We start from the raw sequence: 57,671 nt of genomic DNA, 5'->3' as shown, positions 1-57,671 counted from the left end.
GGAATCGCCGAGCAATCCTTATATTAAGCAATTATGGATTGCCAAAATTGATAATCAGATTGTTGGAACGGTGCAATTGTTTGAGACAGCGCATAAGGCTTACCCGAACTTCGAGTTGCCTATTGATTATCCGTTTATTCGACTGTTGGGTGTTGATCCCAAATGGAGAGGTCACGGAATTGCCAGAGAACTGCTTCAACAATGTGTTGAATCTGCCAAAGACATGGGCAAAAATACGGTGTATTTATATACGGGCGGCCAGATGGTCAACGCGATCCGATTATACGAACGTTTCGGTTTTGTAGAAGACCCGGAATTCAGTTCCGAGAGTGGTGGAGGCAAAGCAATTTGCTACCGTTATGATTCATAATTCTCGCAAATGGTAATAAGCGTGGATAACACAAAAAGGGATGCCCATAAGTCATTAATACGACCGAGGGTATCCCTTTTTAGCGTTATTCTAATCTAAAGAATCGAAATCGAGCAGCAAATGCTATTCGCTCCATTTTCCACACTATTAACAGCCGATTTCCACCAGAATTTTTGCATGGCTCTTGTCGGTCATACCTTTACTTTTCTTACAGCTTCGCTCATCTCAATCGTTTGCTGCCTCAGCAGCATGGACGTTTGTGCCACCTTCTGGAACATGCTCGACTGCTCCCCTGTTAAGCGATAAATGTCATCTGAATGATCTGAAACGCCGGATGAAATTTGCGAGATGGTGTTGACCGATGCTGCCGCTTCCTCGGAACCCGCCGATATCTCTTCCGCTGCTGCGGAAACCTCCTGGATACGACGTGTCACCACACGAAACGCCTCAACCATATGCGTGAAGGCAAGCTCTGCTTCTGCTGTGCTCGTCACCCCCTGGCCGATCTCTTGGGAGGTAACATCCATCTGTGTTCCAATATGCTCTGACTCCTGTTGAATGCTGAGCAACAAATCCGATATCGTCTGCACAGATGTGCTTGAAGCCTCCGCCAATTTTCGTACTTCATCCGCTACAACGGCAAATCCCTTTCCATGTTCTCCTGCATGAGCGGCTTCAATTGAAGCATTCAGCGCCAGCAGCTTAGTCTGACTCGCAAAATCCCGCACCGTATGAAGCGCACCGCCGATTTGCTGCGAGAAGTTGTTAAGCACTTGGACCATGGCTACAACTTCAGCAGATACAGCCGAAATGCTCTCCATCTGTTTCTTCATTTGCGTCATGCTCTGCTTACCTGATTGTGCCGTAGCAAGTGCAGTTGTTGCAGCGTCGGACACGGCTGTAGAGGACTCTGAAATATCGGTAATGCCTTTTGCGATCTCTTCCATCGCATTAGCGCTGTCGCTAGCACCTTGCTTCTGGGTATGTGCTCCCTGTCTGATCTGCTGCACGGACTGGTCAACGCTCTTATTCATCTCAAGCATGTCTTCTGCATCACGATTGAATTGCTCCGTTGATTCCGCGAGAATATCAGTGGTTACCGAAACACCCGCGACCATGTCGCCGATCATTTTATTTAAGTCCCCAGACATATGAATCATCGCCTTGAATGTGCTGCCAATCTCATCCTCACTCTGCAGCCGATAGGCTGTCAGGATTCGGTTAGCTTCCGCCAGCTCACCTTGCGCCATTTGTTCGACGCTTGCCTTCAACGGTTTCAGCGGTCGCAGGCCTCTTACGATGAACCACAATACAACCGCGATGCCTGCAAGCGTAATGAATAATAACAGGGCATACAGCGGAATGCTGGATTTCATAATATCTGACTCAATACTTCCAATGACCGACACAGCTGTATCAATTCCAATCACACCTGTCAAAGCTCCATTACTGTCCAAAATCGGAGCGTATGAGGAAATATATTCACCATACTCCTCATTATTAATGATAGGGGAACTGGCTGTTTTCCCTTGCAGGAGCTTTTGGACTGCATCACCTGGGATATCCGTCACTTCATTGATCGGTGATGCTTTATCTGCATCTTTCATGCCGTCCACCATAATGAGAGGTGTGCCTGTATCATCTATTTTTACAAAATACACATACATCGCACCGATGCTCACACGAAAATCATCCAGCTCATTACGAATCTTCAAGAACGCGTCATTTTCCTTGGGATCTTTGGCAAATTCCACATACGGCTCTGCATCCAGCTGTTTCACATAACTCTCGGCAATTTGAATATTGTAACTCGATATGGCCTCCTGCGCGGCCAGCTTCATATTCGCCAGCTGAAGCAGCATGCTTCCCGCAGATATAATCACAATGACCAATGTAACAATGGCAACAATGCGAACAACCAAACGTTTCTTGAAAAAACCGACCATCCAATCCTCTTCCTCTCACACCTGTATGTAAGCCTTTTCGACTACGACTACCCAAAAACTACATGCTTGAAGCACTATGTAATGTGAAAATAGTATATGAAGTTGTCGAATTAGGCAAGAAAATATTGGATACGGATTAAAACGCTATCATGACTGTGTTAGCTACTTTAAAAGCACAATAAAAAAACACCGTCAGCTCTTAACTGACGATGTTTTGAACTACAATTTACCGATAACTCAAGCTTAAATCGGTCTACCACTACTTCCAAAATACGAATATCAGTTATCTTTATTGGCCAAGTGAGCTTCGACGGCCTCATCTAAACTCATTGCTTTTTCTAATTCATCATCTATAAGTATTAGTAAAGGACCTTCTAAAATATGCCCTTCTGAAGTTCTAACCTCGAAAGTAGCGGCCCAATATTGGGGAGAAATTTCGGAGACTTCTACACCAAGGAGAACTAATTTGAAGTTTTCATTTTTATCTTTATTTACATATTCAAGCGCTAGTTGTTCTGCTCTTTCTCTCGATAACTTCATTAACGAACACCTCCATATTGTGTAATATACCAGTTAGCATGTAGTTGCTCAGCTTCATTTAACGAGTTCCATTTTTTAGGGCTATTTGATAACATGTCATAGACAAATTGCTCAGGAGCATTGAATTTGGATAAATCGTTCATTGGAACTGGTCCGCTAGTCCGAGGCAAATTTGAATAAGCCTCTTTTCCGATTTGTTTATATTGGACATAGTGCGACAATTCATGCCAAACTTCATATTGTGTTGGGTTGCTCTTCAGTATAAGTTCACCAGTATTGTAGTTAAAGCCTCCTCCTTTTCCAGGTGGCAAAAACTCATCTCCAACTTTCAGATTTACCCCTCTTTTATCAAGATAATTACCTAACAGATTCAAATCCTTTTCACCATACAGTTTACCACCGAGACGACCAGTCTCATCCACAAAATCAATTTTCTCCGTCCCCTTACTAATCTCCTTCGTCATATCCCCTGTTCCAGGAGGGGAAGAGGAATTGATTCTCACACCTTCTCCTTTAGAGGTTAATAGATTATGTGGCTTAATCATCGTAGAGGCATATCCGCCACCCAGCATCAATCCACCTACGCCAAATATGTTCGCCCAATGTTCACTAGACCAGGTATTCGTTGGAAACGTCGCTTCACGGATCGTACCATGAATACCGAATGTAAGCCAATTAGCTGTATCATTGGGCGAGTTGAATGCTTTATCTGCACGGTCCACATAGCCCTGAACCAGACCACTCGGAATTCCGAACGTCCAGTAATCCAAAAATCCACCTACACTATCATAACGCTTTTGATACCGAGCATCCGCAGATTGCATAAAGTCACGGCCCAATTCAGCCAAACTGTCAGCCGATTTTTGAAACGCATTGCGTGTATCCGTATTAGGGGCCCTGCATTCATCCGGTGGCGGTGGTGCGCACCTTGGATCATAGGATTGCAGAGCTTGCTGATCTGCAAGTCTGAATTTCTCGGAATACCTCTGTAATTCCTCCGCAATGGACAGAGACAAGGAAACAAAGTTATCCATGACCTTCTGCGCCACTGTAAAATCATAATAAAACTTCTCCTTCGTGCTGCCATCCCACTGTCTTTCGATCTCGAATAAGTGTTGTTTCAGGATACTGTTCATCTGAAAAACCTGGCTTTGGGCTGCTTCAAACTGTCTGGAGACTGATAACAGCTGTTCCGGTGTTACTTTTATCGTCGTCATGTGGTACCTCGTTTGAAATATATTCGTTGTTATATGAATCCAAGGGAGGAGTATGATTTATGTAAGATTCAAACGTACTTCTGGTCCTTTATTATAAAAGCAGCTCATGTCATTTCGTAGCTACTGGCGATTTATTTTATCTAGTTCGTATTACCCCTATTTTTCCACAATATAACATTACAACTTCAAATCAGTCCCCATTAAAACTTTCTTTCTCAAAAAAAACACCCCAGCGTGAACGCTGAGATGTCTTGTTACTGCATAGCTATTATGATTCTTCTACAAACACTAAACTTCATGCCCACGTTTCTTCCTGAATCGAATCAGAGACCAGAGAATCAGTAATACGAGTACAGTTAGACAGATGCTTATGCTGAAACGGTTGCCTTCATCAAACACGAACATGACTGCAATAACGCCGAGACACAGCACAGCAGCTCCAGTTACGTAAGGAAATCCCCAAACTTTAAATGTCGGTTGCACCGGATATTTTTTCCGCAGCTTCATCTGTGATGTGGCGATACAAATCCACACAAGCATCACGACAAACCCCGGAACCGCTAGCAGCACGCGGAAGAGCTGATCTTGTGCGAACAGCCCCAGCATGGAGCCCCCAAGCAGAATCACAGCACATACCAGCAGTGTATTTACCGGGCTGCCGTTACGATTCGTTTGTGATAATGCCTTGGGAGCTTCACCACCTACCGCCATGGAATGCATCATACGGGATGCGCCGTAAATGCCCGAATTCGCAGCAGACAGAACGGCGGTCACCAGAATAAAGTTCATAATATGTGCTGCACCCGGAAGTCCCGTGGAAGCCAGCACCTGTACAAACGGACTGCTTTCGGGCCCCAACTCATTCCACGGAATGAGCCCACAGATGATGAGAATCGGCAGCGTGAAAAATAAAATAATTCTCAGCATGAAGTTCCCTACAATTTTGGGCATCACCTTGTCCGCATTTTCCGTCTCCGTTAAGGTTAAGCCAATCAGCTCAGATCCTCCATACGAGAACATGACAACCAATAATGCTGAGAAGATCGATGACCATCCATTAGGGAAGAAACCGCCTGCTTGCGTGTAATTATGCAGATAAGCCGTATTGTCACTTGGAATGATCCCGAAGATCAGACCCGCCCCAAGGATAATAAAAATAATAATCATGGCGATTTTAATGCCAGCCAACCAAAATTCAAATTCCCCAAATACGCCTACACTCAGCAGATTAATCAGTATAATAAACACCGCACATGCTAGACTCAGCATCCACAGCGGCACTTCCGAGAACCAGTACTGCAAAAAGCTCCCTGCTGCGATGACCTCAATTACACAAACCGACAACCAGAGGAAACAATACATCCATCCCATGATAAAGGAGACTCTGCTGCCGAACGCTTCCTGCACAAAGTCTTTCATATTTTTGTTCTTGTACACCGTAGCCATCTCCGCCATCGCAGCCATGACAACCAGTAACAATAAGCCTGCAAAAATGTACGTTACAATGACTCCTGGACCTGCAAGTCCAATCGTTTCGGCGCTTCCTTTGAAAATTCCGGTTCCAATGACACCGCCCATAGCCATAAAGCTAATATGCCTTGGTTTAAGTTTCTTCTGCAATGTTCCTTCTGTCTGAGCCAATTCAAGTCCTCCTGATGTAAAAAACGTTCTGTAATCTTCTGTTATGTTTTCTGAAACATAACTTCCAGTATACCCTATTGTTCATGGATCAGCCCAGCAGATCCGTACGGCCAATTCATCCCAAACGAATGCTGACATGACCTATGTTTTATACCCCACAATGATACAAAGCAATCTGTATGCCATTCAATCCGTTCATTTGAATACATTCTACTCTTCTTACGATCTCCAATATGTATGATTTGTTGCAGTCTAGTACTTCGCAAAACAATCATTAACCGCAATAAAACCAGCGGTCTGTATGCAACAGAATGCTGGTTTCCAATGTTCCTGCTATGTTTAATGACTATCGTGTAATTTATAATTCCTTCGTCATAAAAGCGCTGTTCGGATCCAAACTATAATCTGCAAATGGCTCACAGTATATAAACCCAAAGTCTTCATACAGCTTGCGCGCCGGAACAAAAGAATCCATCGAACCCGTCTCCAGACTGATCCGTTTGTAACCCCGATCCTTGGCAACCTCGATAATATGAGCAAGAATTTGTCTTGCTACGCCTTTTCTCAGGTGAGCCGATGCTGTACGCATCGATTTCAATTCTGCATGCTCCGAATTCAATTCCTTCATGGCACCGCAGCCCAGCAGCTCTTCCGCTTCCCATGCGCACCAGAATGTAATCTCAGGTTTCTTTAACCCATCCAGATCCAGAGCGTGAATGCTTTCCGGCGGCGAATCTGCTGCCATGCCCTGCAAATGTTCTGCAATTAATCCAATGACTTGATAGCCGCTCAAATCGTCTACTTTGATCTCCATATCTACCACTCCTGACGACAATTTTGTTGTGTGTTGTTTACACTGAATACATGTCCAATGATTATATAGTACTACCATGGCAGGTTTTCTGACAACAGCTTCAAAAACACAAATGAAATGTCTATTGTTATACCCTTAAATTTCCATTATAGTGAGGCTATCTGATTACAAAGGAGCGAGGAATATTGCGTAGAAACCATATAGCTAATTGTCGTACTGAGGTGAAGCAAACTTAATTTGTGAAAAGGAGACCATCATGACACTATCGACTGAAAATCTGTTTTATAGCAAACGATTGAAAATGACTCCGCCCCGCGCAGAAGATGTGCAGACCATGCTGCAATGGAATGAAGATCCCGAATATTTGCGAAATGTGGATACGGATATTGCCATTCCATTTTCGGAAAAGCAGCTTGAGGATGAAGGCGAGACGAAGGACAAGGAAGTTTACTTTCGGCTTCGAACGCTAAAGGGTGAACAACTGATCGGATTCGTTGTCATTCACAGCATTGAATGGAACAACCGATGCGGACAACTTGCCATTGGCATTGGACTCGCAGAGCATCGCAACAAGGGGTACGGAACAGAAGCTTTGAATCTTATTTTGCGGTATGCCTTCCATGAATTGAATCTGGATCGGGTAGGTCTGGATGTCATCGCCTATAATGCAAAGGGCATTCGTGCCTATGAGAAGGTCGGCTTTCAGCTGGAAGGTCGTGCTAGATCAGCCGTGTATCGTGATGGAAAACGCTATGATCGCTTATTGATGGGAATTCTAAGACCTGAATGGGAAGCACACAATCAGATCAATGTGGAGGGTGGACAAGCATGAATATGAATGCGGAAGTCACTGAATTTATCGAACAGATCCCGGTTCCCTGGCAAGCCCAGGTTGCAAGTAAACTGCGGGAGTTGGTACATGAGTCCATTCCTGAAGTAGACGAACGTGTGCAATACAAGAAACCTCATTTCCTGAAAAACGGTAAATATGCAGCAGTTATCTCCCCTTCCAAGCCGGCAGTATCCTTCACGATCTTCAATGCAATTGGACTTGAGCTGCCAGATGGGATATTCGAAGGCCCAGCGGAACGTAAAACAATTAAGATCAAGGAAAAAGATACGCCCGACTATGAGTGGCTGGCTGCACTTCTGACACAGGCATCGGCAGAACTCTAGCTGGAATTGAGGATATAAGGTGTCTCAGTTTCTTTCAACCGGCTCTAGCGACCATTAAAAAGGCCAACCAGCATATCTGGTTGACCTAGTCATACAAAGGGGCTTCCTATAATGTTGAAAACATATGGGATAGCCCCTTTTGGGTATACAGCTATCAATACAATTTAAATCGCATCTATGCAATAACAGATCATTAGAGCTCCCTCATCAGGATTGTTGATAAGATACCGCAGTCATCTGACACGGCTCGCAAATGAACATGTAATACACGCCATCCCCGTATTCCTCAACCTCGCTCCAGTCCAATTGTCCAACGGCCCTCATCCTAGAAGAGCAGCATGGACAGTTCGGATAATCCGCGTCCTGAACCCATCCGGGATGGCCCCCAATCTGGGATGTAGAAGGCTCCATCGTCCACTCACTGGCATGGAACGCATGACGTGGTGCAGTCGCAATCCGAAATTGCCGGCCTGCATCCGGTGCAAGCTGAACATTGTCGTCCGGGTCAAGATCATCCGCTCCCATCGGCATCACATTATGCGCACTCCAGCACGGTTCACCTGCTGAATCCATCTCCATATAAACGACGCCATAACAACTGCAACTAACGCAAGTCTGCACTTGAAGCCGCTCACTATTCCATGCAACATCCTGCAGTGCTGGATGCTGTACATCCAGATCAATTAAGGTCGTTAACGGACCGCCACACCACTCACAGTTATCGGTACTGGTCAACAGCATGGAGATCGAATTGCCAATAGATGTGTCGTCAGCCCCTTCATTCTCTTTTACTTTATAAAGTGAATAACTTGGAGTGATAAATAAATCCCTGCGCTGGCCTTTATTCGATAACTCCCAACCGGCTTCGGTAGTATAGTGCTCAGGTGCGACATGCAGCTGATCTGCCCAGCGAGGCGGAGACTGCCTCCATTGCTGGAACTGACGTACAACCACTTCATCTCCAATATAGGCGAGCATGAGCAACAGATTATTCCGATTCTCATCATCGGTGTTCACCCGCTGCAACAGTTGATCACGTACTTCAGCCGAGGCGCTCTTATACAAAATGACAGGATAATAGATTTCGTGCTCCAACAGCTCAGGAATCTGTGCAGACAACGACGTATCATGGTAACAGACCAGATACACCAAAATATCTTTACCTGTATCGTCATCCCCCGTACGAATCAGTTGCATCGCATAATCGATCATGAGGGCTTGCTGCTCCGTAGACAAGGACAGATACTCCTGTTCTTTGGAATGCTCGTATGCCACATAACGGATTAGTGGATCATGATCCTGACGTGTATGCATGATTTTCAAAATCTCCACAGGGTCCGTGATTCCCTCATACAAGTCAACGTCGCGCCGATTGGCTTCAATGTATCTCTGATGTGCCTCGCGCTCCATCTCCTGCTTGCAAGGCATGCAGTACCCACCTGTTCTGGCAGCCGTTGCTGGCAAAATCGTATTTGGGCACCCCTCTCGTATGCACGGAATGCGTTCTGTCATCTATGGGTACCCCCTATGCTTTTGATCCTTCTTCACGTTCTACAAGCTCAATCATGTCGATCAGTGGAATGGTAGATTAGTGATGTCCCAGTTGGTCCTTCGTAAATTCATAAAATGCGAGCGCATCTTCGCTGCTGGCAAAACCCGCCTGAGCCATTTTTTCGCTGCCGCCACCTTTGCCCTGGTAGGCTCCGAGATTGCCCTTGAAGAAAGGTCCACAAGCCCACTCCGGCGGCTGCCCGTTCTGCGCCAATACAACTTTGGCCTCCGAGATGCTCGCAAAGAGTACAAGTCCCTCATGTTCTGATGTCAGCTTGGTCGCCAGACTCTGCATATCCTTGAGCGATTTGTCTTCAAAGATTTGGGCAATGACAAGCCCTTCCCGTGCAGATAAAAGCTCTTGTGCATAATAAGCGTCATTGGAAGATTTCACAGCGTTCAGCTCTGCTTGCAGCTGCTTTTGCTCTGCTTCCATTTTGTCGATCCGATCCGCAAGCTCTTCCCGGCTGGTCTTCAATTTGGCTGTAATTCCGGTCAGCACGCTTTGCGCGGCGTTGAACTCATTCAGTGCTCGGTATCCGCATTTAAAATAAATCCGGGTGCCGCCCTTCACTTTCTCGGTTTTGAACAGTTTAATAATTCCGATCTCTCCTGTGGCTGACACATGTGTTCCACCACAAGCGTTATATTCCACGCCCTCGATCTCCACGATGCGAATATCTTCGGTTACGGAAGGCTGCTTCACCAGCGGCAGACGTGCCGCCTCTTCCGCAGTGACCCATGAACTGCTGATTTTGGCATTCCGGTATATCTGCTGATTAACTTCCATTTCAATTGCAGCCAGTTGATTCGCTCCCAGTTCGGCTGCAGCCACATCAATCGAGATATAATCTGTCCCCAGATGAAAACTGAGCGTCATCGCATCTGCCAGCTTCAGCGTAATAGCCGACAGCAAATGCTGCCCGCTATGCTGCTGCATATGATCGAATCTGCGCTGCCAGTCGATATGGCAATCCACGTCATTCTGCTCCGTCGCACGCTCCAGTTTGTGCAGCACCTCACCATCTTCACTAATCACATCCAACACATCAATGCCGCCGATCTGCCCCAGATCACAAGGCTGTCCACCCCCATGCGGATAAAAAGCCGTCTCCGCCAGCGTGACATATATACCATCTTCTTTGTCCACTCTGCCTGTAATTTGTGTATGCCACTCCCGTGTGTACGCGGAGTCATAATAGATTTTTTGCGTCATCGAATCATCCCGATCCCTTCTCGTTCAAATGGCTGTCCATACTCTCCAGATTACACTATCTGGAACCTCCAAGCCAAATTTTCCGACTCACATCTTCGCTTTTCCATATCAAAAAGACCGCTCTGTAAGCCAAGCTACAGATCGGTCTCCATACTTATATCCACTATCCACGTTAATGAAACGTTGGATATGGATTGAACCTTATAATTACACAAAAACGAGATGCAGTCATATTAATTTGGTATAGACACAAGAGCGAAACAGACAGAAAGGACCTGAAGAAGCGGAGCGTGCTCCTTTATCACCGAATTTCTCCCTTCAGGGGAAACTCATTGAAATCCGGGGGTAAGAGAGATCGAAAGGTTTTCTGTCTGTGTAGTTCCTGAGTGTCTAAATCAAGTATGGTCTGCAAGCGGAGTGGCCAAGTGTAATCTCGTTGCACTCCATATTTATTTCATTGACTCGGATAGCTCTGTGAAAATAACACCCAGTGCATACGCTCCAGCATCCGGGTAGCCCAGACTGCGATCGCCAACAGCACCCGCGCGGCCCATACGTGCCACGATGTCTTCTGTTTTCTTCGCACCTTCTACTGCCGCTTCTGCACCTTTGGCAAACGCCGTTTTGAAGTCATCTCCAGACTTCGAACTTTGCGTCCATGAGTCTGCACAAGGGACAAGTGCGTCAATTAATGTCTTGTCACCTACAACGGCACCACGTCCGAAGGAACGTTCACCTGTAGACTGAATCCCCTGCACTGCCGCCTGCATCATGTCAGCGAACTCTGCAACGTTCAATTGCTGCTTGTCACCAACGGCTTTGCCTGCTGCCCGGAATGCCGAACCCCAGATTGGGCCGGATGCACCGCCGCAGTATTCCATAATGACAAGAGAGCATGCATCGAGGAATGAACCGATATTCTTTTTCTCTTCGTTCACGATATGGTTCCATTCGCGCTTGAGCTGTCTGAAGCCCTTCGCTACGCTCATACCAAAGTCGCCGTCACCCGCATGGGAATCCAGTTCACAGAACGGCACTTCGTTCTTGATGATGATCTCACTCATCTTATCGATCAGGTAGACGATATTATCCAGGGAGAATTGATTGTTGTTGATCACCGCAGACGTTGCAGGTGTTTCCACTTGATAGGATACTGGCGCATCTTCAGTTACGACGGCTTCCAACGCTTCGGAATATGCCACTTGCGCTACTGGAGGACCAGACACTTTGAAAGCAGGTGTATCACTTTGCTTGAACAACAACGTTTTCAGTTCATCGTCCAGTTTCAGGATGGTTACCGATGCTCCTGCCATATCGATACTCGTCATGTAATTGCCAACAAACGTAGTGGCTACAACCAGTCCTGAACGCTGTACCAGCTCACGCTGAACCGAGTTGTTGAGCAGATAGAGCTCCTGTAAAGGTGTCGCACCAAATCCATTGACAAGCACTGCAATCTCAGCGGATGCATTATTGTCCAGCTTCATGTCTGCAAGTAGCACTTTAACCATGCGTCCTGCAAGCTCATCCGCAGATACCAATTTCTCGCGGCGAATGCCTGGCTCACCATGAATTCCTACACCGAATTCCATCTCATCTTCAGCGATTTCAAATGTCGGTGTTCCTTTGGCTGGCACGGTACAGGAAGTGAATCCAAATCCGATGCTGCGAACGTTCTGGGCTGCTTTCTCAGCAACGGATTTCACCTCTGCCAGACTGCGGCCTTCTTCGGCTGCGGCTCCAGCGATTTTGTGCACCAGTACGGTTCCGGCAACGCCGCGGCGTCCTACCGTATACAGACTGTCTTGAACAGCAATGTCATCCTCAACCCGTACATATTGCACGTCAATGCCATCTTCCTCGGCAAGATGCGCCGCGTTTTTGAAGTTCATCATGTCGCCGCTGTAGTTTTTGATGATTAGCAGCGTACCCTTATTGCTGGCTGTGGCCTTGATCGCCTGGTATACCTGAATCTGGGAAGGGGATGCGAATACATCTCCACAGACCGCAGCATCCAGCATGCCTTTACCTACATAACCCGCATGAGCCGGTTCGTGTCCACTGCCACCGCCGCTGATGAGGCTGACTTTATCCCCATTAATTTCTCTGCGTTTAATGACCTTATATTTTTTCAAAAATTCAAGCTCCGGGTGCGCCAGCGCAATCCCGTTGCACATTTCCATGACGACATTTTCAGCCTGATTGATGATTTTCTTCATGATTTCACCTCCCGGCGAGCTGCTTTGTAGTCCCGTCCCATACGGTCAGCCGCTGCAATGGCAGCGGCCACTTCAGGAACAGTAATCGGGAACGGCATGGCGTGAATGGATTCTTCCGGAATACATGCGATCTCGGCCACCTTCAACAACTCTTCCTGAGTAATGGTATCTACACCGATATCCGCCAAGCTTACAGGCAGTCCCACTGCGAGACAGAAGTCCATGACTTCATGCAGCTCTTCGGTTGGTGCATTTTCAAGGACGAGTTGTGCAATCGTACCGAATGATACTTTTTCACCGTGGAAGAAGTGATGTGTACCCTCCAGAACAGTCAAACCATTGTGGATCGCATGGGCTGCAGCCAGACCGCCACTCTCAAATCCAAGACCAGACAACAGAATGTTTGTCTCAACGATGTTTTCCAGCGCTTGAGTCACGACGTTGCTGTCACTGGCTACTTTTGCTTTCAATCCATCCGTCAGCAGCATTTCATAACAAAGTTTTGCAAGAGCAAGTGCTGCATTCGTACCTACTGCGGATGGCGTGTATCCTTCACGGGAACCCATCGGCAGACTTGCGTTCACACGAGAGTACGACTTCGCTGTAGCTCTTGCTTCGAAGTACGTAGACAACGCGTCACCCATACCCGATACAAGGAAACGTGTTGGTGCGTTTGCAATAACCGTTGTGTCCACGAGAACAACACTTGGGCTTTGTTTGAAATACGCATAGTCATCAAAAGCACCTTCCGGCGTATACAACACAGCAGAGTGACTGGTTGGCGCATCCGTTGCTGCGATGGTAGGACAGATGATTAGCGCTTCGCCTTCTGCCACACATTTGGCTGCATCGATCGCTTTACCGCCACCGAGGCCAATTGTACATGTGCATCCTTTTTCTTTCGCAATTTCCTGGAGACGAGCAACTTCCTCGCGGGAACATTCCCCTCTAAAACCGCTTTCAACAAACGTAATATTGAATTTTTGTGCCGTTGCATCGAGCTTCGCCTTTACACGCTGTACATCATCCGGATGTGCGATCAACAATGCAGATTCACCAAAGGATTTCACAAAGTAACCGAGGTTCAACAATTCGTCTTCGCCTTGCACATATTTCGTTGGACTAATAAATGCTTTTCTCATAATGATATAAACCTCCTATGGATGATATAAGTTCGTTTTCGTTTACTGCATAAATGTCCTGCATACCTTCAACAAGGCTATCTGATGTCATTCTTGGATGAACTTATACATTAAATTTTAAATGCTCACAATTAACTTAAATATATACCATGCATGTGAGGTTTACAGTGGACTTTGATAACAAATTATTATAATTTGCAATCGTAATTTTTTGCTTTTCAATGGAATCATGGTATCTTATTGTCATGCGATAGGTTAATTTTTGACATCATCTATACATTACCCGTCATTAACTCATCTTAATATGTACAACTTGCTAACTTTTAACGAACGAAATCATTCATCAGGTTAGCTATGGAGGGTTCCACCCATGATTAAAGAATATCTGCACATCAATAAAATCCTCGACCTGAATAAATGGAAGCGTCTACAGGATTCTCTTGCCACTGTGACCAAGCTGGCTATTCTAACCGTTGATTATAAAGGCATTCCCGTAACCAGCCATAGCAGCTGTCAGGCCTTTTGCCAAAATGTTCGCAAAGATCCCGAACTGCTCCCCTACTGCCAGAAATGTGATTCTCGTGGTGGTCTGGAAGCCGTTCGATTGAACGAGCCTTATGTATATCTGTGTCATTTTAATATCGTGGATATCGCGATTCCAATCACCATTGATGGAAAATATATCGGTGCGGTAATGGCAGGACAGGTGAAGCTCGCTGACCCGGAGAAAGGGACGGAACTGGAACAGATCGTCACGTCCAAGAACGTGCCTATGCATGCTGCAAAGCTAAAGGAATTACAGGACGATTATGACCAGTTGCCTGTCATGACCTATGAAGAGGTTGTGAAAATTTCCAACATGCTTTCTTTACTCTGTAACTACATTGTGGAGGAAGCACTAAACAAAAATTTACTGGTGGAAATGTTCGAGAAAGCTTCGGGTCATCAGGAGTCTCTGAATCTGTCCACTATTCTGCCCGGATACTCCATTCGTAATATTGAGTCGATCAAAAAAGAAATGACCAATGCGATTGCGGATGCCTATCTTAAAAATAGTGCAAGTGATACAGAGAGCTCCAGCCCGGTGCTCCAACCTGCTTTTGAATATATTCACAGTCACAAGAGTGAGCAGGTCTCGCTTAAACAAATGGCCGATCTGTGCCACCTGAGTCCAAGTTATTTCAGCAGGCTGTTTGCCAAGGAAACGGGTGAGAACTTCACGACTTATATTGCACGACTCAAAATCAAATGGGCCAAGCAATTGCTGGAGGTTACGGACATGCCCGTGTCACAGATTAGTGATGAACTGGGGTTCAATGAATCGGGGTATTTTATCAAAATATTCAAAAAATTCGAGGAGATTACGCCTGCCCTCTATCGCAAATACATGCAGGAACAATGAGCAAGCTTAACTATACGTTTTTGTTACCAGAGGAAGATCCATTGATATCTTTTTCGTATCAAAGATGGGGTTAAAAGATATTTCACCTATTAATCTGCCATTGCTACAATGGAGTCCAGATTACTTAGGGAGGCGTCACGAATGGAATATCGCAAATTGGGAAACAGCGGTTTAACCGTCAGTGAGATTTCACTGGGCAACTGGATTACACATGGAGCACAAGTGGATGATGGAACTGCAAAAGCCTGTGTCCGGGCTGCTTTGGAGGCTGGCATCACGACATTTGATACGGCAGACGTTTATTCCAACACCAAGGCAGAAACGGTGTTAGGACATTCTCTAAAGGAGATCCGAAGAGAAAGTATTGAACTGTGCACCAAAGTCTGTCATCCAACCGGCTCAGGTCGCAACGACAGAGGACTTTCCCGCAAACATATCATGGAGGCCTGCAACGCTTCATTGCGAAGATTGCAAACGGATTATATCGACGTCTATTATGCTCACCGTTATGATCCAAATACGCCGCTGGAGGAAACATTCCTTGCGTTTGCCGATCTGGTTCGTCAGGGCAAGGTTCACTATATTGGAGTTAGCGAATGGACTGCGGCTCAGATTGAAGAAGGTTCCGCATTAGCTAAGGAGCTTCGCGTGCCTTTTATTGCAAGCCAGCCACAGTATTCGATGTTATGGCGTGTTATTGAGCAGGTAGTTGTGCCAGCAAGTACACAAGCAGGTCTTGGCCACATTACATGGTCTCCCCTGGCTCAGGGCATACTATCTGGTAAATATATTCCGCACGAAGCGCTGCCAGCCGGATCACGTGCAGCGGCCGAGGCTGGAGCACCCTTTTTCAACAATCTGGCTGGTCGGTGGTTACGTGACGATGTTCTAACTGCTGTGCAACAGCTTGTTCCATTGGCGAAAGAGATCGGACTGACACTCCCTCAACTTGCCGTCGCCTGGGTTCTCCAGCATCCGTATGTGTCATCCGTCATTATTGGGGCATCCCGTCCAGAGCAAGTCCTTGAGAATGTGAAAGCCTCTGGTGTTCAACTGGATCGGGACATCCTGTCCCGCATTGATGAAATACTAGCTGAGTGGATTGAAAGAGATCCTGCCAAGACGGGTTAGAACAGGTTGTTCGGTCATCGTAGTGCAAGTGTAATAATCTTTAGCTCAACTTATATTCCCATCAACGATTTCATCTACAATATTCATAAAACGGGAAATCACTTCCTGATTCATGTCCGTCCGCCATGCCGTGTACAACGGTACGGAGGGCGGACTTTCTGCTAATGGTAGAAATACCACCCCCCTCCGCTCGAACACATCTACTGAAGAAGGAACGATGGATATACCCATACCCGCTGCAACGAGATTCACAATCGTGTACATCTGAATGGCTTCCTGTGTAATACGAGGATCTACACCATGCTCCCTGCAATAATCCAGAACGAGACGATGGAACGGAGAACCCAGATGCCGTGGGAATAAAATAAAATCTTCGTCCGCTAGTTCTGTTATTGACACCTGAGTCTGTGAAGCTAAAGGGTGATGGTCTGGCAGCACTGCGAGTAATGTTTCCGTCTGACAGACCCGGAACGACAAATCTCCGGTATGATCCTGATACCGCAAAAATCCAATATGGATCTGTCCATCTGCTAGTGCCTGCAATTGTTCGGACGAGGTCATCTCGTGCAACGTAAGTTCAATCTGCGGGTACGCCGCTCGGAATTTTCTCAGCACATCGACCATAATACTCCCCGAAGCCGAATCCACAAAAGCGACCGTTAAATGTCCAATGATGCCCTGGTCAGCCTTCTGCGTAAGCTGGATGGATCGCTCAAGTTGGGCCATGATCAGCCTCGCCTGTTCCAGAAACACGGCACCGGCTGCCGTGAGACGAACCATTTTTTTCGTGCGTTCCAGCAGCTTCACCCCGAGCTCTTCTTCCAGATTCTGAATCTGCTGGCTCAGCGGCGGCTGCGTCATATTTAATTTCTCAGCCGCACGGTGGAAATGAAGCTCCTCCGCCACGGTGATAAAGTATCGTAGTTTTCGAATATCCATACGTCTGGTGTACTTCCCTTCCGACTAGCCTGTTACTTCATCTGTTCCTGAACCCAAACAGCTGATTCAGCCAGCATCGTCATTAATTCATTAAAGTCCACGGCAATCTCACGAAGAGGCAGTTCTCCCGCATCGTGGATTAACATCAGGACCTTGCCAGAATTTTGATCCAGTATAGCAATGCTTCCTTCGCCAAACCCACCAATTGGAAATGGTTGCAGATCAGCGGGCAACTCGTATTCCTTCTCATATTCACGATATACATCCAGGAACTCGGGATATGCCCAATTCAATTCTTTCACCGAATACAAGGCAGGATCGCCGAAGTTGCATGCACCAAATTCAAGCAAGAGCTCACGATACACTGCGGGCAATTTCACGTTATACTTTTGCTCAAAATCCTCAATGCTCTGTTGCGTTTCAGGAGTACACCCTTCTCCCATTGTTGTATTGTAAGCTTCAACCAAAAGATCACGAATGGGTTCCAATTCTTTCGACTCCACTTGAACTCCTCCTCTATAAATGAAAATCAATGAAATTTTGGTCCAAAAATATGTTCACTATTAACGACACGATGATACCAGAAGCTACATTATTACTGTTATTGCTGCATTAAAGTACCTTTCGTCACCTATCTTTCTTTTCCTGCAACAAAAATACCCTATCCAGCAAGTGGATAAGGCAGAATAAAACATAATAACCATGGCATATTTTAGTTCACATGTTTCCGCAGTTCTTCATCCAGCCATTCCAGCGCTGAACGCAGCTTGTCCTTGGGTACATTCTGATAACGATCCCCCGTTGACAATTCAAAGGCACAGCTATGCGCACTGGTCTGCTGCAAGTATGAAGTAATCCCTATCCCGAATTGCTGAGTCATGGATGCCAGAATACGCTCCACCTCGGCTTGGGCCAAGGGAAAATGTACGTGAAACATATTGGAGACGGGTACTTCTGGCAATGTACTTATACCATGGCACGCATTCAACATGGAGGCGAGTTCCTTGGCTTGCTCATAATAAAGCCCCATTTTGCCAATCCGTTCATTGAAATAATATTGAGAACTAAGAATATATGGATATAGGCCGATCAGATCGCCGCCGTGCCGACGCTTCCATATTTTCGATTCTTGCATAACATCCTTATCCCCTGCCAATATAGCACCAGCAATTCCTCCAATACCTTTATAAAAAGACACGTAGACACTATCGAACAGACTGCAAATCTCGGCTGGTGTCTTCTGATAATAAGGCATGATTTCGAACAGACGTGCCCCGTCCAGATGAAGTTTGATTCCGCGTTCACGGCAATAGGCCGAGATTGCCTCCAACTCTTCATAGGCAGGCAATTGTCCACCAATCTCGCGTTGAGGCAGTTCAAGCAGCAGGCAGGAAATCTCTTCATTTATCCCCTCCACATCTTCCAATCGAATCAATCGGTCCTTATCCGCCAGCAAAATGGATTCAATCTGATGTAACTCTTTCAGTCCGTCCTCTTCATGAATTTCCAGATGAGATAAAGGATGATAGGCTACTCGCTTGATGCCTTTGCGGTCACACCAGATACGTAAGGCGATTTGCTGTGCCATCGTACCACTGGGGAAAAATACAGCCGATTCCTTACCCAGAACGTCAGCCATCTGCTGCTGGAATTGATCAATGATTTTGCCGTTGCCATAATGATCACTATACTGTTCCCCATCCACCTGCTCCAGCGCTTCCTGAAGTACTTTGACTTTACGACTTCCGTGACCGCCTATAATAAACTCTGCCTGATTAAAAGCTTCCGCTAATGTTAACTCTGTATTCTTCAAGGTTATTTACTCCTTTATTGTTCTGGTTTTTTGGTTCGTTATCATCTGCACCAATGCATCCAGCGCTCCGGATCGATGCTCACTCCGTGAATGCACAAATCCTACCTCCAACCTGCGATACGGATCAGACAAAGATAACACTGTAACTTCGCCCCTCCCTTCTGCTTTCGTAACCGAGGAGCGTGGGAGCAATGACACACCCAACCCGGCAGATACGCCATTCATAATGGTGTCCAGTGTTCCGTATTCCATGACATTGAGAGTGTGCACGCCTTGATCTTTCAAAAAGGCTTCTGCCTGCGCACGATGTGTACAGCCTATTTCAAAAAACAACATCGGTTTGCACAATAAATCATGCAGTTCATGGGTTCCGGGTTCGGCAATCAGTACCAACTCTTCGTCGTACACTTTCATATAGTTCAGCTCAGGGTGGTCGATTGGGCCATATATCAAAGCTCCATGCAACTCATGTTGAATGACCTTCTGATTGAGTTCATGTGTACCCCCTGTAATTAACGAATGTTGCACCTTGGGGTAACATAAACGGTATTCAGCGAGCAGCGGCGTAAGAAAACTGGAGGCTGCGGTCTCAATCGCGCCAAGACGGAGTATCCCAGCAGGTGGATTCCCGACCTGCGTTGCCTGCTCCGCTTCATATAACAAATGTAATATTTTATCCGCATATCCCAGCAAATTCTCACCCGCTGGTGTGAGCGTCATGCCCCGGTTGGAGCGATGAAACAGCGGTACTTGCAGCTGATCTTCCAACTGTTTAATTCGTGTTGTTACATTGGATTGCACATAATTCAGCGCTAATGCTGCTTTGCTGATACTGCCTTCGCGGGCAACCGCCTGAAATATTTTTAAATCTCCTGCATCCATGCCCTGATCACCTGCTTGTTATCTATTATCTGAATTGATACTGACATTCATTTTTGTTCATTTTACGTGAATCTGCCCCATCTGTACAATGAGGCTCAGTAGTGAAGTTTTTATATACACAAGGAGGAATTTTGAAAATGAAAGCTATTATACATTCCGGCCATAGCGGCCTTGAAGGTCTTCAATATACAGAGTCAACATCTCGGGCACCAAAAGCCGGTGAAGTACAGATCCAACTAAAATCTGCTGGAATTAATCATCGTGATCTGTTCATCATGGCAGGTCGTACATTCCAAGACTCACCACTCATTCTTGGTTCCGATGGAGCAGGTGTAATCATAGCAATTGGAGATGATGTAGAGAACTTATTTGTAGGTGATGAGGTCATTATTCACCCTACTCTCGGTTGGGACCACGCTGTTGAAGTACCTATTGTGCCCGATATTGTAGGAGGCCCTACGGATGGAACTCTCGCACAATATATTACGCTGCCTGCTAGAAATGCCTTGCCCAAACCCTCTCATCTATCATGGGTGGAAGCAGGGGTGTTGTCCCTTTCGGCTTTGACAGCATACCGCGCCTTATTCACTCGTGGCGGACTTAAGCAGGGTGAACATATCCTCATTCCCGGTATTGGCGGCGGTGTAGCGACCTATGCCCTGCTCATGGCCGTAGCTGCGGGTGCCAAGGTAACCGTTACATCCAGAAGTGAAGCCAAGAGACATGAGGCCCTGCGTCTGGGCGCTTTCCAAGCTCTAGACAGTCATGCAGACTGGAGTCTGCAGAATGATCTTGATCCTGTTGACTTCATCTTGGATAGCATCGGACAAGCCATGTTCCCAAAATATTTTGATATAATCAGACCAGGTGGCCGTATCGTGATGTATGGCGCAAGCTCGGGAGATGATCTGGCTGTTCCAATCCGCTCGATCTTTTTCCCGCAAGTTAGCCTGATTGGCACCTCCATGGGCAGCCGTGAAGAGTTTATTCAGATGCTGCAATGGGTGGAGAAACATGATATACATCCTGTGATCGATGGTATATATCCGCTACAGGACACAGTGAAAGCATTCGAACGTATGGAAAAGGGAGAGCAGTTTGGCAATCTTGCTATACTCGTGGAGTGACATCTGGTTTTAGATGGACCTTCATTAATTAGGTAAAATCATTTTACGATAATGGGGTGAATCCATCTGACCCGTCTCGCTAAACGTACAGCAATTGTTCTTGTCGCGATTATACTTTTGGCCCAAATTCCGATGTTGAAAGCAACCTTTGCCCGCGGGGTAACTACGCTATATGTGAACATAAAGTACCCCGAACGATCCTTTCAATACAGGGATTTCATCTATGAATCTCATTTTGGAAGCTATCTCATTTCTTATGCTGATCAAAACGGACAACTCATTAGCCTGATGCTTGAGCCCAAATTTTTACCGGTGATCGTTACGTATGATCCATTGGATCAACCCATGAAAGACTAGTTTGTTCACTCTATGAATCATTCAGGAGGTATCGATATGGCTAACCATTTGCATTTGGTCGAAAGGGTTCGCAAACTGATGAATGCCGAAGGAACAGAAAATGAACTGGATGAGATGCTAACCGAGTTAGAGCAAGAGATGCCTTACGCGGAGATCAGCAATCTGATTTTCTGGGATGATCGAGACCTGACACCCGAACAGATTGTGGAGGAGGCGCTAGCTGCTCGTCCAATCATTCTTCCGCCCAGCCCTTAGTTCTTATCCTATTAAATAAACATCACAAATCCAGGCCAACCCTCCCCAACTTCCATATTTTCGTTATAATGTAAACAAGACATTAGGAAAACGGGAGGAGAATTATGGAAACGGAAGGTTTACGCAACGTTGAGAAGCTGGCGCTGAAGAAACACAAGATTTACAAACAAAGCTTGATCAGGTACCTTGCACGCTCCATGCTCGCCAGCATGTTTATCGGGTTTGGCGTCATCGTGGCGTTCAAGACGGGTAACTTCTTTTATATGGAGGATTCCCCTTTTACATACCCTATGGCGGCTCTCACGTTCGGCGCGGCAATTATTCTGATCGCCTATGGTGGCGGTGATCTTTTTACAGGAAATACGTTTTACTACACCTATGCTGCCTTACGCAAGAAACTGAAATGGTTCGAAGTGGTGAAGCTGTGGATCGCAAGTTACAGTGGAAATCTGATGGGTGCGGCAGTATTTGCCCTGTTAATCTACCTGACGGGTCTTTTCGATTCATCTCAGGTGAATGGTTTTCTACTGAGTGTCGTAGAGCACAAGATGGAGGCACCAGCCATGCAGCTCTTCTTCCGGGGCATTCTGTGTAACTGGCTCGTATGTTTGGCGTTCTTTGTGCCAATGTTCATGAAGGAGAATGGTGCAAAAATGTTCGCCATGATGCTCTTTGTCTTCTGTTTCTTCATCTCGGGATATGAGCACAGCGTCGCCAATATGTGTACGTTTGCGATTGCACTGGTACTGAACCATCCGGGGACGATCTCATTCGGCGGGGTTATTCACAACCTGATTCCGGTCACGCTCGGCAATCTGGTGGGCGGCGTGCTGCTGATGGGTTTCATGTATTATGCGGTGAACAAACCTTTTCTGGACGAAGAGACACACTAATTTTTGAGCAAAAAAATCCCCCTTATTAGCCCGGTCACCTGACCTTGGCTGGACGGTAAGCCAGACCACAAACACCCGCGCAACCTTTCCATCCTGTGATGAAGGTTGCGCGGGTGTTTGTTTATGGGCAGGCTCACTATGTGCCTGCCCTCGGTTATATCTGCCTTGTATCCGAATGGAGGCTACAAGGCTTGACCCGGTGGCTTAGTTATACTCACGCCACGGAATATATTCAATATCGTTGTCGCCACGCGTGACCACGATCATATTCTCGATTTTGCCCGTATCTTTGTTGGTTCGGTAGATCATCGTACGCGTCTCGCCTTCTTCCGGCACGGAGAACAGGAACTTGTCCGCAACAAAGGAGGAACCGAGCCCTGTCGCATGTTCTGTAAAGGCAGATCCGCTCTTGCTGGTCAACAGCAGGCCGATTCCATAAGCTGTAGCCGTTTGTGCTCCTTTGCCAAAGAGATGCTCCCCTTGACTGGTCGTATGGGTTTGTTCCCAATACTCGTATTTTTTCGTATCCTTGTTGTAATCCACGACGTTACCCTGTTTATCCAAGCTGATGCTGGTCGTTTCACCCTTGTCGCTTTTCACCTGATACGTACCTACAATCGAATCCTCGGTAATTTTCACCGTCTTGCCTGTGTTCGGATCGGTTTGATAGATTTCGTCCTCATATTGAAGCCGAATAACGTTCATGCTGGCCTGAAGCTGCTGCGCCAGTTTCTCGTCACCCATTTCCTCGGCTTTCTTCAACATTTCCTCATAGTTTTTGTAATCCTCGGCGTCCTTCTTATCCCAATCCTCCATATTCTCCGGAGGACCTGACGTTTTGCCCGAGCCATCGCCTTTATGTTTACCGAGGGACGTAAGAGTCTGTGCCGCAGCCAAAGCCACCATAAGAGCTTTGTTCACAACATCTTCATCCGTGGTGCGGAAACGCTCGGCAATTTTCTTGAGTTCGGATTGGATGGACAAGACCAGCTCAAGAACAGACTTCATTGTAGCTTGGGCCGTTGCATAATCGTTATAAAAGCGCTCCCGCTCCATTCCGTCCCAATTGCTGCGCATGACACGGATCTGGCTATCCAATGTGGACATAAACTCCGACAATTGCTGATGTGCCTGGGCGAATTGCCCACTGACTGTATCCAGTTGTTCCGGTGTTACCTTAATCTGTGTCATCCTGCACGCTCCTCTTCGTCATATTCCTCCTATTTCGTGGTCCACCGATCTTTATCTTGCAGCCTGATCTGCCCTGATCTCCAGATGCAGCAGCGGAAACGGATTACCGGAACCATCCAACTCGGAACGACCCATTTGTACAAATCCCATTTTCTCGTAGAATCGGGCTGCTCCAGCATTCTGCTCATTGACATCCACCTTGAGGTGACGACCTTTGATGTTAAGGGTATGGTTGATTAGAAGACGCCCCAGGCCCTGCCCGTGCTGACTGACATCTACAAACAACATTTCAATAAAGTTATCATCCAAACCGATAAAACCAACGGGTTCATTGTCAGCATCCAGCGCTTCCCATACCTCGACTTGCCTTTGCTGCAACACGTCGCTCACTACTTTTTTATAGAACTGGATGTGATGCTCTTCTAAAAACGTATGTGTTGCCCGAACGGCTCTCTCCCAAATCTCGACCAACTTGTTATGATCCTGTTCACGATATGAAGTGATTAACATGTCCAACGTATTCTCCTTTTCCTAGAAAACAATTATGTAAACATCCGATCCTGCGATTGGACTTGGTTAATACATCAAATTTTATATAACTCTACGTATATTTTACCATGCCCAATACTCAATCTGTACCCACCATTACCAATCTTGAGCCAAATTTTTACTGCTATTTAAGGATTCCTTACCAAAAAAACAGAAAATAAAAGGCAGCTAAAGTCACCTTGACCCTGGTGCTCTAGCTGCCTGATATTCGATAAGTTCACTCGGCATCGTCAATCTAATGCCGCTTGGCTGCAGCATCATTCTACATTACTAATCAATGCTGCAATTGTGCAAGGATTTGCGGGTCCTTGATCTTCTTGTCTTCAGCCAATAACATCACTTTGGATAAGATTTCAGCCGTTCTCGGATCTTCATCAAGGAATGGCAGGAATATTCTGCCTCGATGCTGACTGTGCACAGGAACGATATGAAGCGCGCCCGTCGCCTGTTTGAACACATTGCCGCTGCCAAGATGAACGGCATACTCGCCCAGTTCACCATCAATTCGAGCGTAATTTCCATCGAGACGTACGTTATCGACCTTCAACAGACGCAGTGACTCATTCACAATCACATGACGCATCTCAATCGTGGTCAAGCTGGCTTCCGGATCTACTCCGCCAACATGCGCAACGCTAACCACCAAATCAATATCACGCATGACTTCAGAGAAGAAGACCGGCGGTACATCCTTCAACGCAACAGGTTTATACGTTTTTCGATCATAGAACTGCACCGTCTCCAGAGTAGGCGCTTCTGTATCTGCGGGCGAGAACCAGTCTGCCATGGCATAGAGATTGGCAATCAGATTATGCTCATAGCTTACCTTTTGTAGCCCTTCCTCATAGCTGACGGTCCATTGACGTCCTTTAAGCAGAGCAACTGCTTTTTTCGGCTGAATCTGATAACCTGCGTATCGACGGGATACCGTTCCATTAGCAAGCTCATCTTCATTCGGAAGATAGAGTTCACGGAACACCTGCTTGAATGGCTGACGTTCCTGACGGTTGAACAGATCCCGTTGGAATTCACTCCAGCTTCCATTCTGGAACAGATGCAATGGATGCGCAATCAGTAGGCGATCATTTGCCGCCAAGGTTTGTATCGTGCTTGTCGAATCATCCGAAGCCGGAGTAACCAACCCACCGGACGTTACATCGAATCTTCCAAGCTTGTCATCTGCTTGGAACACAAGCGTGCGAACCAGTGGACGAAGAACCGGATTCTGCAGCAGACTTGAAACTTCCTCACTCGTAAAGGATGTTCCTGCCGTCATGGAACGCTCCAATTCCTGTCTTGCCCGGCGATACTGATCAACCAGATCCGTTTTTAATTCCTTCAATTCGGCGATGTATCCATCTTTCTTGAACCGAGCAGGTACAGATTTGAGTGTTTTCCCTTTGCTTACGATGAGCAGTTCCGGCTGGCCTTCTTCATCAATGACCAATTGGGCTGTAGTAGCCTCATCCAGTTCATGCGGCTCAAAATAGGATTTCATCTCATCCAGCTTGCGAGCTTCCATATCCCACATCAGCCGGGTAACATCGGCATATCCTGCATTACGGGCAAGGTTGCCCAGCGCTATCTGGGATACCAGACCTTCACTGGCACGGCGCTGTGCACCAAACTGTTTGCTCTGCATCAGAAATTTCTGAATGAAGTCGTACCGCTCACGCAGATCCTGTTCCCGTTCTTCTGCAAATGGAATCAGGCTGTAGGTCAACAAATGATCTTTATTGCGTTTATCTTCCACGGACTCACGCATATCTTCAAGTTTCAGCTTCCCAAGTGCCGCATCCGCGAACAACTGTGATCTGCGGTGATTGGCTCCCCCGGAGATATATTTGGCACAATCGTACAACAGGCTGAACCGCTCCTCACCGACGGCCTCGTATGCCTCCTCGAACCAGGCGATATCAAATGCGCCTTCGTTAAAGTCCTGAGGTGAAATTGGAGAATAATGAGCCACAATGGTTTCCTTTTCAGCAGTGAACCGTTCATTAATATGGGCATGGAAGTACCAGGCTGCACTTCGCAGTCCTTCCCATCCGAGATGCTTCGCAACAATCTCCATCCATTGCGGAGCGTACATTGCAGCTTCCAGGAGTTTCTTCTCCTGAATGGGATGCTTCGCCAGCAATTGTCCCAGCAGTACTTCGTCCTCTCCATCACGCGGATGGCAAACCTGGATCAGATGGCTGAACGTTTCTTTACGTGTCGTATTGTCACCGTAGCTGTAGATATATCCACGGACAAAGGTATCCTGATCCATGGCAGCAACGAGATGCACCCAATGCTCCATACCTTCAATGCGTTCAAGCTTCATGGCCAGCGTACTTACTTCTGTTGAAAGCTCTCCTCGGGTCAACTCAATCTCCAAAACTCGTTCAACAACGGTTCTTCGCAGTTCTGCCAATACCGGTTTCTCCGTAATCCAGTCGGACCGACTGGATGTCAATTCCCGAATAAACAGGGCACGAGACTCTCCCACAAGCAGCTGCTTGTAGACTTCCTGTACATCAATGAAGTCCAATTCATAGGCACGCAGGTAATCGTTCAGAGTGAGGAAGGAACCTCGGTTACTTTCCTTATTTAATCGGTCGAATTGGCTTAGCGTCTGGAAGTATCGCATGAAACTGTTATCGTCATATACACGATCCCGGACAATATAGAACCATGGGCCAGACAAAAGAGCGAGCATGCCCGATTCCTTTTCCATTTGTTCCTCTGGCATCATTTTCATCAGCGCATAGAGTGTCCGCTCAGCTATTTCAAATGTATCTGACTTATCACTGTCCTCATAAACGGCCTCCATCAGCGTTTTCACCTGATCTGCGTAACGAAGCTCACTGACCATCTTTTTCATGTCCTGGATATATTGAACCGGATAGACCTCTTCGGCAAATTCCTTGCGCCATCCTTCCAGCAGCCAGTGTTTCTCCAACTCACTATATTCGTATATGGTGGAGTAGTAACGGTAATAACTATCCAACTTCTTGTTCAAATCCTCCAAACGGATCGCAAACAAAATTTGCAGCAGTTCTTTACTATCCAGACCACTCTTCTGAACATATTCTCCCCATATGTTATGGAGAGGGAACTGCTCCAATAATTTTATATCTTGCCGCTGATCATAAGGAATGAAGACCATAGCACGCAATGTCGCACCTACAAGCAAGGTTTCTTTGTAGCCCGCATAATATTCTGCCTCATATTCATATTCCCTGTGCTCATGTAGCAACGCATCCAACCCTTCAAGAAACTGCTTCGCTTTTTCCAGGGAAAGGGTAAACATGTCCTTCGGCTTGAAGCCCCCGAGATCACGTTCTTCCTGAAGCAGTGGATTTTCCCATGAAGGATCATACAGGCCGAATCCATTAGCCGCCGTATACCTGCTGCTCTGCTCTGTAAGCTTGTCCAGCAGCTTCTGCTCCTTGGCTGTTGGAGTCTTGATTAACGCTATGATTGGCTGCATCTGCTCCTGCTGCTCCGTGCGTTGTGGATCTGCGGAGATCTCGGTCAACAGTTCCAGCGCACCCAATCGTTGCAGTTCAGTTTTGGATTGTACAAGTCGTTTCAGGGATACCATCAGCTGATCGGTTGGCTGAAGCAATAACACCTGAATGGTCTTCTGACGCAACGATCCCGTTTTCAGTTTGAGCAACGCCTCCATTTGCAGCATCTCTTCGAGCGTCAGTGTCAGCAGCTTGGCTTTGAGCAGAGCATTCTCACGGTTGTTCATGCTCTTATCCGACAGACTGTCAAAAATAAACTGTCTTTGTACTTCATTCTCGGGATGATGGACAAACTGGGACAACAATTCTCCTCGCAAATCCGGGCTTAGCTTGTCTTTGAGCGCAATGACCTCGCCAATCCATTCCGGGTCCATGTCATACGCAGCAAGGTATAGCATTTTTTTCACTATATCATCCGGATCGATTCGATATTGAACCAATTCAAGAACACCGGATGGCCCACCTGCACCTCCCTGCGGAATGTAGGCCAGCATTTGTTTAAACAGATCAAAGTCACGCCGACGCACGGCTTTATCTTCAAAAACAGACAGCGGCCAGACATGAACACTACGTTGATTCTCCCCATTTTCAAAGCTCCAGTTAAACATGTACATGGCATCATAATTCTCAATCACCCAATGCAGCAACTCCAGATCCTGTACTTCAAGATACTGACGTGCCATGTTTAAGCGCAGTCCTCTGTTCTGACTGTTAGCAAGTACGTATTGTACAACAATCTGCTGATATACTTGCCCGTGATCCATGATCTGGATGACTTTTCGCTCCAACTCATTCTCTTCGATGACTGCCGTTGCCCAGAGACTGATAAATAATTGGTTTGCATTGGCACTTTCCTGCCATTCCTCTCGCACCGCAGGATCAGTTAATGCTTGATGTGCTTGTGTAATTAGTTGCGCAGCAACACGCTGATTCGCCGCTTCAATTCCGATCCCTGTCCATACGGCGAGCGCTCTCACTACCGAACTGAACCGAATCAGGTTGTTGTCGATGATTATTTTTAATATGTATATATACGCCTCAAGCGTTCCTTCATCCATCCGTTCCACAATGCTCTGGCGCAAACCCTCCTGCAGTCTGGCTGCTACCAGCAATTCTCCAACCATCTGGTAAGCATCCACCTGATCGCTCATGAAGATACCTTTGATCATTTCAGTGGTCAGCAATGCATTCTGATTGTCGCCATAAATAATATCATGCAGCGCCTGCTTCATATCCCCGGTTTCATGATCCAGTTCATAGGCAATGCAATCCGGTATAACGGCTCTAACCTCATGAAGATAATCAAACTTGTACTCCCGAATGGATACATATTCGTTCAGAGAGAAGCCATGCATCTCCATACGGAACAAGGCAATCATTTTACGAAGAACCTGTCCAATATGCTGTTCGGGATCGGTCGTACGAAATGGTCTGCGCTCATAATTTTTACTATATGGAAAATTGGCGGCACGTTCTACAATGTAACGGAACCGAGCCAAGAAGGATTCACTGACCAGTTGCTCCAAAACATCCAATAATGGACGGAACAATGGAGTTTTCGTCTCAGCATACATACGTTGCAATTGCTGCTCTGCATCCAAATAGGCCTTTTCGTCTTCGCGCAAATAGGTAAATCCAGCCATCTCTGCAACATAGCCCGCGAGTTCCTGCTCCACACCCTTCAGCGATTTTACTTTTTCCTGCAACTCTTGTTGATACTGTTGAACTTTATCTTCCTGATTCATTCCATTCTCCTCCTCGTCACTCTCTACCACAGACGCCCGGCAAGCATTGTAAAGCGAATAAATACCACGTTATCGTCTTCCTTTAAAATCAACGGCTCATCCAGTGCCTGCAACTCTTCCTCATTGAGAAACACTTTAAATAACCCATCTTCATATGCGGTTACAGCTGTATCCATGGCGCCTTCTACATCGGGAACCCCTTCGTTATATATCGTGCCAAAGCCTACTTTTCCTGCTGCTCCCTGCTCTTGAATGTCCTCGGGCATCAGGTAGGCAAGCCATTCTGCTTCATTCTTCTTGTCCTGAAGAGCCTTGAGCTGTTGAGCCACCATGTTCTTAATAAGCTGTCTCAACGTATCAGTTGTTTCCGGAAGTTCGGCAGCTTGTTTGGCAAGTGCCGGCTTGCGTTTACCCAGACTTTTCACCGTAATCCATACATTCACTGCTTACCCTCCTATGTATAGCTTTATGTTAGAAGAAGCCTCTATCAGCCCTTATATCTATACCACCATGGAAAACGGACCAAACTTAAACTTCGGCCTATTTCGTTACCCATTCAATTATACGTACATATGTGCCCCTATTGAACATTTTAACGAATATCCCGACCATATTCATGGGCCATTTCTCATGTTTACATGCAACCAGCGAACTAATGGCCTATATTGCACTTTCGCAGTCGGAACAGTCTTCCCACAGCAAATAAAAAGAGAACAGTGCGCCTTTGGGCAGTCACTGCTCTCTGTAAGCTTACGATGAATATTTCTGCAAAATAATGACCGCATTATGGCCACCGAAGCCAAATGAGTTGGACATGCCAATCTTCAGGTCAGCTTCTCTTGCAACGTTGGGTACATAATCGAGATCACATTCCGGATCGCTCTGCTCTTGATTGATTGTCGGGGGAATGATACCGCTACGCAAGCTTTGAATGAGCGATATGGCTTCCGCCCCACCAGCCGCACCCAGCATATGTCCGGTCATCGATTTGTTTGCTGTTACCGGAATATGATAGGCTTCCGCACCAAACAGCTGCTTAATTGCTCGTGTCTCGGAAAGATCACCCGCTTCCGTACTGGTAGCATGAGCATTAATGACATCAATTTCATGTGGCTGAAGCTGTGCATCCGCCAGAGCGGCTTTCATGGCCAAGTATGCACCACGTCCTTCCGGATGGGTTGCTACCATATGATACGCGTCTGAACTGGCACCATAACCTACGATCTCTGCAAGGATGTTTGCACCTCTCGCAAGGGCGTGGGACAAAGACTCCACAACCAAGACCCCGGCACCCTCAGCCATAACAAAACCATCTCTGCCTGCATCAAATGGTCGACTCGCTCCTTCGTACGCTTCGTTTCGTGTAGATAGTGCCGTCGCATTGCCGAAGCTTGCCAGTGATACTTCGGTGACAGCTGCCTCCGTCCCTCCAGCAAAAATTACATCTGCTCCACCGTGACGGATCAGCCGGAAAGCCTCACCTATCGCGGTGTTGCCGATCGAACAAGCTGTCACTGGCGAGAGAGTGGGTCCCCAACAGCCAAATCTCATGCTCACCATAGCCGCCGCCATATTGGATATCATCATGGGTACCAGTGTTGGACTGACTCTTGCAGGCCCGCGTTCAGACAGGAGTTTACCTTGTTCCATCAGGGTCTGGATTCCGCCAATGCCAGTACCGATATACACGCCTACTCGCTCCCTGTCCACATGATCCATCTCGAGACCGGAGTCAGATAAAGCCTGATCTGCTGCCGCAACAGCAAATTGCACGAACCGGTCCATACGCCGTGCTTCCTTCCGTCCAAACCGTTCTTCTCCGTCAAAATCACGGACCGCCCCTGCTATCTTCGTTTTATAGGACGTTGTATCAAACGCTTCAATTGGCGAAACTCCTGATTTGCCTTCCACCAATCCATTCCAAAATGTATGCACATCATTCCCCAAAGGAGAGATAATCCCCATTCCTGTAATAACAACACGCTCCATAATACATCCTCCTTTAGTGCTCTTTCCATACTTGTTTAGTTAAGTTATGCACTTATATTGCCATTCGTATTATCCTATTACAAGTTGTCAATTATAATAGTATAATGACTACCATGATAAACTCAGGAACGAAGGTGATGGAATGAACCATGATGTCAGGCTGCAGGCACTGTCCGCTTTTCTGAAAAGCCAGCGTTCCAAAATCTCTCCGGAATCCGTCGGATTACCCGCGGGCTCCCGGCGAAGAACGCCTGGATTAAGAAGAGAAGAAGTATCCCAATTGGCAGGTGTGAGCACAACATGGTACACCTGGCTTGAACAGGGCCGAGATATTCAGGTATCTCATTCCGTATTGGATAACATCGCCTCAGCTCTCAGGCTGACAGCGGATGAACGGAAGTATTTGTTTTCCCTTGGTTTGGATTACCATTCGGAACTTCATATCCTGGATGAGAAGCCACTCCAAATTCATCCCTCTTTGCAGAAAATATTGCAGGAACTTCGCAATTGTCCCACAATCATCTCAGACCGACGCTGTCACATTGTGGGCTGGAATGACGCAGCACGGCATGTGTTTATGGACTTTGAACAGATTCCGGCTGAACAGCGGAACATGATCAGCTTGTTGTTTGAACGAAAGGAATTTCGGAGGCTGGCCGTCAATTGGGAGGATTTTGTCAGCGGATTCCTGGCTATTTTCCGTGCTTATTACGGTCAATATGTCGATGATGAATGGTACAACTTGTTTTTGGATGACATGATGGACAGATATCCTGATTTTCAACCCCTTTGGAAACAAAGCAGTGTTAGCAGCGCCCCGGATGTGTTGATTGAATTCAGACATTCCAGAGCTGGCAAAATGCTTTTTGATCTTACCTCACTCCAGGTTCAGGGAAATGCCGATTTGCGGTGCAGCATCTACACACCTGCAACAGACACGGCTACAGAGCGGAAACTGATTCGCCTCATGGAGCCAAAGGTAGAACACGACTCTGACAAAAGCTGATGTTGCTTTTTCTTCTTTACTCCGTAATACAAGTTAACAAAAAAAGACCCAGGCGATGAGGCCTGGGTCTTCATGTTTGTCTTGAACCTATCTGTACAATCATTTCAGTTGCAGATTAACGGATGTTATTTAAACGCCGGGATCGCAATATCTGCATACTTCTCTTCAAAGAAGGCTTTCACTTCAGGACCCGCCATACGCTTCGCCAGCTTCTGAATGGCTTCCGAATCTTTGTTATCTTCCCGGGCAACCAAGGTAATGGCAAAATGGGAATCATCCTTCTCAGTGAACAGCGCATCCTTCTTGGGTGTAAGCCCCAGCGGACTCGCATAGGCTGGCGTCATGGCAACCAGATCCGCATCATCCAGCATGCGGGCCAGCATCAACAGATCCACTTCTTTGAACTTGAAGTTTTTCGTGTTTTCCCTGATGTCTGCTTGCGTTGCATTGAAACCGACGCCTTCTTTCAGCTTGATCAGGCCGTTCTGTTCCATCATCACCAGCGAGCGTCCAATGTTGGACGGATCGTTGGCAATCGCTACCGTTGCACCTTCAGGCAATTCTTCAATGGATTTAACCTTTTTGGAATATGCTCCGTAGATGGCATTGTAGATCGGTTGAACTGCCACCAAGTTAGCGTTATTTGCTTCATTGTACTGATTCATGTAAGGAACGTGCTGGAAGAAGTTTGCGTCTACTTCTTTGTTCGCCAGTGCAGTATTCGGTTGAACGTTATCGGAAAGTACTACAACTTCCAGATTAACGCCATCTTCTTTCAGCAATGGCTTCACAATATCCAGCACATCCGTCATTGGCGGAATCAAAGTAGCTACTTTCAACGTTACTTCTTGTCCGGTTTGAGTGCCTTCCTTATTTCCTTCCGCCGCAGGTGTTTCTTCTTTTTTGCCGCATCCGGCTGCTACGAGCGTCACTGCCAGCAGCATGAGCATTAGTTTTGCTTTCATCTGATATAAACCCCTTCATCATGTAATCTGTATTGTTCATGCTGTAATTCAATCTTTCTGCACTGCTTGTCCTTCTTCAGGATCTGCGATCGAGCCAGCGGGACAGTCTGCTGCCAGTAAATTGGATCATCTGTACCAGGATAATCATAATGATAATCGTAAATACCATGATCTCCGTCTCGAATCGCTGATAACCGTAACGAATCGCAAAATCACCAACACCGCCACCACCGACAATACCCATGACCGTAGAGTAAGAGATAAAGCTGATGGTTGCCGTTGTTAAGCCGAGTACAAGACTTGAGCGAGCCTCCACATACAGGAATTTCACCACAAGCTGTATGGTCGATGCACCCATGGAAGAAGCAGCTTCAACCACCCCTTTCGGGACATCAAGCAAAGCCTGTTCTACCAGTCTGGCGTAATACGCAATGGCGATGACCGAGAGCGGCACGGTTGCTGCGAGCGTCCCGATGGATGTTCCAACGATCAGACGTGTGAACGGAATCATAAATACGACTAGCAGCAGAAACGGGAAGGAACGAATGATGTTGACGAGACTTCCCAGAATCGTGAACAGAGGTCGATTCTGATAACGTTGCCCTTTTCTGAACAGATACAGCAGTGTACCCAGAGGCAACCCGATTAACACGGCTGCCGTGATGGAGATCCCCACCATGACAAACGTCTCTCCGATGGCCTGCCAAATTTCATGCTGATACTTCACAACGGACTCAGGTATCATCATTATGGTCCTCCTGATCGCCATGATTAGAGGTATTTCGTCCGCTCATGGATACATCTTCGCCCATCAACAAGGATGTTAAAAGATCAGGCTTCGGTGCCGGTATGCTTCTTACTTCCGCTTCCGACAGCGTTTTGATGATCCGTCCCTCTTTCATCACCGATATCCGGTCGCAGAGCTTTCGGGCAACCTCCATCTCATGTGTAACGAGTACAATAGTTACCCCCAGCGTTTCATTGACATGACGCAGCACATCCAGAATTCCACTCGTGGTCTGCGGATCAAGCGAAGATGTTGGTTCATCACAGAGCAGCACATCCGGGCGGCTGGCAAGTGCTCTGGCGATGGCAACACGTTGCTTTTGCCCTCCGCTTAACTGTGCAGGATACTGGTTGGCCTTATCTTCAAGTCCGACAAATCTCAATACCTCAAGTCCTCGTGCAACCCGCTCTGTCCGAGAGACGCCAGCGAGTTCCAGAGGCATGCAGACATTGCCACTTACCGTTCGATTGCTGACGAGATTGAAGTGCTGAAAAATCATGCCAATGGACCTCCGTACCTGACGCAGACTCGGCTCACTCATCCGGGTCAAATGCTGCCCATTCACAATGACTTCGCCGTCATCAGGCTTCTCCAATCCATTGAGCATGCGCAGAAGTGTGGATTTCCCTGCACCACTAGAGCCGATAATGCCGTGGATCTCTCCCTGGCCTACTTCCAGGGAAACCGAGCTTAATGCTTCGAATCCCTGATCTTCACGGGACCCACGCTCGTTATAACGCTTGCTTACCCCGTATAATGAAATCATGGGAGATTCCTCCTGCGATTGATCGTACATGGTCCTTCAAGAACACATGAAGAAAGCCCGCACAGCCGATAACCGGAGCGCGAGCAATCCTGTTTATTCATAATAAATCATCATTCGACATGAAACAAGCTTTAACGTGAGATATCTGTGTGCAAATCATTAGCATCATATATACTAAACCGTCCGTTGGATGACCCAATATAGACTTCATTTCCAAGCCGGTTCATGGTTCCATTCTTCGCATCCCGATCACGATGTTCTGGGTTTCCCATCACGACGTCATGCACACGGCCGATCAAGGTACCGTCATTTTTATCCATGATCAGGAGATCCTCACCCATCGGTAGCAAAAGCTGATCTTCACTCACCACGTAACTCCCCTGATTGGTAGGGTATTGAAAGGCAGCAATCGTGTTTTGTGCAGTCCAGCGGGTCTCCCCTGTATCATAAGCAAGGGCTGCCGGATAACCGTTTTTGATTACATATAATTGATCGCCCTCCACAAGTGCGCGTTCGATCTTGTTATTCTGCGTCCACCATTTTTTTTCGGTCTTGGGATCATACAAGGTGGTTATGTAATCCTCGTATTCACCATACATTTCCCCGTTGTTGTTCTCTCGAATGAGCACCATGCCGTCATTCAGCACCTCAATTTGCTGTCCAACCCGGGCCGGAAAATGTGCAAGCTTCTGTCCGTTGTTCAGATCAACCAGCACCCACTGGTCATCCAGCAGCATCCAGCGTTCTGGCTGTGCGGGCACAAACGGATCGATACGAGCAATTCCGTCAAAATAAGGATTCCGTTCGGGATGCTCTATCGTTGACTTCCCTGCTGCAATGCTCCACACGGTGCGGCCTGATCGCGGATCAGCTGCAATCAGTTTATCCTTTTCCCAATACATGACATAAGGATCTTCCGCGCTCTTATTCAATAATTCATAACCGGTCGTCAGTTTTCGCTTCCATAATGTTTTTCCGTTTGCACTGTCCAGCACCGTTAACCAGCTATTGCTTGAGCCTTCAACAACCGCGCTGTCCACAATGACGACATTCTTCGCTGCCGTGATCCCATTCAATCTGAAATTTTGCTTGGGGGTATACTCCCACTCGACCTTTCCGTTCTTCAAGCCCAGATGGCGTATACGATCCACGTATTTTTTCTTGTCAGGGTCATAATCGGTGTAGATTGTAACGTATTGGCGTCCCGCATCCACCTCTGCCTGCTGTCTTCCAAACCCACCATTGATCGCCCATAATTTCTGGCCGGAATGTCGGTCAAGAGCATATATGGAACCTTCGTAATATCCACCGCTAAATCCACCGTCATCCCCTTTCATCAGGAGCACATCCTCCGTTGCTGCTTGTAGAAAGGTGTAATTAATATCCCCCTGATTGGTCCATACCGATTTCCAGTGTAAGGTGGCAGGCAGCATTGTGCCATAGATTTTAGTCGTGAACTGATATTCATCTGAACCACCAAATTCCCAATTAGACACTACACCGTTTTGATCGTCCTGGGGTATATTCCAGCGCGTACGAACCAGCCTGCCGTTCTTGTTAAATGTCACGAGAAAATGAGCATCTGCTCGTTCGTACCGCCAGGTCTTTCCTATGCTCATGGCATAACCCGTATCGTTTAAATTGCCGGAATGCTCTTGCCAATCCGGTTCGCCAAGCCACTGCGCCACCTGTTTTGAGGTCGTTTTTGAATTCAGCACAATATCTATCAAATGACGTATAGTGGACGTGGGCATCGCCAATTGTCTACTGAACCAGCCATCCGCTACCTTGGTACGCTGTGCTACATCCTGTGCCTTAACCCAAAGCAATGCTGGACGATAAGTGGACGATTCCTTGTTCCAGACGCGCGGGGCAATGGACACGCCATACCAGTCCTTCGTCGCTGCAACAATGAACGCCTGCTCTTTCAGGAATGCCCCTGAAGACCATGTTGCCTGACTTCCGGGAAACAGGTACAGCTTGCTGCCCGATTGAAGCTTGAACGTTTGTGGAATGGATTTCGTCAGGCTTCGGCTTTCTTTGGAGGTATACCAGCCAGGTATCCAGAATTCAGTGTAATCGCTACCTTTTAGTTTGACCCATTCCCCGCGAACAGCGTCGATTTGCAAGCTCCCTTGAGCGGAGCTATACCCGTCTATGTCCATCCGATCAGGGGAAACACTGCTCTCGACCACTTGCCTGTAAATAGGTACTCCCTTTGCAACTGTGACCTTATCCCCCTTTTTATAATTAAGCTTCACCGATAGCACTTGCGTTACTGAACCCGAACCTTGCCCCTCCAGCGCCCTGGCATGGTTGTACAACAGCAGTCCCCCCGTGACCAGCACAACTAAGACACCAGCAACGATATTCCACGGGTAGCCCGTCCATTGCCTTTTACGCCCCGTCTTCACGTCAGTCCACTCCAATCATTTGAAGTTATTTCCATTTAAGACGTTTTGAACTAGGAAAAGTTACTGTTACTCCCAAATATATTTACAAGGTACGAAATAATTACAGGTCTCACCTTACATCCAATAGGGTTGAATTATAAGGGAATGTGGTTCCCAATATATAAGCAGCCGTTAACATGATGATAAAATACCCCATAAACCATACATCCGCTCGGGAATACCCGATCTGAATGTAATAGGTCCGGCTCCCGCCTTCCTTGAATCCTTTTGCTTCCATCGCCACCGCCATACGTTGCGCACGGCGAATACTCTGGGCAAGTAGTGGAATTGCATATCGTTTCAGTATGCCGTATACATTCCAGCGGGAACCATGCTGCCTCGTTCCCCGAATGCGGATGGCATAACGCAGCGTCTGGAATTCATCCAGCAAAATCGGAATCATACGCATAGCCGCCAGAAAACTATAGGCATACTTGGGTGGGAGCCTCCACTGCTGCATGAGGGAATAAAAGAGACGGACAGGCTTGGTCGTCAGACCGAACAACAATCCAGCTGCCGCCATACTTAGGGAACGAAATCCTAGGTGCAACCCGCGGTAGAAGCTCTCTTCGGTAATATGAATCAATCCCCACTGAAACCAGGTGGTCTCCCCTTTACCAAACATGATCATACCTGTGGAAGTTGATATAAATACCAGAATGAACGGAGATGCATACAGCAATAATCTGGGCCATGCGTGACCTGTCCAGCCCAGCAGTAACAGCATGACAACTGCCACATTCGCCATTACATTCAGGTTGTGAATAAGGATGACGAAGACAAACAGCAATGTCAGGAAAATCATTTTCAACCCCGGATTCACCGCGTGAAGCCAAGTCTCACGATGAGGAAACGAGAGCTGCATCCGTTAACCTCCCCTCATGCACCGTCCAGATCCGGGTGCAATAACGCTTCACGATTTCACGGTCATGTGTAACCATCACAATGGCGGTCCCTTCACGCCGCAGCCGTTCCAGCTGTGATAACATGGCAAAAGTATTCCGCGCATCCTGTCCAAAGGTAGGTTCATCCAGTAACAAAATACGCTGTTCCCGTACCAGAGCTGATGCTACACTCAGTCGTCGTTTCTGTCCCATCGACAATTGGTATGGATGCCTACCGGACAGCTCACTCAGTCCGAATTGCTCCAGCATATTATCGGTTTTGATAACTCTTTCTTCGGCAGTTAACTTGCCGCTCAGCAAGGAGAATTCCACTTCATCCCGGACTGTATTGGTCACGAATTGAAATTCAGGATTCTGGAATACAAAGGCAATGTGATCTGCAAGCTGCTCGGTTTTTCCGGCCGATTGTCCTTCCACAACATAATGACCTGTCGTTTTTAGAATATTCATCATGGATAGCAATAACGAACTTTTACCTGCCCCGTTAGCCCCGACAATCCCCACCCAATCTCCGTGCCATACCTTGGCCTGTTCCACCTGAATGAAAGGTGTTTTTCCGCGCCATCCGGTGAATTGCTGCATTTCCAGGGCTGGTTGGGGCTGCGCAGAAGCTCGCTCCTCCTTGTTATCCATACTTTCAGTTTCTGTTGCCCCATAACGAATAAACTCTCCTGTGACCAACGTCTGTGCTTTCGTCTGCCCTCGCTCTTCCCAAACTCCTGGATACCAGATTCCGTATTCCCTGAGCATATTCCGCTCATCTGTAAACACCTGATTCGCCGGGCCATCTGCCACAATCTTTCCTTCAGGCGACAATACGATGATTCGGTCCACCCACTCGACGATTTCATTAATTTTATGTTCTACGATAATGAGTGTTTTGTCCTGTGCAATCTGTTTCACCGTTTCCCATACTTGAGAGGTTCCTTCATCATCCAGCAGTGCCGTTGGTTCATCCAAAAAGAGTACGTCTGGCTCCATGGCCAGAATCGAAGCCATCGCAAGACGCTGCTTCATGCCCTGTGACATGGATTGAATGAGTGTTCGATTATGTTCAAAGCATAACCCCACCTGTTCCAGATATCGAAGGATAAGAGCAGGCATCTGCTCGCGTGGAATATTCCGGTTTTCCAATACAAAAGCAATCTCTTCATCCGTATATGACATACAGAACTGGGTATCCGGATCTTGAAAAACAATACCGGGCTGCTCAGGCACCTGAATGTCATCACATTTCATCGGAATCTCCACAGATCGCGGAATCAGACCGCTCAGAATTTGCAGCAAGGTTGATTTGCCAGAGCCGCTTGGTCCAAGCAACAACACTTTCTCCCCTTGACGCACAGAGAGAGACAAGCCTTGAAACACCAAGGCCTTCTCTCCCGGGAACTTACATCTTAGATTCGTAACACCTACCGCTTGCACATTCTTCACTTCATTCATCTAGTCCAACGCCTCATAATCCTGCTTCGACACCGGTCTAAGGGATCGTGTTACACCTGTAAGCTCCAGCGCTTTGGCGAGATAATAGGTGAATACACCCGCAATCAGAATACTTCCAATGAAGCGGAATCCGATAAACAGCGTGTAGTTCCAAGCTGTGAGGGAATCAATGTACCCATACTGATAATCGAGTACAAGCGAAGCCGCTGCTGCACCAATAGCCGCGAGGCAGGTGACGAACAGATTGCTTCTCCGGTACAGAAATGCGGCGAAGAAGATCTCTGCACCCAGCCCTTGCAGCAGCCCATATACCAGTGTCGACATGCCCCACTCACTTCCGAGAAAAGCACTCACCGTGGATGCCGCAACTTCAGCCAGAATGGCTACACCCGGCTTACGAATGATTACAAAGGCAAAGGTGCCCGCCATAAACCACATGCCGTAAATCATCTGCTCCGCATGAACGCCGAATGGCTTCATCAGATCATATGTAGGTCCCCATATTTTGTAGATCACCCCGAAGACTACCGCAATCACAATTGTTACCAAAATATCGGTTAACTTCAATCTGTTGCTGCCTACTGCTGTTGACATGTTCTCTACTTCCTTCCTCTGTTTCCCTTGATTTATAAAATAAACAATAAAACAAACAAAAAAAGCCTCCCCGGTTCACAGGCAGGCCATACGCACAGTTTACAATTCTCACGATGCAACGCATTAGGCAGATATAGAGAAAGAAGAAAACAAACGACACCATCCCCGTCACATCAGAAAAATCCCGTTGCAACCAAGAAACGCTGACATTTATGTTCTATCCCTTATCGCTTACCATTGCTCATCGCAAATTCATGTTCTCTACGCTGGCATTACCCAGATCAGATATACGGTCAGCAGCACAAGGCCGCTCTCTCAGCCCAACTTCATTGAGCACCCGGTTCACTTATTTCATTGCTTCTACTGTACAACACATGGGTATTTGTGACAATCCCGATAAGAAAAAATCAGTTTAAACTAGAAGAAAGAGTGATTAACTATATGTTTCATTTATGCGCCATATACCTCTGCTTCAAGAAATAACGTCTCTGTAATTCGTTACATCTCAGAAAGGTGCAAATGAGAGCGAATAATGTGTGCCAGGTTCATTAGACCAAGATAACGCGAACAAGGGATGTCCCCGTCATATTCATGAGGACATCCCCTTTAATTGTTATGCTTCATATCCTTTAGAGGAAAATTATTGAGAACCGGTAAGCTCTGTTTTAATATTGAGTATTCCCGGATTGACTTGTTTTGCCCGATGCAAAGCCTTTAAACAAGGTCGGTACTTTGGAGTAACGGGTATTTGTAATTTTCCCTTGCGATGTACTGCTGTCCGTACGCATAATAGAATCTTTGACATTGGAAATGTCTGAGTTGTCGAGCGTCATGTTCACGGCGAAGGTTGTTCCGCCATTCTGACGTACCAGCTTGCCAATATCGTCTGCACGGAAATTTTTAATGTTAATCGTTCCGGCTGCATTCATTTGAAATACTTTATCATAGGCCTTGTAAGCTGCACCACCAGTGATGTTAACCGTTCCGGCTGATTTCAGAGTCAGAGCGTCCTCACCGACATCCTCCCAAATCACATTTGAAATTGTGCAGTTACCGTAACAATGAACACCGTCAGCTGCAGGTGAACCGATAATCACATTTTTGAGCGTGGCGCCTGCCTCCAACCGAAATACCGGCTTCTGATCTTCCGCTTGAGATCCATCTCCCAGGGTGGAAGGGTTGGCTACATACGTTTGGCCTTTGCCATCAAAAGTTTCTCCCTTGGCTACAATAATCGTTGAGTTCACAACAGTAGGTGCAGCAAAAGCTGGAATTGCACCGAACAATGAAGCGACCAGACCCGCAGACAGCAGCAACGTCAACATTTTTTTCATAATTTAAATCCTCCCTTATTCTGATGAATTGGCGTACAAGCATAAGCTTGTCCTCAAGGAACCTATCAGAGGTGCACCTCTGGCTCGGAACCTACCCTGATCCTACCAAAAAAGGGATGTTACGATAATAATCATTAGCTTAGATATAGAAACGACAGCAGTATGCCTGTGTTCTCGGCATTTTTTGCATCGTACTCCATTGTGTAATGTGCCGATCTCAACTTCGGGTATGCTTCATTTACAACTCGTAATCTATGTTTATATGGTCCTTTATCTTCTAAAAAAACGAAAGACCACCTCATCTGTTTCCAGACAACGTGATCTCTATTATTTTGAATCTCATTTTATTTATTAAATTACGCTTTAAGCGCCAAAACGCTGACGATATCCGCACTTCCGACATAATTCCTCCACGGCTTCGCGTTTAGAGAAACCATAGAACAGATTGTTGGCTCGTTCACCATCCACAATCTCCGAGAACGATTTTTCATGAACGTTGCCCAAGTTAATGACACCTTCACCATCGAGACAGCAAGGTACCACAGTTCCATCGACAAGCACGGCTGCCTGACTACGAAGCGCATGACAGAAGCCTTTACCATCATCTTCGGGTGCATCCAGACTCGGCCACTGGAATTCATGATCCTGATTCAGATACACATTCGGGGCAATTTTGACACCGCTCCCAGGCACCACCTTCTCCTCAATACGGAAATCCAGATTGAACTCCCGTTCAAGAACCTCCAGTGTCTCCCGGTTTCGGTTCATCTGCGCATTCGTGAAATTATCCTGTGTCAGATTCCAGAGTCGGAATGAAATAATGACATTGTGCTTCACTGCTTCCCGGACAAATGACAACACATTGCCCAGATAGCCCTCACGGTCTGTGGAACCCTCGTGACCATCAAAGCTGTGCAGGGAGAAATTCATCTGACGCAGTGCCGGTTTGCCGAGCAGTTTGTGCTGGGTCTTGGGCAGCAGCGTACCGTTCGTCGTAATGTTGACCTTGAATCCCTTCTCATGCGCTGAATCCAGTAACAGATCAATTTTGGGATGAAGCAGCGGCTCACCTTTGACATGTAAATAAATATGTTTGGTATGGGGTTTGATCTGATCCAATATATTGTTGAAGACTTCAGGGTCAATGAAATTTTTGGCACGTTTGGTCTGTGGACAGAAGCTGCATGCCAGATTACATATACTTGTGATCTCAATATATACTTTCTTGAACGTTTTCAACTCGGGGTCCCCATTCTGCTTAGAGGGAGAACAGTCCCACCCTCATTTGTGATCCGGCCCATGTGTGCCACCACTATTATATCGGGTTCAAGGGACAAGGTAAATCGACTAGGATGTTAATTCCCTTTTTCTCATCGAATTCGTTAACTACGTTCACCTATAGATTCTTTCAATCGAAGTATAGGATGTATTGATTGTCCAGGTCATTGTAGTTGCCGAGACGCGATGCTAGAATCTAAGCAATTTAAAACCAAGTTAAAACGTAAGAATAATAAGTTATAAGGAGAGTGTATTCATGATTATTGTTAAGGCACCCGCAGTATATGTACACGAGGCTAACATTCTTGAGCAAAGTGGTTCGCGGATTGCACAGCTTGGGCAGCATGTTCTCATCATCGCCGGTGAGTCTGCATTAAAAGCCGTACAGCCTTACCTTCTTCCTTCATTGGAGGAGCATAAGATCAAGTTCCATGTGCAATTGTTTCACGGTGAGGTTACAACAGGCCAGATTGATACTTTCACACAGCAAGCCTTCGATTTGGATGTTGATCTGATTATCGGCGTCGGTGGTGGTAAAGTGCTCGATCTGTCCAAAGCGGTGGCCGAGCAAGCCCAATTGCCCATTGTAACGGTCCCAACGATTGCCGCAACCTGCGCTGCCTGGTCCGCCTTAACCGTGCTCTATGATGAACAGGGGAAATCTGCAGGATATCGTCCCCTGCGTCGTTCGCCTGATCTCGTTCTGGCTGATCCTCATATTCTGGCGAGTGCACCAAGGCGATATTTGGCCGCAGGGATCGGTGACACACTCGTAAAATGGCATGAGTTCGCCGTTAATCTAAGTGGCAACGCCACCAGCCTCACTCTCCGAAACAGTGTCAGCACCGCCAAGCTTGCACTCGATATTCTTGAAGCGCACGCCATCGATGTCTATGAATCCACCGATACAACCGGTAGTACACCTCAATTCCGTGATGTTGCCGATGCCATTATTGTGCTCGCAGGCCTTGTAGGCAGCATTAGCGATGGATCACTTCATGCCGCGATTGCTCATGGGCTACATGATAGCCTCACCAAATTACCCGAAACACACGCTTCACTACATGGAGAAAAGGTAGCCTTTGGACTCTTCACCCAGTGGATTCTTGAAGGCAAAGCAGGGGATGAGCTTCATGAGCTGATCACTCTGTTACATAAGCTGAATCTGCCTATCACTCTTGCCGAGCTTGGCATACAACAACAGCCTAAGGAAGCTGCTGCGCGCATTGCAGCAGGACTACAGCTGCGGGAAGGCAGTGCGGCGCATCTCTCCTTCGGAGTTAGTACGGCGCAGGTAACCGAAGCCATTCTTCAGGCAGACCGTATCGGCCAAACATTCATAGAATCCAGTCAGTCCAGTGAAAGCAGTACATACACCAAGGAGGTTTCCTCCCTATGATCCGTCCAAACCGCCATTACACTCTTCCCTTAACTGCCTTTCTGAGCGCGCTTCTGTTGATGCTGATCTCCGGCTGCTCTGCCGGAACTGACAATCAGGCCGCGGGTACAGGCACAACACCGACAGCGGCATCAGCTGCTTCGAATAAAGACGTTACCATTCGTGTTGGTCAGACCGGATGGAGCAATCTCGAATTGGGGCTAAAAGCCGCCGGACTCGATGAAACCCCCTATAAAGTCACTTATAACGTATTTCAGGGAGGTAACCTGATCCTTGAAGCGATGGCTGCAAACCAATTGGACTTTGGTGTGACCAGTGAAATTCCGCCCATTTTTGCATCTCAAGCTGCCAATGGTGGAAGCTTCAAGATTATTGCGGTACAACAAGGCAGCACCTTAAATCAGGAGGTCGTTGTTCCCAAAGGTTCATCGATCAAATCGGTTGCTGACCTGAAAGGCAAGAAAGTTGCTTTCGTAAAAAATACAACGGCCCACTATTTCCTGCTCAAAATGCTGGAAGAAGCCGGATTAACCTGGAGTGACATCAGTCCGGTCGAACTTTCAACAGCCGATGGACTCAGCGCCCTGATAAGCGGGAAAGTGGATGCACTTGCCAGTTACGGCAATGCCATCATCTCAGCACATCAGAATGAAGCAACAACGCTCGCCAGCGCCAAAGATATCCTGTCAGGCAGCTTCCTTGTAGCCGCCTCCGATCAGGCTATTGCAAATGCGGAACAGAAAGAGGCCCTTGCCGATTATCTGGAGCGAATCAACAATTTCAATGATTGGGCTCGTGCCAATAAGGATGCGTGGGCTCAAATTACAGCAGACAACACCCACCAGCCCGTGGATCAAGCCCTTAAAACCTACACGGATGGAGAAGCACAACGCCCATCACGTATTGTTGCCATTTCTGAAAAGGCCATCAAGTCTGAACAGGACGTAGCGGATACGTTTCAGCAAGCGGGAATTTTTGAGCAGGCAGTCGATGTGAGCACATTCTGGAGTGATGCACTTCAAGATCAACTTCCAGCTCCAGGTAGCCAATAACGAATGAAGCAAGGAGGTAGGCATAACGTGCGGTCCAAAACCTTTAACCGGGCATGGTTTAACCAGTTCATTCCTTTTGTTGTACCACTACTCATTCTGGCTCTGTGGCAATGGCTGACTGCATCTGGAGTTGTTGCAGCCAATATTTTGCCCCGGCCCGCTCAGGTACTGGAGGCCTTCATTCGTCTGCTTCGTAACGGTGAACTACTGAACAATATCAGTATTAGCGCCAGACGAGCTTTGGGAGGATTCCTCATTGGTGGGGGTCTCGGTTTCCTGCTGGGTGTGCTGAACGGCATCTCCTCCCTTGCGGAAAAGATCGCCGACTCCTCGGTGCAAATGATCCGCAACATTCCGCATCTGTCCTTGATCCCCCTCGTTATTGTGTGGTTCGGGATCGGTGAAGAAGCAAAATTATTCCTCGTTTCCCTGGGTGTATTCTTTCCGGTATATCTGAATACGTTTCACGGCATACGATCAGTCGATCCCGGTCTGATTGAAATGGGCAAAGTATATGGCCTCAGCCGTTGGTCCCTTTATAAGGACATTATCCTGCCTGGTGCACTGCCTTCCATTCTGGTGGGCATTCGTTATGCACTTGGCATTATGTGGCTGACACTTATCGTAGCCGAGACGGTTGCGGCGGATGCGGGGATTGGATACATGGCGATGAACGCACGGGAATTCATGCAGATGGACGTAATCGTCTTAAGCATTCTGCTATATGCCCTGCTGGGCAAGCTGTCCGATACCATCGCTAAATGGCTGGAACGGCGCTGGCTGCGCTGGAACCCGGCCCTATCCCGCAAGTAAAGCAAAGGAGTGTGTATTGATCCATGAGCACAAGTCAGATCAGTCCTATTCTTCAAGTAGATGGGGTTCAGAAATCGTATGATCAGCGGACGATACTATCCGACATCAACGTCAATGTAAGACAAGGGGAATTTGTAGCCATCGTTGGACGAAGCGGCTGTGGCAAAAGTACTTTGCTGCGTCTGATCGCCGGGCTGGAACCCCCCTCTTCCGGGAGCATTATGCTGGGCAACAGAAAGCTTGGCAGTACAGCACCCGAGACACGGTTTCTGTTTCAGGAAGCAAGGCTGCTGCCTTGGAAATCCGTGCTCGACAATGTACGACTAGGTATCCCCGACAAGAACAAGGAAGATGCACGCCAGTCGCTTCGCAATGTAGGACTTGGAGAGCGTGAAGGTGATTGGCCGGGGGTATTATCTGGCGGACAAAAACAACGTGTCGCCTTGGCACGGGCACTCGCAAGTCATCCGCGTTTACTGCTGCTGGATGAACCGCTGGGTGCATTGGATGCATTGACCCGAATTGAGATGCAGCAATTAATCGAACGCTTGTGGGTAGAAGAATATCTGACTGTCATTCTGGTCACTCATGATGTCAGTGAGGCGGTTGCGCTGGCTGACAGGGTGCTGTTAATCGAGGATGGTCATATAACGATGGATACCCGAATTACGCTGGAGCGGCCACGTGTTCGGGACAGCGGGTTTGCTCATTTTGAAAACCTTATTCTGAATCGCTTGTTGACTCCGCCACAAGAGACACCACAGCAGATTGCCCAGAAACAGATATCATTCTCGATCTAATTCCACTGGAAAGAAGGCATGATTATGCAATCCCTTTCACCCGTTCCCTCTCCACCTGTCAAAGACCTGTTAACTCAAATTCCGGCTTATACGCCTGCCAAATCCATGGAACAGATCCGGCGGGAGTTGGGACTGGAAAGTGTGGATCGACTTGCAGCGAACGAAAATCCGTTTGGTTCCTCTCCCTTAGCAGCGGAAGCGGTCAGATCGCTGGGTTCTGATCTTTTGGCTCAATACCCCGACGGTTCCAGCCAACTGCTGCGTGACAAACTTGCGGAACGTCTGGGTGTGCGTGCCTCCCAACTGGTATTTGGCAGTGGTTCATTCGAGCTCCTTACCCTTACCGCCCAAGCCTATCTTAATCCCGGCGAGGAATCACTCATTCCAGTGCCCTCCTTTAACTGGTATAAGGGCGCTACGCTGCTGGCAGGCGGGGTCATTCATGAAGTGCCTTTGGTCAACCATTCACTGGACCTGGAGCAATTCCGGCAACGGATCAATGCTTCTACCCGAATTATCTGGCTGTGCAATCCGAATAATCCAACCGGAACCATTTTCACGGCAGATGCCCTACATGGTTTACTCGAACATGTTCCCTCCCATGTCGTGGTTGTCCTGGATGAAGCATATTATGAATTCGCGGAAAGTGAAGATTATCCTGATACGGTTAAGCTGCTGGAGCAGTATAATAATCTGATTATTTTGCGGACCTTCTCCAAAATATATGGACTGGCCGGCCTGCGAATTGGATATGGCATCGGGAATGAAAGCATCATTGAAGGCATTAACCGGGTCAAGCTGCCCATCAGTCTGACAGCCACATCCCAAGCCGCTGCTTTGGCCAGCCTGGATGATCATGAATTTGTTTCTCACTGCCTGCACTACAATCGTCAAGGAAGGGAAACGTTAATGCAGTCCTTTGATCAGTGGAACTTACCCTACATCCCTTCCGAAACAAATTTCATCATGGTTGATCTGTTGCAGGATAGTGGCCCGATTACCCAAGAATTGTTGAACAGAGGCATCTCTGTCCGCGGCGGTGCCGAATTCAGTATGCCTACCTGGCTTCGGATTACGATTGGTACACCGGAGCAGATTGCCCGTCTGATCGGGGAGCTTGATTCACTGTTACATTCAAACGATTAGAATCCTAGTTACTTTCCTAACTCACATTACGCACACTTCTTTTAAGCCGCCCTCTTTACATTCCACTTGCATGTGATATATGCTGAACACACAACTGCATATCTTGAACATTGCACTAGGGGAGCCTTGCGGCTGAGACGAATCGAACGATTCGGACCCTTTGAACCTGATCTGGATCATACCAGCGGAGGGAAGTGGAGCGGCCTCTCAGTAAGCGGATTTTTTCATGTTGATGATGGAATTTAATGTGAATTGAACTTACAGACCCACTCATTTCTCCGGAAATGGGTGGGTCTTTTTCGCGTTCTGCGGGCAGATCAGAAGGTGTAATTAAAGATCCCGCGGTTTGAAGTTGAATTATGAATAACAAGGGGGGACGGAACGAGATGGATAACGATATAACCATTCACAACATGAGCTACGCTTTCCCGGGAAAAAGGGATTCCCCCGTGCTCTCCAATGTGTCGATGACTGTAGCCAAAGGCGAATTTGTCTCGCTCATCGGTTCCAGCGGCTCCGGTAAAAGTACCCTTTTCAAGCTGCTGGCAGGCCTGCTTGAGCCAACACACGGAACCATTGAAATTCCTTGGGTTCAAGAAGGAAAGCGACTGGGGCAGGTGGCCTACATGCCGCAAAAGGACCTCCTATTATCCTGGAGAACCGTCATGGGGAATTGCATGCTTCCCTCTGAACTGGCTGCAGGTCGGCAGGATAAGATAAGGATTCGAGCAGATATCCTGGCTGGCCTCGACAGATTTGGCTTATCTGGCCACGCGCATGCTTACCCGGACGAGCTTTCAGGTGGCATGCGCCAGCGTGTCGCGCTGCTTCGTACTTTGCTGACAGGTGGCCAACTTATGCTGCTGGATGAACCATTCGGCGCACTCGATGCCCTGACCAAACGGGATATGCATCGCTGGCTGCTGGAGCTATGGGAAGGCCTGGGCAAAACCGTGTTGTTCATCACACATGACATTGAAGAAGCCCTGCTGCTCAGTGATCGGATTATCCTGTTAACTCCGGTGGGCCAAGGTCAACAGCTGCAGGATCTGTCGGTACCTTTGCCACGTCCAAGACATTCGGACATGATCTACGAACCGGCTCTCGTTCAGATGAGGCGACAACTGGAGGAACAATTGCATGCAAGACGGTAACTTGAGAGATAGCATGAAGCATAGCGTAAGAGGTTGGCTTGCCCGTTATGGTCTGTTTCTTTTGCTCATGATCTTGCTGCTTGTCATCTGGGAGTGGATTGTGCGTATGGGGTGGGTGCCTTCCTTCATCATTCCAGCCCCGACGGCGATTGCCATTTCGCTGTATGAACATCGCCGCCTCTTGTTGGCTACACATCTGCCCGCTACCTTGATGGAAGTTGTCGTTGGTTTTGGCTTGTCCATTGGTGCCGGAATTGCACTTGCAACGGGTATGTATATGAATCGGTCGATTGAAAAAGCGTTATATCCCTTCATCGTGATCAGTCAGACGATCCCGCTGATTGCCTTGTCCCCCGTCTTCATCCTATGGTTTGGCTACACCTTGTGGAGTAAAGTCGCGGTGGTGTTCCTGATCGCATTTTTCCCGATTGTAGTAAGCACCTACGATGGCCTGCGCCAGGGTGATCCGGAGCAGCGTGAACTGCTGCTGACGATGGGGGCCAGCAAGTGGGATATTTTTCGCAAACTCCAGATTCCACTTGCCCTTCCCTCCTTCTTTTCGGGACTGAAAATGTCTGTGGTGTATTGTGTGGTCGGTGCAACGATCGGTGAATGGCTCGGTGGAAGCAAGGGTCTCGGTTACTTCAGCCGCAGAATGTCGAGCAATATGAACACGGATGCAATGTTCGCCGCCATTGTGCTGTTATCCCTGCTCGGTATCGCCCTGTTTGTACTCATTGCATGGATGGAGAGAAGATTCAGTACACCACGTCATGCAGGTAGAAGAAAAACTGGATAACTTTCGGATTTCAAAAACAGATAAACGGAAATGAGGAATTTGAAGCTATGAAGAAAAAACATATCTACTCCCTACTCCCCATTCTGCTCATATCTATGTTACTGATTATCAGCGGATGTGGAAATACGGGTACCAATACACCTGCTACAGATTCAGCTTCCAAAGCAAAAGATACAGAATCATCTTTGGCCGAACGGCCATCGACATCCAAAGACAAGCTGTCCATCATGCTCGATTGGTATCCTAATGCAGTGCATTCCTTCATCTATGTTGCTCAGGAGAATGGTTACTTCGCGGATCAAGGTCTGGATGTCGATATCCAGATGCCTGCCGATACGAATGATGCACTCAAACTTGTTGCCGCCGGGAAAATCGATCTTGCACTAAGCTACCAGCCGCAAATTTTGCTCGCGCGTGGGGAGAACATTCCTGTACGTTCGATTGCAGCCGTCGTTCGCCATCCGCTCGTGCATCTGTTGACTGAAGCCAACGGTAAAGTGAAATCGCCAAAAGATCTTGAAGGGAGGACGGTCGGCTATTCCTCAATCCCTTTGTATGAAGCAATGGTGCGTACCATGATCAGCCAGGATGGCGGTAATCCCGACAAGATGAATCTGGTGGATGTGGGATTTGACCTGATCCCTTCCCTGGCTTCCGGGCAGGCAGATGCCATTATGGGTGGTTTTATTAACCATGAACAATTGATTCTGGAAAAGGAAGGCCATGCCATGAAAGCGATCAATCCCGTCGATTACGGCGTACCTGATTATTATGAACTGGTCCTCACTGCAAGTGATGCGGGCATTGAAGCGAAGAAAGATCAGCTTACCCGCTTCATCAAAGCGATGCAGGAAGGACAGAAATATGTAACAGAGCACCCCGAGGACGCGCTGAACATTCTGCTCGCACATGAGAACGAAACGTCTCCACTTGACCCGGAGATCGAAACCAAAAGTCTAAATATTTTACTGCCACTGATGAATGAAGAAGGTCAGCCGTTTGGCAGGCAGGACGCCTCTTCTTGGGAAAATGTACGTGCATGGTTGGTTCAAAGTGAACTGATTCCGGATTCCGTAAAGGCTGAGGATGCTTTTATCAACTTGCAGGGTGAGTAAGTAAAATCGATTACTGGACGAGATCAAGGGAAATTTGAAAGTTGTAAATTCATTATCAGATGTCGATAACATGAGTAGTTACGGAATTCAATAACTGTACGATTAGAATCTTTATCGAGGATAAGGACTCTTTAATTAAGCTTTCTATATGGACTTTCCAGCTATCCGAGAATAGCGTTTAGTTCCCATGATTTAATGGCCCACCTTCCCTGACACTTTTATTGATCAAATTGCTTATTTATAAGGAGGAACTTATATGTCTTATCTGGAACGTGTTCGTACGCAAAATCCGCTTGTTCATAACATTACGAATATTGTCGTCGCTCCGTTTACGGCCAACGGTTTGCTCGCACTAGGTGCATCTCCCTTTATGGCTTATGCGCATGAAGAAGTTGCTGATGTTGCCAAGATGTCGGGAGCAGTTGTACTGAACATTGGCACACTGGACGAAAAGGTGGTTGAGGCGATCCGTTTGGCTGGTCGATCAGCTAATTCAAATAACGTACCTGTTGTGCTCGATCCGGTTGGAGCTGGCGCAACCGCCTATCGTACGGAAACCATTCAGATGCTCGTTCGTGAGCTTCGCCTCACGGTGTTGCGGGGCAATGTGGCAGAAGTCGCCAATGTCATCGGTGAGCGTTGGAGCATCAAAGGTGTGGATGCAGGTCAAGGCGATGGAGATCGAATCGGAATAGCGGAACGGGCAGCACAAAAACTCGGCTGTGTGGTCGTCATTACCGGACGCGAGGATGTCATTACGGATGGACAAACGACGTTCCTGACGAGTAATGGACATGCCTTGCTTACCCAAGTAACGGGTGCAGGCTGCTTACTCAGCTCCGTGATTGGTGCTTTTGCAGCCATAGCGAAACCGGGAGACGACTTGCTGAGCAGTGTTGTGGAGGCACTCGTTTTCTATGGCGTTGCAGCAGAGATTGCGGCGGAACGTACCGCTGACCTGGGACCGGGCAGCTTCCAGATCGAATTGCTGAATCAACTGGCTCAAGTGACACCTGACGTTCTCGCGCATCGGTCACAGGTTCGCCAGATTGATGGAGGTACGCAATGAGTATTGCGCAGGCTTTGACGATTGCTGGTTCCGATAATGGTGGCGGAGCCGGAATTCAAGCTGATTTAAAGACCTTTCAGGAGCTCGGCGTATACGGCATGACTGTGATTACAGCTATTGCTGCCCAAAATACAACAGGTGTGCAGGGCGTCTTCCCTATTTCATATGAAGGTATTGCTCAACAGTTGGATTCGACCGGTGATGATTTTCAGCCTACAGCCGTGAAGACGGGCATGCTCTACAGTGCTGAGATTATTCGACTGGTTGCCGAGAAATGGCAGCAATACGGATGGTGCAATCTGGTCATCGATCCGGTTATGGTTGCCAAAGGCGGCGCTCCCCTGCTGCAACAGGAGGCCGTTCTAGCGCTAATTACGGAGCTGCTGCCTCATGCACTGATCACGACGCCGAACATTCCGGAAGCCGAGCTTCTTACAGGAATGTCTATTATGAATTTGAGTCAGCGTGAAGAAGCCGCAAGGCAGATCGTGCAGATGGGCTCCACGTATGCTTTGGTGAAAGGTGGTCATGATGAGGGAAATGGCATCATTGTTGATGTGCTCTATGATGGTCAGTCTTTTCATTATCTGGAGAACGTTCGGGTAGTGACAAGGCATACCCATGGAACGGGATGTACGTATTCTGCGGCCATTACTGCCGAATTGTCGAAAGGCTCAGCTGTGCCGGCTGCCGTCACCACCGCGCGAGCATTCATTCAGGCAGCCATCGAAGATGAGCTGGGGATTGGGGCCGGACATGGGCCGACGAATCATTTTGCGTATCAGCGCAGACTGCGGGGTGAACAGTAATGCGCCCACTGGATGCAGAAGCGGTACGGCATGCGATGCAGGTGTATTTGGTAATGGGCAGCGTGAATACGACGCGTGACCCCGTGGAAGTGCTGCGCCAAGCCATCGCTGGCGGCATTACGCTGTTCCAGTTCCGTGAAAAAGGAACTGGCGCTCTGGTTGGCGAAGCACGCATCACGCTTGCGATGCGGCTTCGCGAGGTGTGCAGCCAGCACGGGATACCGTTCATCGTGAACGATGATGTGGAGCTGGCTGTGGTGGTAGAGGCCGACGGCATCCATGTCGGCCAGGACGATGCGGACGCGGCGCTGGTACGCGCCCGCATCGGAGAAGGGCGGATGCTTGGCGTATCCGCCCACTCCGCGCTGGAAGCCCGCCGTGCGGTGCAGGCGGGCGCCGACTATCTTGGCGTCGGGCCAATGTACCCGACGCGGTCCAAAGCGGATGCCCACGCTGTGCTGGGCCCCGCAGGGGTTGCCGAACTGCGCGCCGCAGGCATCGCAGTTCCGGTGGTGGGTATCGGCGGCATTACGCCCGATACCACGGCCGCCGTGATGGCGGCAGGAGCCGACGGCGTAGCCGTCATCTCCGCCATCGCGGGCGCGGCCGATGTGCGCGCAGCGGCTGCGCAGTTCGCTGCGGCGGTGCGCGGGATGCAGGCGTAGCCATGCGCTCCCTGCACCGCCAGCCCGTGTGCTGCACCAGATAGATGGTGCAGCACATTCAGTTATTCTCAAGATGCAGCCTCTGTGCCTGCATCTTATTTTTTCATTTTTACTAGTTGACTCTCACGTAACGTGACGCTGTACAATCGGTGGTGTAAGGAGGTATTCCATCATGGCCATGAAAGTAAAAGAAGTGGCGGAACTTGTCGGGATCAGTGTGCGCACACTGCATCATTATGATGAGATCGGACTGTTAACACCGGACGAAGTGACTTCTGCCGGATATCGACTGTATTCAGATGCCAATCTGGAAATGCTGCAGCAGATTTTATTTTTTAAAGAACTCGATTTCTCTCTGAAAGATATCAAGGAGATTACAAACAATCCATCGTTCGATCGAGAAGAAGCCCTGAATATGCATCGCCGTATTTTGCTGGAGAAACGCCAGCGGTTGGACCAAATGATCGCCACCATTGATAAATCGGTTCAACACGTGAGAGGAGAAATTAAGATGACAGCCAAAGAACAATTTGAAGGGTTTAATTTCAGTCATAATCCGTATGAGCAGGAAGCACGGGAACGTTGGGGAGACCAAGCAGTGGATCATGCTAATCAAAAGTTACACATCCAGTCTACTGGGGAGCAAGAAGCTCTATCCGATCAAATGAATTCAATCTACTCTCGTCTTGCAGCAATTCGTCACACGGATCCAAACTCTGCCGAAGCTCAAGCCGGAATCTCGGAATGGTACAGCTATCTGAACAACATGGGCAATTATTCTCCTGAAGTCTTCAGAGGGTTAGGCCAAATGTACGTAGACGACGAACGTTTTACACGTAATATTGATCAATTCGGCGAAGGCTTGGCTGTATTTATGAGGGATGCCATGGCTGTGTTTGCTGATCGAAACAGCTAATCTAGGCCTACATTGATTCCACCTATAGCATTATCCGTATTATCCGATGCCCCTCGCAATCAGGTATACGTTGTAGACAAGTAGTTCCATTTCGAACTTTCTATTGCTAATGAAAACTTGCTCTCTCGTTATAGGCAATATGCTCGTATTAAATAGAACTCCGTTCTGTCACATCTTTTCCGTATTCATGCAATGTGCTGGACAGCCCAGGATTCAACAATTACTCAGTTTACACACAAAGGGACGCACGCCCTAAGGCGTCACGTCCCTCTTTTAGTATCTCAGCCGCAATGTGAATAAGCCATTTACAGTTATTCACTCTGAGTACTTTTTTTAATGGAGCAATCCCTGTATTACACAGGTCTTGCTTCCTTCTATCCATCGGTTAAGCTCTAGGAGCGTGATCTGACGAGGAAGCATCCGATGCCAGACTGGTCTTCGCCATCCGTCCTGGAATCTGCCATGCCGATACGATCGCCAGTACGATGAATAACAGGTCAACCGGCTCGCTGAAATAATCCGTAAAGGTGTCCACAAATGCACTAACCATCTCACCATCGAACACCAGATCCAACATGCTTGCATCGCTGAACAACTCGGAAGTAAAATACACCACCGTCAGATACTTCCCAAGCAAAATGCCGATAAGTGCAAAGATGACTGCAATGGCTTTGTGTACTGTCGCGATCCGTTTGTTCGAAAACAATACAACCGCGTAGCCTGTGAGCGCCCCAATAACGATAGCAATGAGCCCAAGCTCCCTTTCCGTCATGGCAGCGATCACTGCCCACACAATGCCCCCTACAACTGCTGCCAATAATCCACCAACGATTGGCATGCCGATCTTGATCCCTTGTTTCTCTTCCACGTTGTCTTTCCCTCCTGAGTCATGCTTATGCTTCTTTTCCAGAATTCACCTTTCCTATGAAACCACAAATAGTCCTTTTATTCAACAAATTTCTACTATCTTATAATCATTAAAATAGGTTCTGCACCAATGCTTTTATCTCAATATAACGCAAAAAATCCCCTCTATCAGCCTTGAATTGGCAGCGAGGGGATCTCATTTAATCTTATTAATTTAATAACTCTTTCATTAACCTATGAATAACATACTTAGATAAGTTAATGTTTATAATTGCGTCGCGTTGGAAGGATTAATGACAGCAGCAATCTGCGCCAAAATGGCATCCACCGATGCTGGGTCATTCACATCATACTCATCGATGTTCAAACGCAGTACCGGACAGGCCGTAAATTGATTAATCCATACCGAATAGCGCTCATGCATATGCTCCCAGTAGGAACGGTCCGTCTGAATCTCCATCTCCCGTCCGCGTTCCGTAATCCGATTCAGAATGGATGGTAGGCTACCTTCCAGGTAAATCAGTACGTCCGGATGAGGGAAATACGGTGTCATCACCATAGCTTCAAACAAACTGCTGTACGTCTCGAAATCCGTAGCCGACATTGTGCCCTGATCCGCATGCATTTGTGCAAAGATACCTGTATCCTCATAGATGGAACGATCCTGTACAAATCCACCGCCCAGTTCAAAGATTTTCTTCTGTTCCTTGAAACGCTCTGCCAGGAAATAAATCTGTAAATGGAAGCTCCAGCGTTCAAAGTCATGATAGAACTTCTCCAGATATGGATTGTGGTCGACTTGCTCGAGCGAAGTCTTGAAGCTCAAACGGTCTGCCAGTGCCGCTGTCAGAGTGGATTTGCCCACCCCAACGGTACCTGCTACCGTAATTAATGCATTGGCCGGAATGCCATAATTGTTCATGTGATGTACTCCTTTACCTGATTAACAATCTGTTTGAAATGTTCGGGATGTTCTACAAAATCGAGCTGCTCCGCATTCACCTTAATGATAATTGGCGGATTCGGGCTGCTAGCCAGGTAGTCCATACCTGTTTTATAATCTGCAATTAACTGCTCCATATAAGCGGGGTCCATATCCTGCTCAAAAGACCGTCCACGTTTGTTGATCCGGTTCATCAATGTATCGAGCTCAGCCTCAATATAGAGCACCAGATTGGGTTTCGGCAGATCATCCGTTAAGAGGTGATAGATTTGACGGTATTTGTCCCGTTTCGTGCCCTTTAAGGTACGATCGGCAAAAATCATATTTTTATAGATATGATAGTCCGAAATGACGGGTGTATTCTTCTTAATGTAGTGCACGCCTGTGTCTTCCAGTTGCTTAAACCGGTTACACAGAAAAAACATTTCAAGCTGGAAGCTCCACTCATCTATATCCTGATAGAAGGAAGCCAAAAAGGGATTCTCTTCTACAATTTCCTTGACCAGCGGAAGGTTCAATTCCTGAGAAAGCATCGTTGCTAACGTTGTTTTCCCCGCACCAATCGGACCCTCCACGGCAATAAACGGGGCTGATTTCATCGTGATTCAGTTCCTCCTCGTACTCATGCGTGTTTCCGTTTCTATATAGACCCCACCTATTGTATCACAGCTTGGATGATGGGAAGGCCAGTATTTTATGTATAAAATGAGTTTTATCTCTAAGACCAAGATATATAAAACAGCCTACAGGAGTTATATTCATTCCCATGATCATAATAACAGAAAAAGACACGATCGCTTATCTACGATCGTGTCTTTTGATTGCTTGGCGGCGTCCTACTCTCCCAGGACCCTGCGGTCCAAGTACCATCGGCGCTAGAGGGCTTAACGGTCGTGTTCGGGATGGGTACGTGTGGAACCCCTCCGCCATCGCCACCAAACGCGATTTGTCGAAGCATAGCTTCTTGAAATCA

Annotated in this window: 51 protein-coding genes, 1 rRNA gene and 2 riboswitches (1 of these 54 running past the window's edge); of the genes, 21 read left to right on the top strand and 31 right to left on the bottom strand. The window is 47.5% G+C overall.

Annotated features, from left to right (window positions below; all coding sequences use genetic code 11):
* Positions 1-370: the 3' portion of a GNAT family N-acetyltransferase gene (locus BUA17_RS22460; protein WP_072735062.1), read on the top strand. It extends 140 nt beyond the left edge of the window; the window shows 370 of its 510 coding nt (coding positions 141-510); its start codon lies off the left edge, out of view; it ends in the stop codon at positions 368-370.
* Positions 371-561: 191 nt separating this feature from the next.
* Here the strand turns inward: BUA17_RS22460 and BUA17_RS22455 are convergent, their stop codons facing one another.
* The 5 genes from BUA17_RS22455 to BUA17_RS22435 form a co-directional block, all read right to left on the bottom strand.
* Positions 562-2,316, bottom strand: a complete 1,755-nt coding sequence (locus tag BUA17_RS22455; RefSeq protein ID WP_072735061.1) for a methyl-accepting chemotaxis protein — start codon at positions 2,314-2,316, stop codon at positions 562-564.
* Between the two features lie 279 nt (positions 2,317-2,595).
* Positions 2,596-2,856: a hypothetical protein gene (locus BUA17_RS22450; RefSeq protein ID WP_063566026.1), complete on the bottom strand. Its 261-nt coding sequence runs from the start codon at positions 2,854-2,856 to the stop codon at positions 2,596-2,598.
* Entirely contained in the window at positions 2,856-4,073 is a 1,218-nt protein-coding gene (locus tag BUA17_RS31755; protein ID WP_072735060.1) for a WXG100 family type VII secretion target, read from the bottom strand. Before BUA17_RS31755 ends, BUA17_RS22450 begins: the two co-directional genes overlap by 1 nt.
* Positions 4,074-4,361: 288 nt before the next feature.
* On the bottom strand, positions 4,362-5,714 hold the full coding sequence (locus BUA17_RS22440) for an amino acid permease (RefSeq protein WP_072735059.1): 1,353 nt from the start codon (positions 5,712-5,714) through the stop codon (positions 4,362-4,364).
* 358 nt (positions 5,715-6,072) lie between these two features.
* The gene (locus tag BUA17_RS22435) at positions 6,073-6,528 is read right to left on the bottom strand and encodes a GNAT family N-acetyltransferase (RefSeq protein ID WP_063566028.1); all 456 of its coding nucleotides are present in this window, start codon (positions 6,526-6,528) and stop codon (positions 6,073-6,075) included.
* A gap of 256 nt (positions 6,529-6,784) precedes the next feature.
* Between BUA17_RS22435 and BUA17_RS22430 the strand changes: the two genes are divergently transcribed.
* Complete coding sequence (locus BUA17_RS22430) at positions 6,785-7,360, top strand: GNAT family N-acetyltransferase (protein WP_082935215.1); 576 nt, start codon at positions 6,785-6,787, stop codon at positions 7,358-7,360.
* A 2-nt stretch (positions 7,361-7,362) separates the two neighbouring features.
* Positions 7,363-7,704: a DUF1801 domain-containing protein gene (locus tag BUA17_RS22425; protein WP_063566069.1), complete on the top strand. Its 342-nt coding sequence runs from the start codon at positions 7,363-7,365 to the stop codon at positions 7,702-7,704.
* Between the two features lie 207 nt (positions 7,705-7,911).
* Here BUA17_RS22425 and BUA17_RS22420 read toward each other — a convergent pair whose 3' ends face one another.
* From BUA17_RS22420 to BUA17_RS22405, 4 genes are all read right to left on the bottom strand, one after another.
* Positions 7,912-9,216, bottom strand: a complete 1,305-nt coding sequence (locus BUA17_RS22420; RefSeq protein ID WP_072735058.1) for a DUF1963 domain-containing protein — start codon at positions 9,214-9,216, stop codon at positions 7,912-7,914.
* 76 nt (positions 9,217-9,292) lie between these two features.
* A complete protein-coding gene (locus BUA17_RS22415) occupies positions 9,293-10,471 on the bottom strand; it encodes an alanyl-tRNA editing protein (protein ID WP_072735057.1) in 1,179 nt (392 codons plus the stop codon).
* Between the two features lie 449 nt (positions 10,472-10,920).
* Positions 10,921-12,690 (bottom strand): dihydroxyacetone kinase subunit DhaK, encoded by a 1,770-nt coding sequence (dhaK, locus tag BUA17_RS22410; RefSeq protein WP_072735056.1) that lies wholly within the window; start codon positions 12,688-12,690, stop codon positions 10,921-10,923.
* On the bottom strand, positions 12,687-13,832 hold the full coding sequence (locus tag BUA17_RS22405) for a glycerol dehydrogenase (RefSeq protein ID WP_072735055.1): 1,146 nt from the start codon (positions 13,830-13,832) through the stop codon (positions 12,687-12,689). The genes dhaK and BUA17_RS22405 overlap by 4 nt, the downstream gene beginning before the upstream one ends.
* A 370-nt stretch (positions 13,833-14,202) precedes the next feature.
* Between BUA17_RS22405 and BUA17_RS22400 the strand changes: the two genes are divergently transcribed.
* Positions 14,203-15,234 carry a PocR ligand-binding domain-containing protein gene (locus BUA17_RS22400; protein WP_072735054.1) on the top strand — a complete coding sequence of 344 codons (1,032 nt, stop codon included), beginning with the start codon at positions 14,203-14,205 and terminating at the stop codon, positions 15,232-15,234.
* A gap of 141 nt (positions 15,235-15,375) precedes the next feature.
* The gene (locus tag BUA17_RS22395; protein WP_072735053.1) at positions 15,376-16,365 is read left to right on the top strand and encodes an aldo/keto reductase family protein; all 990 of its coding nucleotides are present in this window, start codon (positions 15,376-15,378) and stop codon (positions 16,363-16,365) included.
* Positions 16,366-16,410: 45 nt separating this feature from the next.
* Here the strand turns inward: BUA17_RS22395 and BUA17_RS22390 are convergent, their stop codons facing one another.
* The 4 genes from BUA17_RS22390 to BUA17_RS22375 all read right to left on the bottom strand — a co-directional run bounded on the left by BUA17_RS22390 (position 16,411) and on the right by BUA17_RS22375 (position 19,999).
* On the bottom strand, positions 16,411-17,304 hold the full coding sequence (locus BUA17_RS22390) for a LysR substrate-binding domain-containing protein (protein WP_072735052.1): 894 nt from the start codon (positions 17,302-17,304) through the stop codon (positions 16,411-16,413).
* A 32-nt stretch (positions 17,305-17,336) separates the two neighbouring features.
* Complete coding sequence (locus BUA17_RS22385) at positions 17,337-17,807, bottom strand: SMI1/KNR4 family protein (RefSeq protein WP_072735051.1); 471 nt, start codon at positions 17,805-17,807, stop codon at positions 17,337-17,339.
* Positions 17,808-18,016: 209 nt separating this feature from the next.
* The gene (locus BUA17_RS22380; RefSeq protein ID WP_072735050.1) at positions 18,017-19,117 is read right to left on the bottom strand and encodes a threonine aldolase family protein; all 1,101 of its coding nucleotides are present in this window, start codon (positions 19,115-19,117) and stop codon (positions 18,017-18,019) included.
* 6 nt (positions 19,118-19,123) lie between these two features.
* On the bottom strand, positions 19,124-19,999 hold the full coding sequence (locus BUA17_RS22375) for a LysR family transcriptional regulator (protein WP_072735049.1): 876 nt from the start codon (positions 19,997-19,999) through the stop codon (positions 19,124-19,126).
* Between the two features lie 137 nt (positions 20,000-20,136).
* Here BUA17_RS22375 and BUA17_RS22370 point away from each other — a divergent pair, with 137 nt between their 5' ends.
* From BUA17_RS22370 to BUA17_RS22360, 3 genes are all read left to right on the top strand, one after another.
* Positions 20,137-21,126, top strand: a complete 990-nt coding sequence (locus BUA17_RS22370; RefSeq protein WP_072735048.1) for a quinone oxidoreductase family protein — start codon at positions 20,137-20,139, stop codon at positions 21,124-21,126.
* Between the two features lie 393 nt (positions 21,127-21,519).
* Entirely contained in the window at positions 21,520-21,738 is a 219-nt protein-coding gene (locus BUA17_RS22365; protein ID WP_162842447.1) for a hypothetical protein, read from the top strand.
* A 104-nt stretch (positions 21,739-21,842) separates the two neighbouring features.
* The gene (locus tag BUA17_RS22360) at positions 21,843-22,631 is read left to right on the top strand and encodes a formate/nitrite transporter family protein (protein ID WP_053784134.1); all 789 of its coding nucleotides are present in this window, start codon (positions 21,843-21,845) and stop codon (positions 22,629-22,631) included.
* A 204-nt stretch (positions 22,632-22,835) separates the two neighbouring features.
* Here the strand turns inward: BUA17_RS22360 and BUA17_RS22355 are convergent, their stop codons facing one another.
* The 5 genes from BUA17_RS22355 to fabF all read right to left on the bottom strand — a co-directional run bounded on the left by BUA17_RS22355 (position 22,836) and on the right by fabF (position 31,620).
* Positions 22,836-23,822, bottom strand: coding sequence for a WXG100 family type VII secretion target (locus BUA17_RS22355; protein WP_072735047.1), 987 nt, complete (start codon positions 23,820-23,822; stop codon positions 22,836-22,838).
* A gap of 51 nt (positions 23,823-23,873) precedes the next feature.
* Positions 23,874-24,338 carry an acetyltransferase gene (locus BUA17_RS22350; protein WP_139295718.1) on the bottom strand — a complete coding sequence of 155 codons (465 nt, stop codon included), beginning with the start codon at positions 24,336-24,338 and terminating at the stop codon, positions 23,874-23,876.
* 307 nt (positions 24,339-24,645) lie between these two features.
* Positions 24,646-29,631 (bottom strand): DUF4132 domain-containing protein, encoded by a 4,986-nt coding sequence (locus tag BUA17_RS22345; RefSeq protein WP_072735046.1) that lies wholly within the window; start codon positions 29,629-29,631, stop codon positions 24,646-24,648.
* A gap of 23 nt (positions 29,632-29,654) precedes the next feature.
* Positions 29,655-30,074, bottom strand: coding sequence for a hypothetical protein (locus BUA17_RS22340; protein ID WP_063566044.1), 420 nt, complete (start codon positions 30,072-30,074; stop codon positions 29,655-29,657).
* Between the two features lie 307 nt (positions 30,075-30,381).
* On the bottom strand, positions 30,382-31,620 hold the full coding sequence (fabF, locus tag BUA17_RS22335; protein WP_072735045.1) for a beta-ketoacyl-ACP synthase II: 1,239 nt from the start codon (positions 31,618-31,620) through the stop codon (positions 30,382-30,384).
* A gap of 142 nt (positions 31,621-31,762) precedes the next feature.
* Between fabF and BUA17_RS22330 the strand changes: the two genes are divergently transcribed.
* Positions 31,763-32,626 carry a helix-turn-helix transcriptional regulator gene (locus BUA17_RS22330; protein ID WP_072735044.1) on the top strand — a complete coding sequence of 288 codons (864 nt, stop codon included), beginning with the start codon at positions 31,763-31,765 and terminating at the stop codon, positions 32,624-32,626.
* A gap of 125 nt (positions 32,627-32,751) precedes the next feature.
* Here the strand turns inward: BUA17_RS22330 and BUA17_RS22325 are convergent, their stop codons facing one another.
* From BUA17_RS22325 to BUA17_RS22285, 9 genes are all read right to left on the bottom strand, one after another.
* Positions 32,752-33,591: a MetQ/NlpA family ABC transporter substrate-binding protein gene (locus BUA17_RS22325; RefSeq protein ID WP_072735043.1), complete on the bottom strand. Its 840-nt coding sequence runs from the start codon at positions 33,589-33,591 to the stop codon at positions 32,752-32,754.
* Positions 33,592-33,667: 76 nt separating this feature from the next.
* A complete protein-coding gene (locus BUA17_RS22320; protein ID WP_079694970.1) occupies positions 33,668-34,339 on the bottom strand; it encodes a methionine ABC transporter permease in 672 nt (223 codons plus the stop codon).
* Positions 34,326-35,144 carry a methionine ABC transporter ATP-binding protein gene (locus BUA17_RS22315; protein ID WP_072735042.1) on the bottom strand — a complete coding sequence of 273 codons (819 nt, stop codon included), beginning with the start codon at positions 35,142-35,144 and terminating at the stop codon, positions 34,326-34,328. Before BUA17_RS22315 ends, BUA17_RS22320 begins: the two co-directional genes overlap by 14 nt.
* A gap of 131 nt (positions 35,145-35,275) precedes the next feature.
* Positions 35,276-37,558 carry an outer membrane protein assembly factor BamB family protein gene (locus BUA17_RS22310; protein ID WP_072735041.1) on the bottom strand — a complete coding sequence of 761 codons (2,283 nt, stop codon included), beginning with the start codon at positions 37,556-37,558 and terminating at the stop codon, positions 35,276-35,278.
* Positions 37,559-37,667: 109 nt separating this feature from the next.
* Complete coding sequence (locus BUA17_RS22305) at positions 37,668-38,462, bottom strand: energy-coupling factor transporter transmembrane component T family protein (RefSeq protein WP_072735040.1); 795 nt, start codon at positions 38,460-38,462, stop codon at positions 37,668-37,670.
* The gene (locus BUA17_RS22300) at positions 38,437-39,945 is read right to left on the bottom strand and encodes an ABC transporter ATP-binding protein (RefSeq protein WP_072735039.1); all 1,509 of its coding nucleotides are present in this window, start codon (positions 39,943-39,945) and stop codon (positions 38,437-38,439) included. The genes BUA17_RS22305 and BUA17_RS22300 overlap by 26 nt, the downstream gene beginning before the upstream one ends.
* A complete protein-coding gene (locus BUA17_RS22295; protein WP_072735038.1) occupies positions 39,946-40,539 on the bottom strand; it encodes an ECF transporter S component in 594 nt (197 codons plus the stop codon). It lies immediately after the preceding gene.
* 241 nt (positions 40,540-40,780) lie between these two features.
* Positions 40,781-40,891: riboswitch (TPP riboswitch) on the bottom strand.
* 313 nt (positions 40,892-41,204) lie between these two features.
* Positions 41,205-41,873, bottom strand: coding sequence for a pectate lyase (locus tag BUA17_RS22290; RefSeq protein ID WP_063566053.1), 669 nt, complete (start codon positions 41,871-41,873; stop codon positions 41,205-41,207).
* Positions 41,874-42,236: 363 nt separating this feature from the next.
* On the bottom strand, positions 42,237-43,112 hold the full coding sequence (locus tag BUA17_RS22285) for a radical SAM/SPASM domain-containing protein (protein ID WP_064640556.1): 876 nt from the start codon (positions 43,110-43,112) through the stop codon (positions 42,237-42,239).
* 295 nt (positions 43,113-43,407) lie between these two features.
* On the opposite strand from BUA17_RS22285, the gene BUA17_RS22280 reads away from it, so the two are divergent.
* From BUA17_RS22280 to BUA17_RS22225, 12 genes are all read left to right on the top strand, one after another.
* A complete protein-coding gene (locus BUA17_RS22280) occupies positions 43,408-44,550 on the top strand; it encodes an iron-containing alcohol dehydrogenase family protein (protein ID WP_072735037.1) in 1,143 nt (380 codons plus the stop codon).
* Entirely contained in the window at positions 44,547-45,602 is a 1,056-nt protein-coding gene (locus BUA17_RS22275; protein WP_072735036.1) for an ABC transporter substrate-binding protein, read from the top strand. Before BUA17_RS22280 ends, BUA17_RS22275 begins: the two co-directional genes overlap by 4 nt.
* A gap of 27 nt (positions 45,603-45,629) precedes the next feature.
* Positions 45,630-46,415, top strand: coding sequence for an ABC transporter permease subunit (locus BUA17_RS22270; RefSeq protein WP_063568384.1), 786 nt, complete (start codon positions 45,630-45,632; stop codon positions 46,413-46,415).
* Positions 46,416-46,438: 23 nt separating this feature from the next.
* Entirely contained in the window at positions 46,439-47,215 is a 777-nt protein-coding gene (locus tag BUA17_RS22265) for an ATP-binding cassette domain-containing protein (RefSeq protein ID WP_072735034.1), read from the top strand.
* A 24-nt stretch (positions 47,216-47,239) separates the two neighbouring features.
* Positions 47,240-48,361: a histidinol-phosphate transaminase gene (gene hisC / locus BUA17_RS22260; protein WP_072735033.1), complete on the top strand. Its 1,122-nt coding sequence runs from the start codon at positions 47,240-47,242 to the stop codon at positions 48,359-48,361.
* A gap of 107 nt (positions 48,362-48,468) precedes the next feature.
* A riboswitch (TPP riboswitch) is annotated at positions 48,469-48,571 on the top strand.
* 176 nt (positions 48,572-48,747) lie between these two features.
* Positions 48,748-49,515, top strand: a complete 768-nt coding sequence (locus BUA17_RS22255; RefSeq protein WP_072735032.1) for an ABC transporter ATP-binding protein — start codon at positions 48,748-48,750, stop codon at positions 49,513-49,515.
* A gap of 13 nt (positions 49,516-49,528) precedes the next feature.
* On the top strand, positions 49,529-50,314 hold the full coding sequence (locus BUA17_RS22250; protein ID WP_072735213.1) for an ABC transporter permease: 786 nt from the start codon (positions 49,529-49,531) through the stop codon (positions 50,312-50,314).
* Between the two features lie 47 nt (positions 50,315-50,361).
* Positions 50,362-51,429, top strand: coding sequence for an ABC transporter substrate-binding protein (locus BUA17_RS22245; RefSeq protein ID WP_072735031.1), 1,068 nt, complete (start codon positions 50,362-50,364; stop codon positions 51,427-51,429).
* Positions 51,430-51,685: 256 nt separating this feature from the next.
* Complete coding sequence (gene thiM, locus BUA17_RS22240; protein WP_072735030.1) at positions 51,686-52,498, top strand: hydroxyethylthiazole kinase; 813 nt, start codon at positions 51,686-51,688, stop codon at positions 52,496-52,498.
* On the top strand, positions 52,495-53,307 hold the full coding sequence (gene thiD / locus BUA17_RS22235) for a bifunctional hydroxymethylpyrimidine kinase/phosphomethylpyrimidine kinase (RefSeq protein WP_072735029.1): 813 nt from the start codon (positions 52,495-52,497) through the stop codon (positions 53,305-53,307). The genes thiM and thiD overlap by 4 nt, the downstream gene beginning before the upstream one ends.
* Complete coding sequence (gene thiE / locus BUA17_RS22230; RefSeq protein ID WP_072735028.1) at positions 53,307-53,972, top strand: thiamine phosphate synthase; 666 nt, start codon at positions 53,307-53,309, stop codon at positions 53,970-53,972. Before thiD ends, thiE begins: the two co-directional genes overlap by 1 nt.
* A gap of 172 nt (positions 53,973-54,144) precedes the next feature.
* Positions 54,145-54,888 carry a MerR family transcriptional regulator gene (locus tag BUA17_RS22225; protein WP_072735027.1) on the top strand — a complete coding sequence of 248 codons (744 nt, stop codon included), beginning with the start codon at positions 54,145-54,147 and terminating at the stop codon, positions 54,886-54,888.
* Positions 54,889-55,273: 385 nt separating this feature from the next.
* Here the strand turns inward: BUA17_RS22225 and BUA17_RS22220 are convergent, their stop codons facing one another.
* From BUA17_RS22220 to rrf, 4 genes are all read right to left on the bottom strand, one after another.
* Positions 55,274-55,756, bottom strand: a complete 483-nt coding sequence (locus BUA17_RS22220; RefSeq protein ID WP_083584822.1) for a hypothetical protein — start codon at positions 55,754-55,756, stop codon at positions 55,274-55,276.
* Positions 55,757-56,020: 264 nt separating this feature from the next.
* A complete protein-coding gene (locus tag BUA17_RS22215; protein WP_072735026.1) occupies positions 56,021-56,677 on the bottom strand; it encodes a deoxynucleoside kinase in 657 nt (218 codons plus the stop codon).
* Entirely contained in the window at positions 56,674-57,297 is a 624-nt protein-coding gene (locus BUA17_RS22210) for a deoxynucleoside kinase (RefSeq protein ID WP_063568458.1), read from the bottom strand. The genes BUA17_RS22215 and BUA17_RS22210 overlap by 4 nt, the downstream gene beginning before the upstream one ends.
* Before the next feature lie 224 nt (positions 57,298-57,521).
* Positions 57,522-57,638, bottom strand: a 5S ribosomal RNA gene (rrf, locus tag BUA17_RS22205).
* Between the last annotated feature and the right edge of the window lie 33 nt (positions 57,639-57,671).

The organism is Paenibacillus sp. ov031 (assembly GCF_900143165.1).
Classification (GTDB): Bacteria; Bacillota; Bacilli; order Paenibacillales; family Paenibacillaceae; genus Paenibacillus; species Paenibacillus marchantiae.
The sequence above is the reverse complement of the archived record's forward strand: the minus strand, read 5'-3'. Positions and strand labels throughout refer to the sequence as shown.

Coding starts and splice junctions, on each gene's coding strand:
- BUA17_RS22455 (WP_072735061.1), bottom strand. CDS start 2,316: ATGGTCGGTTTTTTCAAGAAACGTTTGGTTGTTCGCATTGTTGCCATT.
- BUA17_RS22450 (WP_063566026.1), bottom strand. CDS start 2,856: ATGAAGTTATCGAGAGAAAGAGCAGAACAACTAGCGCTTGAATATGTA.
- BUA17_RS31755 (WP_072735060.1), bottom strand. CDS start 4,073: ATGACGACGATAAAAGTAACACCGGAACAGCTGTTATCAGTCTCCAGA.
- BUA17_RS22435 (WP_063566028.1), bottom strand. CDS start 6,528: ATGGAGATCAAAGTAGACGATTTGAGCGGCTATCAAGTCATTGGATTA.
- BUA17_RS22430 (WP_082935215.1), top strand. CDS start 6,785: ATGACACTATCGACTGAAAATCTGTTTTATAGCAAACGATTGAAAATG.
- BUA17_RS22425 (WP_063566069.1), top strand. CDS start 7,363: ATGAATGCGGAAGTCACTGAATTTATCGAACAGATCCCGGTTCCCTGG.
- BUA17_RS22420 (WP_072735058.1), bottom strand. CDS start 9,216: ATGACAGAACGCATTCCGTGCATACGAGAGGGGTGCCCAAATACGATT.
- BUA17_RS22415 (WP_072735057.1), bottom strand. CDS start 10,471: ATGACGCAAAAAATCTATTATGACTCCGCGTACACACGGGAGTGGCAT.
- dhaK (WP_072735056.1), bottom strand. CDS start 12,690: ATGAAGAAAATCATCAATCAGGCTGAAAATGTCGTCATGGAAATGTGC.
- BUA17_RS22405 (WP_072735055.1), bottom strand. CDS start 13,832: ATGAGAAAAGCATTTATTAGTCCAACGAAATATGTGCAAGGCGAAGAC.
- BUA17_RS22400 (WP_072735054.1), top strand. CDS start 14,203: ATGATTAAAGAATATCTGCACATCAATAAAATCCTCGACCTGAATAAA.
- BUA17_RS22395 (WP_072735053.1), top strand. CDS start 15,376: ATGGAATATCGCAAATTGGGAAACAGCGGTTTAACCGTCAGTGAGATT.
- BUA17_RS22390 (WP_072735052.1), bottom strand. CDS start 17,304: ATGGATATTCGAAAACTACGATACTTTATCACCGTGGCGGAGGAGCTT.
- BUA17_RS22375 (WP_072735049.1), bottom strand. CDS start 19,999: ATGGATGCAGGAGATTTAAAAATATTTCAGGCGGTTGCCCGCGAAGGC.
- BUA17_RS22370 (WP_072735048.1), top strand. CDS start 20,137: ATGAAAGCTATTATACATTCCGGCCATAGCGGCCTTGAAGGTCTTCAA.
- BUA17_RS22365 (WP_162842447.1), top strand. CDS start 21,520: ATGGCTAACCATTTGCATTTGGTCGAAAGGGTTCGCAAACTGATGAAT.
- BUA17_RS22360 (WP_053784134.1), top strand. CDS start 21,843: ATGGAAACGGAAGGTTTACGCAACGTTGAGAAGCTGGCGCTGAAGAAA.
- BUA17_RS22355 (WP_072735047.1), bottom strand. CDS start 23,822: ATGACACAGATTAAGGTAACACCGGAACAACTGGATACAGTCAGTGGG.
- BUA17_RS22345 (WP_072735046.1), bottom strand. CDS start 29,631: ATGAATCAGGAAGATAAAGTTCAACAGTATCAACAAGAGTTGCAGGAA.
- fabF (WP_072735045.1), bottom strand. CDS start 31,620: ATGGAGCGTGTTGTTATTACAGGAATGGGGATTATCTCTCCTTTGGGG.
- BUA17_RS22330 (WP_072735044.1), top strand. CDS start 31,763: ATGAACCATGATGTCAGGCTGCAGGCACTGTCCGCTTTTCTGAAAAGC.
- BUA17_RS22325 (WP_072735043.1), bottom strand. CDS start 33,591: ATGAAAGCAAAACTAATGCTCATGCTGCTGGCAGTGACGCTCGTAGCA.
- BUA17_RS22320 (WP_079694970.1), bottom strand. CDS start 34,339: ATGATGATACCTGAGTCCGTTGTGAAGTATCAGCATGAAATTTGGCAG.
- BUA17_RS22315 (WP_072735042.1), bottom strand. CDS start 35,144: ATGATTTCATTATACGGGGTAAGCAAGCGTTATAACGAGCGTGGGTCC.
- BUA17_RS22305 (WP_072735040.1), bottom strand. CDS start 38,462: ATGCAGCTCTCGTTTCCTCATCGTGAGACTTGGCTTCACGCGGTGAAT.
- BUA17_RS22300 (WP_072735039.1), bottom strand. CDS start 39,945: ATGAATGAAGTGAAGAATGTGCAAGCGGTAGGTGTTACGAATCTAAGA.
- BUA17_RS22295 (WP_072735038.1), bottom strand. CDS start 40,539: ATGTCAACAGCAGTAGGCAGCAACAGATTGAAGTTAACCGATATTTTG.
- BUA17_RS22290 (WP_063566053.1), bottom strand. CDS start 41,873: ATGAAAAAAATGTTGACGTTGCTGCTGTCTGCGGGTCTGGTCGCTTCA.
- BUA17_RS22280 (WP_072735037.1), top strand. CDS start 43,408: ATGATTATTGTTAAGGCACCCGCAGTATATGTACACGAGGCTAACATT.
- BUA17_RS22275 (WP_072735036.1), top strand. CDS start 44,547: ATGATCCGTCCAAACCGCCATTACACTCTTCCCTTAACTGCCTTTCTG.
- BUA17_RS22265 (WP_072735034.1), top strand. CDS start 46,439: ATGAGCACAAGTCAGATCAGTCCTATTCTTCAAGTAGATGGGGTTCAG.
- hisC (WP_072735033.1), top strand. CDS start 47,240: ATGCAATCCCTTTCACCCGTTCCCTCTCCACCTGTCAAAGACCTGTTA.
- BUA17_RS22255 (WP_072735032.1), top strand. CDS start 48,748: ATGGATAACGATATAACCATTCACAACATGAGCTACGCTTTCCCGGGA.
- BUA17_RS22250 (WP_072735213.1), top strand. CDS start 49,529: ATGAAGCATAGCGTAAGAGGTTGGCTTGCCCGTTATGGTCTGTTTCTT.
- BUA17_RS22245 (WP_072735031.1), top strand. CDS start 50,362: ATGAAGAAAAAACATATCTACTCCCTACTCCCCATTCTGCTCATATCT.
- thiM (WP_072735030.1), top strand. CDS start 51,686: ATGTCTTATCTGGAACGTGTTCGTACGCAAAATCCGCTTGTTCATAAC.
- thiD (WP_072735029.1), top strand. CDS start 52,495: ATGAGTATTGCGCAGGCTTTGACGATTGCTGGTTCCGATAATGGTGGC.
- thiE (WP_072735028.1), top strand. CDS start 53,307: ATGCGCCCACTGGATGCAGAAGCGGTACGGCATGCGATGCAGGTGTAT.
- BUA17_RS22225 (WP_072735027.1), top strand. CDS start 54,145: ATGGCCATGAAAGTAAAAGAAGTGGCGGAACTTGTCGGGATCAGTGTG.
- BUA17_RS22215 (WP_072735026.1), bottom strand. CDS start 56,677: ATGAACAATTATGGCATTCCGGCCAATGCATTAATTACGGTAGCAGGT.
- BUA17_RS22210 (WP_063568458.1), bottom strand. CDS start 57,297: ATGAAATCAGCCCCGTTTATTGCCGTGGAGGGTCCGATTGGTGCGGGG.